This is a genomic window from Kitasatospora sp. NPDC059146 (assembly GCF_042786665.1).
Taxonomy (GTDB): Bacteria; Actinomycetota; Actinomycetes; order Streptomycetales; family Streptomycetaceae; genus Kitasatospora.
The window spans coordinates 1-52,657 of record NZ_JBHZCY010000032.1; the positions used below are offsets into that span (position 1 = coordinate 1).

Genomic DNA, 52,657 nt, shown 5'->3' on the forward strand with positions numbered 1-52,657 from the left:
TACACGTGTTGTTCCTACGGCGCGCCGACGGCCCCCCCCGCCCCAACTCCGCGCCGTACCGCGGAGTTCGGGCGCTTCGTCGTCGAGGGGTGCGGCGGCGGGCGAACCGCCGCTCCCGTCGAATTGAACGTGTTCAATATGCGCGCTACGCTCGGGGTGAAGATGAGGGGGAACTCATGAAGATCGTCATCCCCGGCGGCTGCGGCGCGCTCGGGACCCTGCTCGACCGCAGCCTGACGGCCGCCGGGCACCAGGTCACGGTGCTCACCCGCCGCCCCGCCGGGCCCCGGCAGGTCGGCTGGGACGGACGGACCCAGGGTGCCTGGGCAGCCGAGCTGGACGGCAGCGACGTGGTCGTCAACCTGGCCGGGCGCAGCGTCAACTGCCGCTACACGCAGGAGAACCAGCGGGCCATGATGGACTCCCGGGTGGACTCCGCCCGGGCCGTCGGCCGGGCGATCGCCGCCGCCCGCAGGCCGCCCGCCGTCTGGCTGCAGATGAGCACCGCCACCGTCTACGCCCACCGGCACGACGCGCCCAACGGCGAACTGGACGGCCGGATCGGCGGCACCGAGCCCGACGCCCCCGCCTCCTGGCGGTACAGCGTCGAGATCGCCCGGGCCTGGGAGGAGGCCCAGACCGACGCCGACACCCCGCACACCCGGCGCCTCGCGCTGCGTACCGCCGTCGTCCTCGGCCCCGAGCGCGGGGGCGCCTTCGACTCGCTGTCGTGGCTGGCCCGGCTCGGTGTCGGCGGGCCGATCGCGGGTGGCGCCCAGTACGTGTCGTGGATCCACGAGCAGGACTTCGTCCGTGCCGTCGAGTTCCTGATCGCCCGGCAGGAGCTCAGCGGCCCGGTCAACCTCGCCGCCCCGAACCCGATGCCCCAGCGCGAGTTCATGCGCGAGCTGCGCGCGGGCTGGGGCATGCCGCTGGCGCTCCCGGCGACCCGCTGGATGGCCGAACTCGGCGCCTTCGCACTGCGCTCGGAGAGCGAACTGCTGTTGAAGAGCCGCCGGGTGGTGCCCGCCCGACTGCTGGAGGCGGGCTTCGCCTTCGCCTACCCGGACTGGCCGGAGGCCGCCCGCAACCTGGTGCGGCGGCTGCGCGGACGGTGAGGCGGGCGGCGGCACGGACGGCGGCGCGGGCCCGGGGGAGGGCCGGGGCGTCACGGGGCTGTCACAGCTGCGCGCCGGAGCTTGCCCGGAGCGGGCCGGGACGGGACGGTGGTGGCGGCCACGGGGGGCGGGGCCACGGGGGAGGGGGCGCGGGATGCGCACGGTGCGGTTGTCGTCCATGCAGATGCGGAGCGAGCGTTCCGGTGTCGGCTTCACGCTGATGGTCGTCACGGGCGTCGCCCTGGCCGTCACGGGCGCGGTCGACGCCTTCGGGGCCTTCCTGGTCGCGGCCCTGGTCGCCGCGGCCGCGCTTTTCGCCACGCCGTACGCCTTCTGGCTGAGGGCCGACGAGCAGGGCGTCACCCTCGTCCGGTACCTGCTGCCGCGCCGCTTCGCCTGGGCGGAACTCCGCGGTCTGGCGATGGAGTTCGACGAGGACGAGGAGATCGGCAGGCGCTGCCTCACCCTGCGGCTGGGGCTCGCCGATCCGCCGGGCCGGTTCGCGGGACCGCTCCTCGGCAAGGTCCTGGTCACCCGGGAGGACGCCCCCTCGGGCGTTCCGCCGCGGGCCATGGCCGAGCTGTTCGCGGTCTTCGGGGAGCGCGGACTGCCTGTCGAGGAGGCGGGGTTCGCCAACGAGGTGCTCCGGGTGCGGGGCCTCCCGAAGCTGCCGCCGCTGCGGGTGTGGGCCGCGCCCGCGGAGGGGGCGCCCGGGGCGGAGCGGGCCTACGCCGACGCGCCGGGCATCGACCAGGAGGCGGACGCCCTGCCGCCCGAGGTCCGGCGGCCCCGGCAGCGTGGCCGGCGCGAGTACCTGCTGCGGCGCGCCGCGCTGGCCGACCGGGTCTTCCTGCGGGACGGGGACGGGCTGGCGCTGGCGATCGCCCTGCGGGCGGCGGAGGAGCTGGTGACGTACGACCAGGTCACGGTCGAGGGCGACCAGCGGCACTACGTGCGTGAGCAGTACCTGGGCTGGCGCACCCGCCGGCCGTAACGGAGCTCAGTCCCCGGCCGGGTCCCCGGTCCGGTCCTCGGCTGGGTCCGTGGCCAGCAGGTGGTCCAGCACCCGGCCGAACACCAGCCGCCCGGCGAGCGCCACCGCCGGGTCGAACAGCCGGGGCAGCCCGGTGATCCGCAGCTCCTCGGCCCACACCGCCTCGCTGCCCGCGCCCACCGCGCGGACCCGCAGTTCGGCGCCGCCGCGCACCACCCGGCCGCGCTTCGCGAGCCGGCACCGCTCGGGCGCGGCCAGCTCGACCAGCTCCATCGGGTCGTCGAGGCGCAGCGGCCCCAGGGTCGTCCGGGCCAGGACCACGTCCCCCACCTGCTGCCCGCCGCCCCGCACCACGCTCACCCGGGTGAACGGCACCCGGTCGCCGTGCCGGTGCCAGGCGGTCAGCCGGGCCCAGCACTCGGCGGGCGGCAGTGGGGAACGGCGGGTCAGGACGAATCGGGCCATGCGGCAGTGTAGGGCGGAAAGGCGCACGATCCGGCCGCCGACTCCCGGTCAAAGCTTGGCAAAGTCCAGCCCGTTCCCTGGATGTGCCATTGCACATGTCACATCATGCTCTCCATGAGAAAAGCCATCTCCCTGCTCTCGGCCGCCGCGGCCCTCGCCACCTTCGGCGGACTCGTCGGCCCCGCCTCCGCCGCCGAACCGGACGGCCCCGACCTGGTCGACACCGGTCAGGGCGCGCTCGCCTGGAGCTCCTGCAACGACCCGGCCACCCCGGCCCTCCAGTGCGCGATGCTGGAGGTGCCGGTGGACTACGCCGACCCGCACGGGCGCAGGATCAGGATCAAGCTCAACCGGCTGCCCGCCACCGCGCCCAAGGACAAGCAGCAGGGCCCGATCCTGCTCAACCCCGGCGGCCCCGGCGACTCCGGACTGTGGATGCCCGCCTACATCGCCGGGAAGATCCCGGCGGACGTCGCCGCCACCTACGACTGGATCGGCTTCGACCCGCGCGGCACCAACGGCAGCGACCCCCACGTCATCTGCGACGCCCACTACTTCGACGCCGAGCGCCCCGACTACCAGCTGGGCCAGGGCACTTCGAAGGCCTGGCTCAAGAAGGCGGCGGGCTACGCCGCCGACTGCGCGGCCGACTGGTCCTGGCTGCTGCCGCACATGACCACCGTCGACAACGCCCGCGACCTGGACAGCATCCGACGGGCCCTCGGCGCACCGAAGATCAACTACTACGGCGGCTCCTGGGGCACCTCGCTCGGCTCCACCTACGGCCAGCTGTTCCCCTCCCACGTGCGCCGGATGGTGCTGGACAGCATCGTCGGCCCGACCATCAGCTGGTACGACCACAACGTCCTCCAGGACGAGGAGCACCAGCGCCGCTTCGACGCCTTCACCGCCTGGGCCGCCAAGGCCGACTCGACCTACCACCTGGGCACCGACCCCGCCGCCGTGGCCCGGGCCTACCACCAGGTCGAGGACGCCCTGCGCAAGGACCCGGTCGACGCCGCCCCGGCACCCGGGAAGATCGGCCCCGCCGAGTTCGAGGACACCTTCTACGGCGGCGGCTACAACTTCCTGCGCTGGCCCCGGATGGCCACCGTGCTGTCCGGCTACCTCACCCAGCACGACACCCGGCCGCTGAACATCGCCTACAACAAGTACGCGGCCCCCGGCGCCGACGACGGCGCCTTCCCCGCCTACAACGCCGCCCAGTGCACCGAGAACGCCTGGCCCCGCGACTGGGAGTACTGGAAGAAGGACCAGGCGAAGGTCGACGCCCGCGCGCCCTTCTACGCCTACAACAACATGTGGTACAATGCCGCCTGCATGTTCTGGCCCTACCAGGGCAACCCGGCCGGCCGCTTGAAGATCACCGGCAAGGGCCTGCCCCCCGTCCTGCTCTTCCAGGCCACCGAGGACGCCGCCACCCCCTACCAGGGCGGCCTCGCCATGCACGACGCGCTGCCCGGCTCCAAGCTCGTCGTCCAGAACGGCGGCAGCTTCCACGAGATCCTCTTCCACGACAACGCCTGCCTGGACGACACCTTCACCGCCTACCTGCGCGACGGCAGCCTGCCCCAGGGCAAGGGGCGGATCGCCAGGACCTGCGCCCCCGAGGCCGACCCGGCCCCCGTGTACGTGACCCCGCCGCCCGCCACCGCGAAGGCCCTCACCACCGCACCGGCCGCCCCGCTCGCCCCCAGCGACCCCGAGGCCGTGCGCGGGGTGCTGCGCTAGGAATCCCCCGAAGGACCGACAGCACTGAGCGGCGCAGCCCCCCTTCACCGGGGGGCTGCGCCGCAGTGTTCGGCGCAAGGGTCAGTGGCCGCCCGCGCCGTCCAGGAGGCCTACTCGAACTCGGTACGGGCGATCAGGCCGTGCCAGGTGTCCCGTCCGACCACGCCGTCCACACCGTTGGCGTCGGAGAACTTCGTCTGGTAGGCCACCACCGCGTTGTACGTCTTGCCGCCGAAGGAGCCGTCCACGAAGTTGGGGACGTCCTGGCTCGGGACGACGCCCAGCTGGAGGAGATCGGACTGCAGCTCCTTGACGCAGACGCCGCTCGAGCCCATGCGGAGCGTCACGCTCGGGAGGTCCCAGCCCAGGTAGTGGTAGCTGCCGACCTGCTGCATGCAGGACTGCCAGTAGCCGTACTCCGCCTGGGCCGGCGTCGCGGTCAGTCCCGCGACGGCTGCCACCGCCGCGCCGAGCATCGCGGTGGTACGGACGGCGCGCTTGCCTACTGCCTTCATGAGTCTTTCCTTCAAGTGGTGGGTGGGCCGGGCGGTTCCCGCGCCGGCCGTCGGTGCTGCCCGGAACGGTCAGTTGTCGAACCGCTGGCACGCGTAGTTCGGGTTGTAGAGCTTCTCCCAGGTCTTGGGGCCGACGATGCCGTCCTCCGACAGCCCGTTGCAGTGCTGGACCCAGATCACGCCGGCGTAGGTCTCCTGGCCGTACTGGCCGTCCACCTGCACCGCGTGGTTCATCCCGAAGCCGCTCTCGAAGAGGATCAGGCACTGGGCCTGCTTGACCGCGTCGTTGTTCTGGTTCGGGGACACGTAGGGCCTGGCGCTGTCCGAGATGTAGCTGCAGTACACGTCCGCGGACGCCTGCGGGGCCAGGGCCACCATGCCTCCCAGGGCGATGGCAGCGGATGCGGTGAGGGCGGCCATCCGGCGCCGGAACTTGCTCATGACGAACTCCCTGGAAACAGCTGGCGTGCACGGAACTTCGGGCGGACTCGCGCGGCTCCCGACCGGCCGGAGGCGCCCCGACGGCGGCCCAGGTGCTGGGCCGCCGGGACCTGGGGTGGGATCACCAGGCGACGAAGCGCAGGGCGGGCCAGGTCTCGGGGCCGACGAAGCCGTCCTGGCTCAGGCTCTGCTTGCTCTGGACGTCACGAACGGCGTCCTGCGTCTTCGGCCCGTAGTAGCCGTCCACGACCAGGTTGTTGCCGATCGTGTTGAGCAGGCACTGCGCCTCGACCGTGGCCCAGCTGAAGGAGTTCGGGGACGGGGTCTCGGTGTAGCCGTTGTAGAAGCCGAAGTGCTTGTCCGACTCGGAGGACTTGTACGGCGCGCCGGCCTGCTCGTACTCACGGCCGGCGCAGCTGATCTGGGTCGACGCCGACGCGGTGCCGGCGGTGGCGATGCCACCCGTGGCGAGGAGCAGGGTCGCGGCCGCCGCGAGAGTGGCCTTCTTCATGATGTTCATCGCAGTCCTCCGTAGCCGGGCCGCCGGCCGCTGTCGCGCGGCTCGCCCCGTGATCCGTCGGTCCACCCCGGAGCCGACAGGGAGGACTCTGCACCAGGCGCGAGCCCGTTCGGCCCGCTGGGACGCTGACAGGGGACGCCGCTGCCCGTCCCAGGGCGCTGACCTGCGGATTGGGACACGGCGACCGGTCATCCGGGGACGGGGGAGGGACATGGAAGGGACGGCGCGAGGGGTCCGGGATCCGTGGCAACGCCCCGGTTCAACGGTGCCGGGGGCGAGGCCAGGTCAGGAACCGCCGCCGGAAGGACCGACGGCGCTGAGCGGCGCGGCCAGCGACTCCAGGCTGCGCCGCTCGGCCTTCACCCCGATGGCGGCCTCGACGAGGCCGGCGGCCGTCATCAGGGCGGCGCCGATGCAGAAGGCGAGCGTGGTGTCGGCGACCTTCCCGCTGCTGACCAGGCCGTTGAAGAGCAGCGGGCCGCTGATGCCGCCGACCGCCGTGCCGACGGCGTAGAAGAAGGCGATGGACATGGCCCGGGTCTCCAGCGGGAAGATCTCGCTGACCGTCAGATAGGCCGCGCTGGCCCCCGCCGAGGCGAGGAAGAGCACGGCCGTCCAGCAGGCCGTCATGGTGGCGGCGGAGAGCGAGCCCTGCTGGAAGAGCGCGGCGGTGCCGAACAGCAGGACGCCGGAGCCGAGGTAGGTACCGGCGATCATGGGCTTGCGGCCGACGGAGTCGAAGAGGTGGCCGAGCAGCAGCGGGCCGAGGAAGTTGCCGACCGCGATCACCGCGAAGTAGTAGCCGGTGTCGCCCTCCGGCACCGCGAAGTAGGTGGTCAGGATGGTGGCGTAACCGAAGGTCACCGCGTTGTAGAGGAAGGCCTGGCCGATGAAGAGCGCCAGCCCGAGGACGGTGCGGCGGGGGTAGCGGCGCACCACGGTGCGGGCGATGGCGACGAAGCCGAGCGGCTCCCGCTCGCGGATCAGGATCGGCTCCCCGGTGACCGCCGGCAGCGGCTGCCCGGTCTCCTCCTCGATGCTCCGCTCGGCCTCCGCGACGACCTGCTCGGCCTCCGGCGCCCGCCCGTGGGTGAACAGCCAGCGCGGGCTCTCCGGCACGTGCCGGCGCACCAGCAGGATCACCAGGCCCAGCACCACGCCGATGCCGAAGGCGAGCCGCCAGCCGAGGTCGGTGGCGAACAGCGAGGTGTTGAGCAGGGCGATGGAGGCGAAGGCGCCGAGCGCGGCGCCGATCCAGAAGCTGCCGTTGATGACCAGGTCGACCCGGCCGCGGACCCGGGCCGGGATCAGTTCGTCGATCGCCGAGTTGATGGCCGCGTACTCGCCGCCGATCCCGAAGCCGGTGAAGAAGCGGCAGAGGAAGAAGAACCAGGCCGTCCAGGAGAGCGAGGTGACGGCGGTGGCGGCCAGGTAGACGGCGAGGGTGAGCATGAACAGCTTCTTGCGGCCCAGCCGGTCGGTCAGCCAGCCGAAGAAGAGGGCGCCGGTGCAGGCGCCCGCCACGTAGACGGCGGCGGCGACGGTGGTCACCTGGGCGGTGGTGATGGCGATGCCGCTGCCGTCCTGGGCGAGTCGGCCGGCCATGTTGCCGACGATCGTCACCTCCAGGCCGTCCAGGATCCACACCGTGCCCAGGCCGATCACGATCCGCCAGTGCCAGCGGGACCACGGCAGCCGGTCCAGCCGGGCGGGTACGTCGGTGGCGATCACCCCCGCCGGGGGCTGCTGGTGCGCGGACGAGGTGGGGGTCGGCTTCGCCGGATCGGTCATGACGGTCCTCCTTCGTCGGCCGGACGACTGCTCACGGATGCCTGGTGCCCCGAGAACCGCCCCGGATGCCCGGTGCCCGGAGGAGAGCCGCCCCGGGCCGTCACGCTCGGTGAGTGGTCGCGACTACTCCGTCATGATGCCCCGGCGGCGGCCGGGCCGCCCGGTCAGGAGCCGTGCAGGTGGCGGGCTGGTCCGCCCCGGAGCCCCGGGCCTGTCAGTTGCACCGCCCGCTGCCGCTGTAGCAGGGGGTGTACCAGGTGGGCAGCGGGGTCGGCGGCGCGGGGTGACCGCGATCCCACGCGTGCTGCTGTTGCGCGGCGGACGTCGACAGCACCAGCGCGGCCAGCACCAGGACCGCCGCCGTCCAGCGCGCCCGCAGCAGGGCGGCGAGGGCCGCGAAGCCGAACGTGGCGCCCATCAGGTGCCAGGTGAAGCCGAGTTGGGCATCGGCCGTCCGGTCGGCCGTGCCGTCGGTGACCTGCCCGGCCCAGGCGTGCATGCCGAGGGAGAACAACCGGACCAGGTAGAAGACTCCGAGGGCGAGGAAGAGCAGCACGCCGATGGTGAGGTCGCGGCCGACCGGCGGTTGTTCCGGGCGGCGGAGGCGGCGGAGCCGGGCGATGACGGTGGTGGCTCGGTCGGTCGGAGGCATGCGGACAGCCTGCCCGAGGAGGGGCGGCGCGGAACTGAGTACGGGTACTCGGTTCCGTCGGGGAACGGCGGTGCCCTGCCGTGCCCCGGCCCGGGGGCCGAGGCCTGCTCGGACACCCGGTGCACCGCCCGGTGCGCCTGGGTGTGCGCCGGTGCGCCGGTCGGGTGCATGCGCTCAATTCAACTGGTGAGACACGGAGTTGGCGCTTTGCTGCGGCGTGGTGGAGCATGGGCGGGGCCCGGTCTGTTGTGGCGCGCTCGCGCCCGGCCGCGGCGGTACGCGAGCGGCGAGAGGAGGCGGGTCCCGTGGCTTCGGTGACGCGTCCGTTTCTGGTCCGGGGGAGGGCGGTTCCGCTGGCCAGGTACCTGGCGGAGGAGGAGATCGAGGGCCTGGTGGCCTGTTCCTGCATCGGCAACGAGGTCACCATCGACCTCGCGGACACCCGGATCCTGGTGAGCCTGGCCGATGTCGGCGCGGTGGTGGGCCTCACCTTCCACATGGTCCAGGATGGTCCGGCCAAGGCCCGCTCCTGGACGCGCAGGCTGCCCGGCGACACCGGGCCGAAGGAACTCGCGACCCGCATCGCCCGGGACGTACGGACCTTGGAGCGCGAACTGGCGCCGCTGCGCCGCCGACCCCCGGAGCGACCGGAGCGTCCGGAGCGCCGTGGGACGGCCGGTTGAACCGGTGCTGCCGGTGGCCCGGCTCCGGCCCCGCCCCTGGTCCCGCCCCCGGCCCGGGCGTTGGTCGGCTGCCGGGGTCGGGGGCGGGGGCGGCATCCTGACGGTCGACTACCTGGTCACCAGCCAGGACAGACTGCCGGTCAGCTCCTTCCGCAGGGCCGGGTCCGCGACGGCCGGGGTCGGGTCGGTCGCCACGGCGGTGAGCAGGTGCGGGCGTGAGCGCGGGCCGGTCAGGTGCAGTGCGTCGAGGTCGAGGGCGGTGCGTCCGCGCAGCCGGGGCTGTTCGCGTCCGTCGAGGTACCAGTGCAGCTGGGTGCCGGGGACGGGCAGGTCGACAGTCAGCCGGTCGGTGGCGGTGAGCCAACTGCCGGTGGGGGTCGGGCTGGTCAGCGGGGTGGCGTGGCGGTAGAAGCCGGCGATCATCGCCTCCCGTCCGGGCAGGTTGAACTCGCGGCCGAGCGAGCGCATGATCGAGTTCTCCGTCGGCCGGTAGAGTCCCGTCGGGTAGTAGCCGCCGCCCTCGAAGCTGCCGACCGTCCCGCCGTCGGGCGAGGCCTGGCCGAGCCAGCGGGCCCACTTGGTGCCCTGGTCGCGCATCCGGTCGGCGGTCAGGGTGCTGATGTTGGCCTCGGGCGGTTCCGCGCCCTGGTACGTCCCCTGGCCGTCGTAGGCGTACTCGTCGGCGAGCTTGCCCAGCGAGTGGCCGGTCTCGTGCACGGCGATCTGCCCGGACTTGGCGTTGCCGCCCGCGACGGTGGCGATGCCCTCGTAGCCGAGCGGGGACTTGATGTCGTTGTAGCCCGCGCCGCCGTACTTGGCGGTGTTGGCCACGACGATCACCAGGTCCGCCTGCGGGGCCTTGGCGGCGTAGCGGTCGACGGCCTTGTCGTCCACGCAGAGCAGCCGTTCCACGCCGTCGCACCAGAAGTAGGAGCCGAGCGCGGTGTGCCGGACGGTGGCCCGGTCGGGATCGCCGGTGACGCCGGACTCCGGTGAGACGGCGGACACGGCCCAGACGTTGAACAGTTGCCGGTAGGTGGCGTACGGCTCGACGGCGGTGATCTCGCGCCACTTCTCGGCGGCGTCGGTGCGGAACTTCTGCTGCTCCTGGGCGGTGTAGCCGTCGCCGACCACCACCACGTCCAGCTTGGTGGCCGGGTCGCCGTTGCGGACCAGGGCGGTGACCTCGCCGTCGCCGTCGGCGCCCGGGGCGGTGAGGCCGGCGGGCGGCGTGGCCAGGTAGGGGGAGGCGGCGGGTGCCGTGGCGTGGGCGATGGTCCCGTCCTCGTCGAAGGCCTCGACCTGGTGCGGGGGCCGGTCGGTGCCCGGTGCGGCGGCTGCGCCGGGCGCGGCGGGGGCGCCGGACGCGCCGGGTTCCGGCGCGCTCCAGGCGGGGGAGGCACCGAGGAGTGCGACGGCGAGGGCGGCGGTGAGCAGGGCGGGCGCGGTCCTGCTCCTTCTTCTTCTGGTCCTGATCGGCACGGAGTTCCTCCCGGTGGGCGGCGGGTGTGGGGAGGCTCCTTCCCTTGTTGAGGACCTGACAATCAGGAGAATTCGTTGAGGATGCCGCGGAAGAGCGCGGTCGCGGCGATCCAGCAGAGCACGGCGACGATCAGGGTGACGACCAGGGGCCACTGGAGGGTGAGCAGCGCGATGGAGCCGAGGAGCGTGGCGAGCACGTTCGCCACGACGGTGACGGCCAGGACGAACGGCACGACCCCGTCGTCCAGCGGCCACCCCTGGGTGAGCACCAGGGCCGTCCCGGCGGCGATCAGCAGGCTGAGCACGGCGGCGTCCGCCCACGGGTAGGTCTCCGTCTGCGAGCGGTGACCGTGGTAGCCGATCTCGATCACCTCGCCGTGCAGGACCGTCACGTCCACGGTGGTGCCGGCGGTGACGTCGTCGTAGAACGCCTTGCCGACGCCGTACTCGGCGGCCGGCGCCGTCTCGCGGGCCACCGTCAGCGTGTAGGGATCCGAGTCGGAGCCCGGATCCAGGTGCTTCCCGGTCACCCGGCCGCTCTCCCGCGTCGCGCAGTCGTCGGACGGCTGCGCGGGCGCGGTGCAGAGCGGGGTGTGGTGGTAGCGGCGCACGTCCTCGAAGTCGGCGGTGAACCGGACGAAGCCCGCGACGACGAGGGCGAGGCCGACCAGGGAGAGCACGATCCGGGCGACGGGCCGGAGCCTGTCGCCGAGGGACGGCGGCACCTTCCAGCCGTCCGGGTTCGGGCGCTCGTCCCGGACGGGGACGGCGTCCTCAGGCATCGCCGCCGTCCAGCGCCGGCACGGTGTACCCGTTCATCGCCACCCCCGTCGAGTCCTCCCCGGTCGCCCCGGCGTTCGCCGTCGACGCTCCCCCGGTCACAGCCCGGATCATGCCAGGGAACGGCGGAGTGCGCGAGGAATCTCCCCTGCCCGGACCGGACTTGTAGGCGGCGGTAGATTGGCGGGCATGACGCCGACGCCTGATGCGATGAGCCCGGTCTCCCGCACCGCCCTGCCCGTGGTGCTGGTGCGGGCCCACGAGAGCACCCGGCCCGAGCCGCTGTTCACCGACCCGTACGCGGCCCGGTTCGCCGAGGCGGCCGGGTTGCCCGCCGAACTCCCCGAGCGGGCGCGGCGCGAGGGCCTCGCCGCGGCGCTCGCCGTGCACATCGTGCTGCGGACCCGCTACTACGACGACCGGCTGCAGGCCGCCGGGGCCGAGCAGGTGGTGCTGCTGGCGGCCGGGCTGGACGCCCGGGCCTACCGGTTGGACTGGCCGGGCGGCACCCGGCTGTGGGAGCTGGACCTGCCGTCGGTGCTGGAGTTCAAGGAGCAGGTGCTCGACGCGGCCGACGCCGTGCCGACCTGCCGGCGCGAGGTGCTGCCGGGCGACCTCCTCGACCCGGGGTGGCCGCGCCGCCTGGTCGCGGCCGGCTTCGACCCGCAACTGCCCACCGCCTGGCTGGCCGAGGGCCTGCTGGTGTACCTGAGCCCCGAGCAGGCGGCGGGACTGCTCACGGCCGTCGGCTCGCTCTCCGCACCGGGCAGCCGGCTGCTGATGGAGCGCGGCCGGGACGTCTCCCGCAGCCCGGAGGATCCGGCGCTGGCCCACGTCACCGAGCTCTGGCAGGGCGGGCTCGGCCCCGACACCGACCAGTGGCTGAACGACCACGGCTGGCAGGCCCGGACCACCTCCCTCGCCGAGGTCGGGGAGGCCTACGGCCGTCCGCTGCCCGAGGGCGCCGGTCGGACCAGCGGCTTCATCGAGGCGGTCCGCACGGCCGGGGGCTGAACCGGGGCGTCCCGAGGGGGTGCCGTCGGCAGGGTCTCACCGGAGGGAGTGGCGGATCCGCAGGCGGCCCAGCCCCGTCCCCCCGGAGATCCGGATGACCGGACCGCCCGGGCGGACGGCCCGGCGGGGCCGGTAGCGCGGCTGCTTGAGGCCGGCGTGGAGGGCCGTGAGGTCGACCACCGCGTCCCGGGGCACGGTGATGCTCGCCCCGCCGGTGCCGAGCAGCAGTTGGATGTCGACCACCGGGTGCTCGATGACCGCCCGGGAGAGGTCCAGTCGCACCCGCCCGAGCGCCGAGGCCACGGTGAGGACGCGCGGGACGCGCCAGGCGCCGCGCCGCCGGATCCGGCCGCCGAGGGCGTCGCCCGTGAGGGTGGCCTCGGACCGGGTGGCCGGTCGGGCGAGGGGCTCCGGCAGTCCGTCGAGGGCCTCGGCGAGGCCGTCCGGTGTCGTCGCGGTGAGCGCCCGCTGCAGTCGCTGCTCCAGCTCCTCGAAGCCGAACTGCCCCTCCGCGTAGGCCTCCTGGAGCCGGCGGACCGCGGCCTCGCGGTCGGCCTCGCTGATCGTGGTCGGCCCGCTCGTGCCGGTCGCCATCACTCCACCCCTCGACTGAGTACGTTGTACGCGGTCATGGCGGCCACGCTAGATTACTGGGTACCGTGTACGCAAGAAGAGGGGCCGACGGTGACCGACGCCGAGTACGTGAACATCTGGATGCGGCCCGAGCGCCCCGCCCGCGGGCCGAAGCCCGCCTACAGTCGGGCGCAGATCACCGAGGCCGCCGTCCGGATCGCCGACGCCGAGGGCCTGGAGGCCGCCACCATGCGCCGGATCGCCGCCGAGATCGGCGCCGGCGCGATGTCGCTCTACCGGTACGTCCCCGGCCGCGACGAGCTGATCCAGCTGATGGCCGACCGGCTGATGGGGGAGATCGACGTCGAGGGCATGCCCTCCGGCGACTGGCGGGGCGACCTCACCCGCTACGCCCACGGCCTGCGCGTCATGTGGCTGCGCCACCCCTGGATCGCCACCGTGCACCGCGCGCTGCCCGGCTTCGGCCCCCGGCAACTGCGCCTGATCGAAGGGGTGATGGGCGTGCTGGACGCCCACGTCCCGATCGACGAGAACCTCGGCCTGATGGCCGTCCTCAACGGCTACGTGGAGGGGGCCGCCCGCGACGAGGTCAGCTGGACCGAGGAGGTCCGGCGCAGCGGCGTCAGCGAGGAGGAATGGCAGGCACGCAGCTACCCGTACGTCCGGCAGCTGCTGGAGAGCGGGCAGTACCCGATCTTCGGCCGGATCGCCCTGGAGGCGCGGGGGCCCCGGCTCGGCCGGGACGAGCAGTTCCGGATCGGGCTGGAGCGGGTCCTCGACTGCATCGCCGCGGCGCTCCCGCCGGAGGCGCGCGCGTAGCGCCGGGGCGCCGACCGGAGCGACCGCATCGCCGAACCCTTCTACACCGGCGACGCCGTCTTCCCCCACGGCTACACCTTCGGCGGCCACCCCGTCTCCGCCGCCGTCGCCCTCGCCAACCTCGACATCTTCGAACGCGAAGGCCTCAACCAGCACGTCCTCGCCAACGAGGGCAAATTCCTCAAGACCCTCGACAAGCTCCGCGACCTGCCCATCGTCGGCGACGTCCGCGGCAACGGCTACTTCTACGGCGTCGAACTCGTCACCGACAAGGCGAACAAGACCACCTTCACCGACGAGCAGTGCGAACGCGTCCTCTACGGCTACCTCTCCAAGGCCCTCTTCGACAACGGCCTCTACTGCCGCGCCGACGACCGCGGCGACCCGGTCGTCCAGTTCGTCCCGCCCCTGACCGCCGACCAGAACACCTTCGACGAGATCGAACAGATCATGCGCCACTGCCTCACCGAGGCCCACAACCGCATCTGACCGATCGACACCAGACCCCGGTGGCCCGCGAACTGCCCCCCGCGGCGCCACCGGTACGGGCCCTGCCTGCGGGAACAGGCAGGGCCCGCCTCGTGCCGCTGTGGGTGGCGGTGCGGGGCGGGCCCGTGGTGCGTGGGGTGTGCGGGGTTTAGCTGAGGGCGGTGAGGGCGGCCTCGTAGTTCGGCTCGTCGGCGATCTCGGCGACGAGTTCGGTGTGCAGGACGGTGTCGTTCTCGTCGAGGACGACGACGGCGCGGGCGGTGAGGCCGGCGAGGGGGCCGTTGTTGATGGCGACGCCGTAGGTGTCGTGGAAGTCGCGTCCGCGCAGGGTGGAGAGGGTCTTGACGTTGTCGAGGCCTTCGGCGCCGCAGAAGCGGGCCTGGGCGAAGGGGAGGTCGGCGGAGATGCAGAGCACGACGGTGTTGTCGAGCGAGCCGGCCTTGGCGTTGAAGGTGCGCACGGAGGTGGCGCAGGTGGGGGTGTCGATGCTGGGGAAGATGTTGAGGACCTTGCGGCGGCCGGCGAAGTCCTGGAGCGAGGTGTCCGCGAGGCCCTCGCCGACCAGCGTGAAGGCGGGGGCCTGGCTGCCGGCGGCGGGCAGTGCGCCGCCGATCTCGACCGGGTTCCCCTTGAGCGTGACCTGAGCCATGAAAAGCCTCCTACCAGCGGTGTACGACAGACAACGCCGTCGATCCTACTGCCCGCACCCCGCGCCCGACGCGGGGTGACCGAGGAGCGGACACCCTCCCGCCAGGTGCTCCGGCTCGGGTGGGGGCCGCTACGAGGGCGTGATGCCGTCCTGGCCGAGCAGGCCTGGTGCGTCGGGGCCGATGCGGGCGGAGGCGGCCGGGCCGTACCGCCCTACGGAGGTGTGGACGTAGTAGTTCCCGGCGATCATGTCGCGGAGGTTGTCGACGTGGCGGTGCACCGCTTCACGACCGCCGCCGGACAGGCCCAGCCGGTCGCAGAACCCCGCAGTGCCCTGGTGCAGGTCCAGGAACGCCCGCAGGTGCTCGTCGGCCGTCGCGATGACGTAGCGGATCGCCGAGTCACGGGAGCGGCCCTGTTCCGCCATGACGAGCTGGACGAGGTTGGGTTCGCCGCGGGCCTCGTCCTTCTCCAGGCCCGTGACCTCGTTGACGAGGACCACGTGATCGACGGTGTGCCGGCGGGCGGTGGTGAGCCGCCCGCTGTGCCAGGCCAGCGACGGCACCTCGAAACGACCGGCGGCCTCCAGCAGATGGAGGGTCGGCCGCACCGCGATCGAGTGTCGCCGTACCTCCAAGTGTTCGTCGACGGTGGGGACTTCGCCGGTGCGCCGGTTGGCCTCCTCGGTGAGGTTCGCGTACAGGTAGTCCAGCCAGCTCCTGGCCGCACGGCGGCTCCACTCGGCCGACCGCCCCTCGGTCATGTCCGCCCAGAGCCGCGCGAAGGCGGCGCCGATCCGCGTGGTCGGCGGGCGGGGCGACAGGGCGGGGCGGCCGAGGAGGTCGGCCATCTCCAGCGCCGCGGCGACCGCGGCGTCGGCGGGCTGTCCGGACGGGGTGTCGAAGAAGTCGTCGAAGATGAAGTGGAAGGCCATCCCGTTGGTCAGCAGGTCGACGTCGTCCCCGGCTTCGGTGCAGAAGTCCGTGCCGAACTCCGCGACCCCGCTGGCGGCGTACAGCGCCACGGCGCTGTCGGTGGGCAGCGGCCCGAACTGCCGGGCCCACTGGATGTTGCGCTCCAGGGCGGCGGGCGTGTCCGGGTGCGACCGGCGGGGGTAGGGCATGAAGAACTCGGCATCCTGGGGCACTCGACCGCTCCTCGCGCGTGTGACCGGCAACGCATCCAAGATCAGCGGTGCGCGGCGCCCCGGTCAGGGCGCACCGCCCGGCGCACGAAGGCATGTGCATGGCGGGAGTTCGGCGGTCGCCGGGCGGGGCGGGTGCGGCTTGACACGGTTGATCGTATCGAGAATATTAGATGCGTCCTGGTGTCGAGGGTGTCCGTGGTCGGGGAAGGAGCGTGCGTGGTGGATCCGCTGGCCGTGCACAAGGCGCTCGCCAACCCGGCGCGTGCGGATTTCCTGCGCTGGCTCAAGACGCCCGAGCGGTACTGGGACGAGGCGTACTACCGCGAGCGCGGGGTGGGCTTCCACGTCGGGGTGTGCGTGACCGACATCCGCGAGCGTTCGGGCCTGGCCCAGTCGGTGGTCTCCGGGTATCTGCAGATCCTGCGTGACGCCGGGCTGTTGGTGTCCGAGCGGGTCGGCAAGTGGACGTTCTACCGGCGTGACGAGGAGACGATCGCGGCCTTCGCCGCGTACGTGCGCGACGAGCTCTGAGGTCGCGCCCGGCCGGGTGCCGCTCGACCGGGGTCGTGGTGCGGGGGTGCCGGGGTGCCGTGGTGCTGTGACGTCGATGAGGGGTGCCCTTGGGTGGGCGCCCCTCTTCTTCGGCCCTGATTCATCTAACTATCTAGATTTGTCGTTGCGGATTCGGATGGCGATCCGGCCCGTGGACGGCCCGTGGACGTGAGAGGGAGGCTGTTGATGGACGGAGTACGAGGTCCGCGCGCGGCGCTGGCGGTGGGGGCCCTGGCGGTCGGGGTGTTCGGAGTGATCACCACCGAGATGGGGGTGGTCGGGGTGCTGCCGCGCTTGTCGCAGCACCTGCACGTGGCTCCGGCCACCGCGGGCTGGCTGGTCGGCGTCTTCGCGCTGACCGTGGCCCTGGCCGGGCCGCCGGCCACCCTGGCGGCTTCCCGGCTGCCGCGTAAGGCGGTGCTGGTGGCGGTGCCGGTGTTGTTCGCGGTGTCCAACGCCGTGTACGCGCTCACCGACTCCTTCCCGGTGATGCTCGCCTTCCGCGTCCTGCCGGCCCTGGTGCACCCGGTATTCTTCGCCCTGGCGCTGACCGCCGCCACCCGGCTGGCCCGCCCCGGCCGGGATGGACGGGCGGTGAGCGTCGTGTTCGCGGGCGTCAGCGCCGGCTTCGCTTTCGGGGTCCCGCTGACCGCCTACCTCGCCGACCACCTCGGCCTGGCCGCCGCGTTCTGGAGCGCCGCCGCGGTCAACCTGCTCGCCGCCGCCGGCCTGCTGGTCCTCTTCCCCCGCCTGCCCCGGGAGCAGCACGTCTCGACCGCCGGACAGCTCGGCATCCTGCGCAGCGCCCGACTGTGGCTCGCGGTGGCGGCCGTGACCCTGATCTTCGCGGCGATGTTCGCCGGCTACGGCTTCTTCGCCGAGTACCTGGAGAGCGTCACCGGCCTCGCCCCCTCCCTCACCGGCGCCGCCCTGATGGCCTTCGGCGCCGTCATGACCGTCACCGGCATCGGCTTCGGGCGCCTGCTGGAACGCGACCTGACCCGCACCGTCACCGCCTACCCGCTGCTGTACGTCGGCCTGTACGCGCTGCTCTACGCGATCGGCACCCATCCGGCCGCGATGGTCGCGGGCGTCCTGCTGTGGGGCGCCGTCCACTCCGGGGGACTGGCCGTCGCCCAGGGCTGGCTGGCCCGCGACGCCGCCCGGGCACCGGAGTTCGGCAACAGCCTGTTCATCTCCTTCTCCAACCTCGGCATCACCCTGGGCACCGCCCTGGCCGGCGCCACCGTCACGGTCGCCGGTCCCCGCCACCTGCCCCTGGCCGGCGCGGCCCTGGCGGCCCTCGCCCTCGCCGCCGTCTGCGCCCGCCGTCGCGTCGGCCCACCCACCCCGCCGGCGGGCGTCCCGGGCCCGGCCGCGGTCTCGGCCCCGGCCGCGGAGCGGGCCCCGTCCCGCAGCGGGGTTCAGGCGGGCGGCGGCCAGGGCCAGGGCGCGGGCAGGCTGTAGTACCAGCCCGGGCGCCAGGGCGGCGGTTCGCGCAGGACGTCCTCCAGGCGGGCGCCGGCCAGCAGGCAGTCCAGCGCCCAGCGGTTGGCCGAGTGTGCGATCAGCAGGACGCGCCGTCCGTCGAACCCCGCGGCGAGGTCGGCCAGGAAGGCCCCGGTGGCGGCGAGGACCTGGCGGTGGCTCTGCCCACCGGGGTACGGGTGGTCGGCGCAGTACGGGCGCAGCGCCGCGACCAGGGCGGCCGGGGCGCCGTTGAGGGTGCCGTAGTCGCACTCGCGTAGTCGGGGGTCCTGGTGCAGGGGCGGGTGGCCGCCGGGGAAGGCGATGCGCGCGGTGGCCACCGCGCGGTGCAGGTCGGAGCTGAACACCGCCGCCAGCGCCTCGCCCCGGCGCCGCTCGCCCAGCTCGGCGGCCTGGCGCCGGCCCAGCGGGCCCAGGCGCCCGGGCAGGTGGCCGGTGGCGATGCCCGCTTCGTTGTCGGTGGTCGTGGCGTGCGTCTCGTAGACGATCTCCACTGCCATTCGCCGGTTCCTCCCTGCCCCGCCCCTGGGCTGCCCTGCCCTGCGCTGTCGGGTGGCCTTGCGGTGGCCACCGGTGCTCGCCGGGTCGAGGGGGAGGGTGCCCGGGGCGGGGGCCGACTACGCGTAGCGCTCGAACAGGGCCGCCACGTACTCCTCCAGGCGGGCGGACAGCAGCTGGGTGCTCAGGTCGGTGCGGCCCAGTTCGCGCCAGGGCACGGCGACCTTCTCCGCGTCCGGCGCGAAGGCCAGCGCGTCCAGCAGCCGCCAGTACAGGTGGTCCTCCCCGGTGGCGGTGAGCGTGCCGCCGGCCCGCTCGTAGGCGTCGGCGAAGGCCAGGCCCGTCTCCACGCCGTGCAGCAGGGCCAGCGCCGTCGAGCAGTGGGCGACGTCCAGGTCGGTGGGGCCCCAGGAGGTCTCCACCCAGTCGACGACTCCGCTGACCGCGAGTTCCGCCCCCGTACCGTCGAACAGCACGTTGCCCGGGTGGAAGTCGCGGTGCAGGAAGGCACCTCGGTGCTCGGGGGCCGGGCGGCCGATCAGCGTCACCGCGCGCTCCCACAGTTCCGGTCGCTCGGTGGCGGGCGGCACCTGCACGCGTTCGGGGGAGGTCCAGGCCTGCCAGGCCCGCGGCCGCTGCTCCTCGTCGACCTCGACGGTGTGCACGGCGGCCAGCTGCCGGGCCAGCAACTCCACCCGCCGCGCCACGTCCCTGTCCTCCTGCACCCGCACCCCGCCGTCCAGGTGGGTCATCAGCAGCGACGGGTGCTCGCCGTGCTCGCCCCGGGCGTCCACCGCGCGCAGCCGCGCCGCCGGGATGTCGCGGGCGGCCAGCAGGCGCAGCACGTCGGCCTCGCGCTCCAGCATGCCCGGGGCGTGGCGGACGTAGAAGGGCTTGACGAAGGAACGCAGTACCAGCGAGTAACGCCCGCTGCCGTCCCGGCCGTTGTCGCCGTTACCGCTGTTGTCGTGGTTGCCGTCGTCGCTGCTGTCGCTGTTGACGGATTCGATGTCCAGGCGGCGCATCTGCGAGGTCCACCCGCCCTTGAGCGCCCGCACGCCGGCGATCCGCTCACCGGGCGCCAGCGTGCCCTCGACCCACCGGCGCGTTCCGGCCCACCCCTGGACGTCGTCCTCGGTCATGGTCGACCACCCTACGCCACGCCCCGCGCACCCGTGGCGACGCCCCGGCCCCGTACGACGGCCTGGCGGCGGAGCCGCTGGTCCCTAGGGGCTTGGTGGGTGGGGCGTGCGGTGGGCTTCGGTGTCGGCGGCCGCGATGACTGCGGTCAGGAGGCCGGGGAAGCGTTGTTCGAGTTCCTCGGTGCGGAGGGTGTTCATCTTCGTGGTGCCGACGTAGTACTGCCGCACCACTCCGGCCGCGCGCAGGACGGAGAAGTGGTGGCTGGAGGTGGACCGTCCGACGGGTAGGTCGAAGGAGCCGCAGCTCAGGTCAGCGCCCGAGTGGGCGAGGGTGTGCACCACTTTGCGCCTCGCCGGGTCGGCGAGGGCCTCCAACACCTGCTGGACGTTGACGTCCTCCACACCGGGGTGCACGATCACTCGCGCCGTCACGCGTGCCCGTCCCACACCCACCACCCCTTCCCACGCCTGGCCCCCGTTCCGAGTCGAACCCCCGTCAACCGCCGCGCACGGTGCGCGACTTCATGGCAGACGCTACTACGGGACGGGGTCCCGCCACGCCCGCTGCAACACCTCTGCAACACGAACCGCGCGCCGACCGCCCGAACGGGTGGTGTCCTCGGTGTTCCTCAGGCGAGTTGGGAGGCCAGGCCCGTGGTCAGCAGCGTGAGGCCCGCGGCGAACGTGGCGTCGGGGCCGGGGTGTTCGGTCTGCCACTGCACGAGGAGCGGGAAGTGCGCCGGGTCCGGGCCGGCGGCTTCGCCGGTGGGGGCGGGCTCCTGTTGCTCCTGGAGGACGAATCCGATGACGTAGCTGGTCACCGCGTGCCCCAGCACTGCTGCTTGGGTCGGTGTGAGTCCCTGTGTGCTCATCAGGGCCAGGCCGTCCTCCAGGGACCTGAGCGTCGCCGTTCCGGGGACGAGGTGTCCCGACACCAGCCGCGCGCCGTCGCGGCGTCCCAGCAGTGCCCGGCGCAGCCGGTGCGCGAACGCCTCGGTGTGCTCCGCCCAACTGCCCGGCTTCGTCTCCGCCTCCGCCTGCGCACTCTCGCCTTTGCCCGTCACGGGTGCGGAGAAGGCCGGGGCCACGACGGTGTCCGCCATGGCCGTCAGGAGCTCCTGCTTGCTGCGGACGTGCCAGTACAGCGCCCCGGGGGCCACGCCCAGGCGTTCGGTCAGCGCCCGGGTGGTCAGTCGCTCGAGCCCGACCTCGTCGAGCAGGTCCAGTGCGGCGGCGATGACGTCATTGCGGTGCAGCGCCATGGTGTCGGCGGGCTCCTTCCGGCGGGAAAGCTTGGGGGCAGGGGACTTGAGCTTAGCTCAGGTCATCTGCCTATGATCGACCTGAGCGATGCTCAAGTGGCTTCGGGCCTTCCGGGCTCTCGGGCTTCGGGCTTTCGGGTTTCGGGCGAGCAGACATGGAGGCGTGGCATGGGTGAGTACGTGAACGTCGGTGGACATCGCACCTGGTGCGAGATCCAGGGCGAGGGTGACCCCGTCGTCCTGCTGCACGGGGGAGGGGTGACCGCCGACAGCTGGTGGGGCCAGATCCCGGCCCTTGCCGCGCACTTCCGCGTCCACGCCCCCGAACGCCGCGGCCACGGCCGCACCCCCGACGTCGAGGGCCCCGTCACCAGCGACCTGATGGCCGGTGACCTCATCGCCCTCCTGGAGACCCTCGGCACCGGCCCCGTCCACCTGGTCGGCTGGAGTGCGGGCGCGACCGTCGCCCTGCGGACGGCGCTGCGCCGTGCCGATCTGGTCCGTTCCCTGGTCCTCATCAGCGGTGGTGTCAGCCGTGCGGGTTCCACCGACGCCGACGCCGCGATCCTCGACGACACCGCGCCTCTGGAGGCCATGCTCCGCCCCCAGTACGAGCCGCTGTCCCCGGACGGCCCGGCCCACTTCCCCGTGGTCTTCGCCAAGTGGCTGGCCATGTGGCGGGAGGAACCCGACATCGGCTTCGCCGCCCTGGCCGACCTGCCCATGCCCCTGCTGGTGATGCAGGGCGACGACGACGGCGTGCGCATCTGCCACAGCGCCGCCGTGGCCGGAACCGCCCCCCACGGCCAACTCGCCGTCCTGCCCGGCACTTCCCACACCGCCCCGCTGGAGAAGCCCGACCTCGTCAACCGCCTCCTGCTCGACTTCCTCACCCAACCCGGCCCGCCCGCCAGGCAGTTCGCGCTCGGCGCCCTCGCCCTGGCGGCCCGCGACCACGCCTGACCGCCCCGGGGCCCGCGCCCGGTGATGCGGGCCCCGGGTGCGCGGGGTCAGGTGGTGTGGATGCCCTGGCCCGGGGTCAGGATCCCCGCCGGGTCGAAGCGCCGCTTGGCCCGCGTCACCCGCTCCCACAGCCCTCCGTAGTGTGCCTGCCAGTCGGCGCCGCTCATGCCGGGTACCGCGCCGATGAGGTAGCGCTTGCCGCCGAGCTGCACGGCCCGCTCGTACAGGCGCCGGTTGCGCTCCAGCATGGCGGCGGTGTCGGCGCCCGGCGCGGGGAAGGCGAGCAGGTCGAAGTGCCAGCCGACGGGGGCATCGGGCAGGACGGCCAGGGGCGTCGCCACCTTCGCCCGCGCGTACGGGTAGAACAGCAGCAGCCCCGCCCCCAGGTCGGCGGCCGTCAACTGCTCGGCGGCCTCCCGCATGAACACCCCTGCCGTGGCGGCGGGCAGGAACAGGCTCAGCCACGGCTTCGGCAGCCCCCAGAAACCGGCCGAGCGCAGGTACCCCGCGAAGGCGTCGACCCGGAACGCGTACTCGCGCCAGCCCTGCTCCACCACGGTCGTCTCGCCCGGCACCGGGTTCAGGCCGGTCAGCAGCGCCTGGCGGTCCGCCGGCCGGTCCGCCGGCCCGTACGCCACCAACTCGGCGGTGAAGCGCCAGCGCTGTCCGTCCGCGCTGCGCACGACGTTGCCGACCTGGAGGTCGAAACGCCCGTCGGCGAGCACTTTCTGCTGGTCGGCCAGGTAGGCGTCCAGGTCGTCGTAGGCCAGGGTGAAGACGGTGGACCGCGCCGGGGCGGGTACCAGCGCCAGCGTCGCCCGGACGATGATCCCCGCCTGCCCGCCGCCGGCCAGCACCGCCTCGAACAACTCCCGGTTGCGCCCGCGCGAGGCGGTCACCAGCTCACCGGTGCCGGTGACCACCTGGAGTTCGCGCACCGTGTCCGTCTGCAGGCCGTGGTGCTGCACCGCCCCGCCGATGCCGCCCACGCTGAGCGTCCCGCCCACCGACAGGTGGAGGTAGTCCGTCAGCACGGGCGGCACCCAGCCCTTGGCCAGGCCCGCATCGACCAGTTGTGCCCAGGTGGCGCCGGTCTCCACGACGGCCTCACCGGGCCGTATCGAGATGACCCGGTTCAGGCCGCGGGCGTCGATCGCGATGCCGCCGAGCGGGTTGGCCTGGCCGTAGTTGGAGTGCGACTCCAGGGGGGCCGTTCCCTGCGCGGCCGCGTCCCCGCTCTGCCCGTTGACGGCCACCGGGACACGATGGCGCCGGGCGAAGGCGACCACCTTCTGCACGTCGCGCACCGAGCCGGGGCGCAGCACCGCGCGGGGCGCGCGGGTGACCAGGTGCCCGAAGTCGGTGGAGAACCGCTCCAGGCCCTCGCCCTGCTGCAGGTTCACCGCCCCGTCCAGGGCGGGCAGTTCGGCGACGTCCGCGCCGGGAGCGGTGGCCCAGGCATGGGCAGTGGTGCTCCACCCGACGACGGCGGCGCCGGCACCGGCGATCAGGGCGCGGCGGGACAGGCCTGACCTGCTCATCTCAGGGTTCTCCGATCAGTCGTCAAATAGGGATTGTTGTACCGCAACCATCCCGCGACCACCTACCCGGCTCGTGCGGACCGTGCTGCCTCGTCGTCCGAACCCTGTCACGCGGACGGGGACGCCGGTGGCGCGCCCGTCACCCGGATCTTGTCACCCGGATCTTGTCACCCGGACCCTGTCACCTGGTGGGCTGGGCACCGCGCCAGGCACCCCACCGGAACGTCACCGCTCCACGTTCAGGCGGCGCATGGGCGGGCGATCGAGCACCTCGATGGACATGATCCGGTCGTCCACGACGTCCAGGACCAGCATGCCTTTCGAAGGCAGGAGCGGCACACACCGATGGCCGGGACCGTACGGCTGCCCCCGCGGATGCTCCGCCGTGCGGATGCTCTGGCAGAAGTCGTCACCACAGCCACACTCGCCGACCAGCCGAACATCCCTGACGCTGACGGCCAGGCCATCTTCTCCCTCACTCTCCAGGAGGGCACTCAGCTCGTCGACGAGGCCGGGGAAGACATCGCGAAGGAGGGGATGCTCCGGTTCCATGGGGTGAGGGTAGCCGGAGTGATCAGCTGTGTGTTCAGCTGCGGGGGAGTCAGCCCAGGACGCCGGTCAGGGCGTGGAGGAGTACGGCGTCGAACCGGTCGCGAGGATCGTCGGGCGGGGAGGCGGCGAGCAGGGCGGTGATGCGGGGGTGGCTTCCCGCAGCGGCGACGTGGTGGAGGTAGGCGGCGGTGCGGCGCGTGGCGCCGGTGTCCGCGGCAGCCGTTTCGTTCTGGACGAACAGCGCGGTCAGGCCGCTGAGGAGGGCGAAGGCCTCGAGTTTGCGGGCGTGGGCGGCCGGGTGGTCGGCGAGCACGTCGAGCACGTGCTCCAGGAGGTCGATCCCGTGGGGGCCGAGGGTGGGGCGGCTCATGACCATGGCGGGCAGCCAGGGGTGACGGCGCATGATCTGCCGGGCCTGACGGGCGACGGCGAGCAGGTCGGCCTGCCAGTCGCCGGTGGGGGCGGGCAGGTCGTAGTCGCTCGCGGTGCTGTCGGTCATCAGGTCGAGCAGGTCGTCGCGGGTGGCCACGTAGCGGTAGAGCGAGGCGGCGCCGGTGCCCAGGGCGGATGCGACGCGGCGCATGGAGACCGCCTCCAGGCCCTCACGGTCGGCCAGTTCCACCGCGGCCGCGGTGATCTCGGCGCGGCTGCGTTCGGCCGGGCGTCCGACCGCCGCCTGCTCCGGCCGCATCCAGATCACCGGCTCCTGCTGTCCTACCACTGCCACCTCCTGCGTTGTCACCAGCCTACCTATCGCATACGATGTTCGCGAACAGCGTATGCGAATGGGAGGGATGCGATGACACTCTTCGCTCACAACGGTGAGATCCGGATCGCCTTCGAGGACCTGGGCGGTGAGGGCGGCGACCCGCTGCTGCTCATCATGGGACTGGGGGCCACCCGGTTCTGGTGGCCGGACGGCCTGGTGGCCGAACTGGTCGGCCGCGGTTTCCACGTCGTGGCCTACGACCAGCGCGACGCCGGCGAATCCACCCGCCTCCCCGACCGGCGCGTCGGCCCGCCGATCAAGGCCCTGCTGCAGCGAGAAGCCCCCGCCTACGGCGTCGAGGACCTCACCGACGACGCCATCGCCGTCCTCGCCGCCCTCGGCTGGACAGGCGCCCACCTCTTCGGCCACTCCATGGGCGGGCTCGTCGCACAGCGCATCGCGATCCGCCACCCGCAGCGCGTACTGAGCCTGACCACCTCCGCCGCCGTCCCCAGCGACGCGAAAGGCCTGAGCGTCCTGCGCTACCTGCGCCTGGCATGCCTGCCCCGATTCGCCCGGCTCCACTACCCCGAGACCCCGCAGGGCAACCTGGACCTGGCCGTGGCCGTCGCCCGCATCCTGGCCGCGCCCGGCCGGCCCGTCGAGGAGCGGGATGTGCGCGAGTTCGTGGAGAAGGAGGCGGCGCACGAGGTCGCGAGCTTCCGTGACGCAAAGGCGCAGAGCCGGCAGATCGGCGCGAAGTGGCACGGCGGGCGGCTCGACGAGATCACTGCACCGACCTTGGTGTTGCACGGCGAACGCGACCCGCTCCTACGGGTGGCGTCCGCGCGCGCCATCGCTGCGGCGGTTCCCGGTGCGCGCCTGCGCCTCGTGCCCGGCGTCGGCCACTTCCTCGCCCGCGACGTGTGGACCACCTACGCCGACGAACTGCGCGCGCTCGCCGACCGCGCCGTCGGGTGATTGCGTGGTGGTGGGGTTGCGGGGTGTGGGGGTTGGGGCGCCGTAGGCTGGGCGAGCTGGGGACGGAGTGTCATCGGGGTGGCACCCCGCCGGGCCGCTGCGGTGGCCGTCGCTGTCCTGTCCACCGTCACCCTCACCGTGGGCCTGGCCCTGCTGTGCACCACCGCCCGCCGCCGTGCCTGGCGCCCGGGCCGATGGCAGGCCTGACCCGGCACCACCCCGGCCGCACCGGGTCGGCTCGCCCTCAGCAGTAGCCGTCCAGCCGGGTCGCGCCCTTCGGGGCGAGGCCGGGCCAGGGGCGTCCGGCGCTGTCCGCGGCGGCGCAGCGCAACGCATCGAGGAGGGTGCTTCCCGGGTAGCCCCGGAAGCTCGCGTATGCGCCGCGGTAGTAGCAGCTCCAGTAGCTCACGACGCGCCGCTGGGTCCGGTCGAAGTAGGCCGGGTTGGCCATGATGAACTCCCCGTAGGCGCGCCGGAGCCGGCTCCCGGGGTCGTCGAGGCCGCGGAGTGCGTCGCGGATGTCGGTCAGGATCTCCACGACGTACTCACCGGCCAGCTGGACGACGAACGGGACGACCCAGTCGTCGCAGGAGCCGACGATCCGCGCCAGGTGGAGCTGGCGGACCCGGCCGTCGTGGTGCCTCGAGTACAAGCAGTGCAGGAGCTGCCGCTGACGCGGCGACAGGTGGGCGACCCGGTCCCGGGGCACCTCGTCGTGGTGGATCCGGCCCGGGATCGAGAGCGTCTCCCCACGCACCACCACCGCGAAGGGCTCGGAGGGGCGCAGCCGCACGTTCGGCATGACCTCCAGGACCCTGCGGGCGTCACCGGCGAACTCGGCCGGGAACGCGGCGGCCAACGGGCTGTCGGGGTGGCGGAACGGCTCCATCGTCCGAGCATACGTTCGCCCCGGTGGCCCGGGCCCGGTGGTGGCTGGTCAGGTGTTGGTGGGGTGGATGCCTTCGGTGACGTGGGCGGCGAGGTGGAGGTAGGCGCGGCGGGTGCGTGGGTGCAGGCGGGTGGGGTCGAAGGTGGCGCCGAGGGCGAGGTGTTCGTCGAAGGGGAGGAGGAGGGCGGCGCGGGAGCGTTGTCGGAAGTGGGTGAGGAGGTCGTCGGTGTTGATCGTGCGGTTCTTGGCGCGGATGCCGGAGATGAGGGTGATGCTGCGTCGTGCGAGGTCGTGGTAGCCGTTGGCGTGCAGCCAGTCCAGGGTGGTGTCGGCGCCGCTGGCGCCGTCGACGCTGGTGGTGGCGGTGATGACGAGTTGGTCGGCGAGGTCGAGTACGGCGTTCATCGAGTCGTGCAGCAGGCCGGTGCCGCAGTCGGCGAGGACGATCGGGTACTGGCGGGCGAGGAGGTCGACCAGTCGCCGGTAGTCCTGGCCGCCGAAGGTGTCGGCGATGGTGGGGTCGGTGTCGTTGGCCAGGACCTCCAGTCCGCTGGGGGTCAGCGAGGTGAAGCGGCGGATGTCCATGTAGCCGGTGATGGAGGGTGCGGCCGCGAGCAGGTCCTGGACGGTGGCGGGGCTCTCGCGGCGGATGCGCCGGCTCAGGGTGCCGGTGTCCGGGTTGGCGTCGACGGCGACGACCTTGTCGGAGCGGGTCTGGGCGAGGACGCTGCCGAGCCCGAGTGTCGCGGAGGTCTTGCCGACGCCGCCCTTGAGGCCGATGACCGCGATCCGGAAGGAGCGGTGCAGCGGGGTGCGGATGAGGGCCTCCAGCCGTTCCCGTTCGCGCTGCTCGCCCCGGCCCAGGCCCAGCCCGGCGCCCAGGCCGGCGCCCAGCAGCCGGGGGCGCCGGGCCGGGGCGGGCGGGGCGGCGACGGGCGCCGGCGCGGCGAGGGGTGCGGGTACCGGTACCGGTGCGGGGGCGGGCAGGGGCGGGGCGTACGGCGGGGAAGGCGGCGCCGGGAGGGCGGGCGTCGCGGGTGTGGCGGGTGTGGCGGGTGCGGGTCGGGCCTGCGGGGGGATGAGCACCGTGCCCAGGGAGTCCAGGGGGCGTCGCCAGTCGGGTTCGGCCGGGCGGGCCGGGGGCAGGAGCCCGTAGTCGGGGGAGAGGTCCCGTTCCGGGCCCCGTCCCAGCCGCCGCACCTGCTCGATGACCGTGTGGTCCGCCGCCACGCTCCGCCTCCTTGTCGCCACGCCGCCACCGCGCCGGTGCCGTACGGTCCCCCCACCTGGCACAACGGGGCGGGCCGCCGTGACCGTTCACCGCCGGGCACGCCGGGCACGCCGGGCACGCCGGGCACGCCGGGCACGCCGGGTGCGCCGGGTGCGGCGGGTGCGGCGGGTGCGGCGGGTGCGGCGGGGGCGGTCAGGGCAGCGGGAGTTCTCCGGCGGCCGCCACCAGGGCGGGCAGCTCGCGCATGTCGTCGAAGGTGCGGGTGCCGGGGCCGGTCAGCCGGTGGGCGGGGGTGAGGCCGCCGTGGAAGCCCAGCGAGCGCATCCCGGCCGCGCGGGCGGCGGCGACCCCGTACGTGCTGTCCTCCACCACGAGGCAGGCCCCGGGCGCGACGCCCATGGCGGCGGCGGCGTGCAGGAACAGGTCGGGGGCGGGCTTGCCGTGCGCGACGTCCTCGGCGCTGAACACCCGCCCCTGGAAGCGGGCCAGCAGCCCGGTCCGCCCCAGGGTGCGGCGCAGCCGGCCGTGACCGCAGGAGGAGGCCACGCAGTCCCGTACGCCGGCCCGCGCCAGTTGCGCCAGGGCCTCCACCACCCCGTCCACGGGGGTGAGTTCGGCGGCGAACGCCTCGTCGTACAGGTGCTGGAAGGCCTCCTCCCAGCCGGGTTCCAGCGGCACGCTCGCGTGCGCCTGCAGCTCGGCGCTCATGTGGGCGTGGCTGCGGCCGACGAAGCGCTCCACGATCTCCGCCTCGGACAGCGGCCAGCCGACCGCCGCGCACACCTGCGCGTCGATCCGCACCGCCAGGCGCTCGCTGTCCAGCAGGACGCCGTCGCAGTCGAAGATCACCAGTTCGATGGGTGTGGGCATGGCCGCCACCTTATGGCGTGTCTGACAGTTCCCGCCGGGCGCGCGACGCTCCCCCAGCCTTCGGCCGGGAGGTACCCCCAGGGCACAAGCGCGCCTCGCCGCGTCGTCGTCGGTCGCCGATGGCCCCCAGCCTTCGGCCGGGAGGCGCCCCCACCGCATGGACTCCCTCCTCCGCCTTGCGATGCACGCACCCCGACGCCGCGCGCTGATCCGACGCGAATTGTCAGACACGCCTAGGGCACGTCTTCAAAGATCAGATCCAGAGCAGGATCGAGGCGATGGTGACGGCAGCCTGGTAGGACTTGCGGGTCTTGTCGTAGCGGGTCGCTAGGCCGCGCCACTGCTTCAACCGGTTGAAGCAGCGTTCGACAACGTTGCGGAGCCGGTAGATCCGGCGGTCGAAGCCGGGTGGCCGGCCGCCGCGCGAGCCGCGGTTGAGGCGGCCGAGCGCCTGGTCGACGCGCTCGGGAATGGTGTGCCGGATGCCGCGTCGGCGCGGGTAGGCGCGGATCTTTCGGGAGCTGTAGCCCTTGTCGGCGATGACGTGGTCGGGCCGGGTGCGCGCTCGCCCCGGCCCGATCCTGGGGACGTGGATCGTCTCCAGGACGGCTTCGAGGCGGGTGCAGTCGTTGGTGTTGCCGCCGGTCAGGACGAAGGCGAGCGGGCGGCCGCGTCCGTCGCAGGCCAGGTGGAGCTTGGTGCTCAGTCCTCCGCGGGATCGGCCGAGGGCGTGATCACCCGCTTCGTCCCGGTCGCGTGCCCCTTTTTGCCGCCGGTGGCGTGCTGGTGGGCCCGCACGATCGTGGAGTCGACGGAGACCAGCCAGTCGATGTCCCCGGCCGCGTCCTTCTCGGCCTGGATCGCGTGGAGCATCCGGGAGAAGGTGCCGTCCAGCGCCCACCTGCGGAAGCGCGTGTAGAGGGTCTGCCAGGAGCCGTAGCGTTCCGGCACGTCCCGCCAGGACGTGCCGGTCCGCAGCTTCCACACGATCCCGTTCAGCACCAGCCGGTCGTCCGAACGCGGACGACCGGCCACCCCCGAAGCGGGCAGGAACCGCGACAGCACAGCCCACTCGGCATCCGACAGCTCATGACGACGCACCATGACCGACATGATCCACCATCACTTGATCAGCTTTGAAGACGACTCCTAGGGCACCGGTGATCACCGGAGTCCGTCGGTGTTCGTCGGGGTTCGTCGGGGTTCGTCGGGGTTCGTCGGTGGGCGTCCGGTGCGGGGCGGGCCGGTGGGCTCACCGCGCCTGGGCGAGGGTGTCCAGGTGTCCGGCCCAGCGCACGAGCAGGTTCGTCAGGGTGGTGAGCTCCTGCGGCGTCAGACAGGCCGCGAGCCGTTCCCGCAGCCCGGCGACCTGCGCGGCCACGCGCCGGTGGGCGCTGCGGCCCTGCCCGGTGAGGGCGGCGCGCCCGTCCGTGTCGAGGGTGACCCAGCCGCGGGCGGCGAGCCCTTCCAGGTGCGGGCGCACGGTCGGTTCCTCGGGGCAGAGGAAGGCGGCCAGCGCCGTGTCGAGGGCGGTGGTGTCCGTCGGCCCGTGGGAGAGGGTGTTGAGTACCTGCCAGTCGCGCCGGCTCAGCGCGTCGGCGGCGAACAGGCGCGCCATGGACTGCTCGATGGCGCCGTCGATGTGGCGCAGCCAGTACCCGAGCGGGCGCTGCCCGGGCACGTCGGGCAGGCCGGCGGCGGGCACGTGCGCGGGTGTGGCGGTTTCGGGCATAACAGGTCCCCCCTAATACATGTCCTTTGACAAAAGTTGTAACCTAGCATGCATGTCTGAGCGGGAGAGGAAGTACCAGGAAACCGGGCCGGACACCGCCGTCGAGGACGCGTCCGCCGCCGCCGTCGAACGCGCCATGGTCGCCATCCGCCACAGCCAGACCCGCCGTTCGCTGGGCCGCATCGCCCGGCCCGGGGGCGCCGGCGCGATCGACCCCACCCTGTTCGGCGTCCTGGACGCGGTCGAGGCCCACCCCGGCCCGTGCGCCGTCGCCGACGTCGCCGCCGCCCTGGGCGTCGACCAGCCCCGGGCCAGCCGCCTGGTACTGCGCACCGTCGAGCAGGGCTGGCTGGAACGCGGCAGCGACCCGCGCGACGCCCGCCGCACCCTGCTCGCCCTCACCCCCGCCGGGCGCGCGCAGGCGGAGGCCGCCCACCGGCTGCGCCGTGTGGTCTTCGCCCAGGCCATGGCGGGCTGGAGCGAGGGCGACCGCACCGCGTTCGCGCGCCTGATCACCGCCTTCGTCGCCGATTTCGCCCGTACCGTCGCGGACCGGGCGTGAACCGGTGGAGCGCTGGGCCGGGGCCCGGTTCGCCGGTCCCGGTCCCGCTCCCGGTGATGACGATCACTCGTACGGGTGGTTCAGGTTGGGAGAGCCCCGCCGCCCGCCCCGGGGCCTCGCCCCGGAGGCTGCGGCACGACCCGCTCGCCCTCGCCGTCCGGCTCCTCGAAGGCGGCCGGGTAGCGGGCCAACTGCGCCGCGTCCACGGTGGCGCGGTCCGCGCCCTCCCGGCCGTTGCGTACCGCCGGGCGGCGCTCCGGCGTCGCCCGGTCGGCCTTGGGGTGGACCGGCTCCCACCGGCGGCCGTGGGCCTCCACCGGCGCCGTGTAGTCGTCCCGGGCGGCCCGGCTCCAGAACGTGTGGTCCACCACCACGTCGCGCCCGGCCCGCATCGGCTCCACCAACTCCCGCCGCTGCTCGCGGCGGACCTCCTCCTCGGGCCGGTCGAACGCCTCCCGCGCCGGCACCGGCCCCGCGTCGCGCCGCCCGGGCCGCCGCCACACCACCTCGTCGATCGACAGCCGGACGCCCGCCGCGCCGCACCAGGCCCGCCGCGTAGGTGCTCTTGCCCGCCCCCGGCAGCCCGCACATCAGCACCACCGTGCCGCCCGATCCCTCTGCCACGCAACCACGTCAGCCCTGGCCCCGCGGCGGCGGGGAGCGGTCCGGGGGAGCGGGAAGCCGGCGGGGACGACTTCCCGCTCCGGCACGACGGTTCCGGCACGGCGCCGACCGCACGAAAGGACCCCCGCCCGCCCCGGCACCCGGACCGGGGCGGGCGGCGGGGCGTGCCCGGGGTCGGCCTGAACCCGCCGCCACGGCGCCGCCGTCCCCTTGCGAACCGGGTTGACCTCAAGGCGACTTGAGCTCCTACGGTGGGCGCGTCCCGATGAGCCGACAGACGAAGGGGGCGCACCGCCGTGGCGTTCGAGGAGTGCCCGCACGCGGTCCTGGCCGCCCAGCCCGTCGGCGCCTGGAGCGCCGAGGTGTTCCACCGGGTGGTGGGCGCCCTGCGCGAGCAGCTCGCCGTCGAAGGCCTCACCCGGCCGCACTGGTGGACGCGCGACCACGCCGCCGCCACCCCCCCCGGCCGCTGGAACCGCGCCACCCTGGTCCGGCGGCCGGCCCGCTACGACGACCTCGCCACCGACTCCACCGCCGTCTTCGACGGCCTCACCGCCCGCGGCCGGCTCCTGGAGTCCGCCGCCACCGGCGCCATGACCCTCACCGAGGACGGCGAGGCCGCCCGCCTGCGCGCCCGCGACCGCAACCACCGCGTCCACCGCGTCCACCTCCGGGCCCACCAGGACGTCGACGAGGCCGACGTCGTCACCACGATCAACGTGCTGCGCCGCACCACCGCCGACATGGGCGGCGAGGGCGACCTCCCGGACCGACCGGCCCGGCCCGGCCCGGACCGACCGGCCCGACCGGACCGGCCGACCGGCCCGGCCCGGCCCGGCCCGGCACGGCACGGCCCGGCCCGGCCCGGCACGGCCCGGCACGGTCCGACCGGACCGGCCGACCGGCCCGGCGCGGCCCGCACAGGAGGTCGACGGGGGTGGCCTCCTGTGCGGGCCCCGGATTCCGGAAAGGATCGAACAACTGCACGCCTCCTGATCTACTGTCGGATCCGGCCCGGCGAACGTCGGAGGATCCACAGGCGCGAGCGCATCGCCGTCGGCACCGCCGCCGCCGCCCTGCTCGCCCTCGGCGGCGGCCGGGCCTTCGCCGACACCTCGTGGGGCGGCACCGCCCCCGCGGACACCGCCGCCCCGGCGGACACCTCCCGGGGCCGGGCCGCCCCGGCCGACACCTCGTGGGGCGGCGCCGCCCCCGCGGACACCTCCCGGGGCATGGCCGCCGGCGCCGGCGGGTAGCCCCCGCCCCGCGGGAGGGGACGCGGGCCCGCGCGCGGGCACCGACCCGGCGGTGATTGCCGCGGCGTGCGCCGGGGGTGCTCCCCTTTGCGCTCTTCCGCAGCCGCCGCCGGGTCCACCACGCTGGGCCCGGACCGTCCACGGGGGCGCCGGCGGTCCTCGCCCGGGCCGTCAGGCCCCGAACCGGTCGGGAGTGCGGAAGGCGTATGCCCCAGGACGTCGAGTTCACGGTGCCCCTGGAGAGTCGGGTCAGCCCCGACCTGCCCCGGGCCCGCCGCCACCACCTGGCCTGGGTACGGGAGTCGGGCCTGCTGCACGGCGAGGACGCGCTGCGCCGCTACGCCTCCTCCCGGGTGGCCGACAGCGCCGCGTACGGCTTCCCGTACGCCGCCGGCGCCGACCTCGACCTCTGCTTCGACCTGCTCGGCTGGCTCTACCTCCTCGACAACCACTTCGACGGCCACTTCGACGGCCACTTCGACGGCCGCCTCGACGGCCGCCCGGACGACGGGTCGGGCGCACGGCCCGCCGCCGCCCGCACCGAGGACGCCGTCGCCCTGTGCCAGGACCTGGTGGACCACCTGCGCTACGGGACCCGCCCCGGCGCGGGGGCCGCCCCCGCCGTGGCCGCCTTCGCCGACTGCTGGCAGCGGATGGGCCAGGGCATGTCCCAGGAGTGGCGCCGGCGCACCGCCCACGACTGGGTCGACTACCTGGCCGGCTGGCCCACCAAGATCGCCGACCGCGTCCTGGGCGTCCTGCCCGACCCCGCCGCCCACCTGCGCGCCCGCCGCCGCACGATCGGCCTGCGCCCGCTGCTCGCCCTCGCCGAGCGGGCCGGCCACTACGAGGTCCCGCTGCCGGCCTGGTGCTCCAGCCACCTGGAGGGCATGCGGATCGCCGCCTGCGACGCGATCATCGCCATGAACGAGGTCCACGCCCTGGAACGCGACGAGGCGGCCGGGCGCCCCAACCTCGTGCTGAGCCTGATGCGCCACCAGGGCCGCGCCCGCCCCGAGGCCCTGCGCGAGGTCGCCGGCACGGCCCGCCGCTCCGTCGAGACCTTCCTCCAACTACGCGCCGGACTCGCGCAGTTGGAACGCGACCTCGGCGGCCGCGTACCCGAACTGGCCCGCTACGCCGACGCCCACGCCGCCTGGATCCGCGGCTACCACGACTGGGGGCGCACGGCCCCGTGCTACGAGGACGTACGGCGTCCGGGCTGAGGTGCCGCGGGCCGCGGGCGGCCCCTATCATGGGCGCGCTCCGCTTGATGATCACCGCTCCTGGGGGACTGTTGATGACCGGTACCGTCGTCGTGCACGCCGAATCGCCGCTGGTGGCCCTGGTGAAGGGCTCGTACGGCGTGGTGATCGACGGGGTGCGGGTCGGCAGGGTGAGACAGGGCGCCGTCGCCCGCTTCCCGGTGCCCGCCGGGACCCATGCCGTCGGGCTCACGGTCTGGGACGGCACCCGCTCCAACGCGGTGACCGTGGAGGTCGGCGAGGACCGGGAGTTCCTGCTCTCGGGCCGGGGCACCGGTCTCGGGTACGCCTTCCTGCTGCCGGTCCTGGCCCGCACCGTGCTGCCCTGGTACTACACCGTCGTGGCCCTGCTGCTGATGCTCGCCGCCGTCCGGGCCGTCCCGGGCCTGACGCTGCGGCTGCGGGCGGTCGGCGACTCCTACCTCCCGGCCGTCCACGGCGACGAGCCCGCCGGGCCCGCCGAGGGGGAGAGCGCCGAGGGGGAGGGCGCCGGCAACGGCCTGTGGTGGGAGTCGGACCCGGCCCTGGCCAAGCGCCTGCGCAAGTCCGCCGGTTCCTGAGGCTCCCGGCCTGGCGGGGAGCGCACAACGCGATATACCGTATCGCGATATAGCGTAAGTTGCCGTCCGCGTGCCGCTCACCCCGGTGCGAGGACCTTCACCGAATTCAGGACGGGGACCGGAAGCCATGCCTGGAGAGACCTCACCCTCCCCGCGGCCCGCGGCTCCGCAGTCCGCGGTCCCGCAGGCCGCCCCGCCCGCGCTGCGGGCCTCGCACGCGGACCGGGACCGGGTGGTGGCCGCCCTGGGCGTGGCCGCGGGCGACGGCCGGCTGAGCCCGGAGGAGCTGGACGAGCGGGTGGAGGCCGCCCTGTCGGCCCGCACCGTCGCCGACCTGGCCGCGCTGACCGCCGACCTGCCGCCGGTGTCGGTCTCGGCCACCGGGGTGGTGGCGGAGGGCCGGGACGTCCTGCGGATCGAGCAGAAGTTCACCAGGACCGAGCGGGTGGGCGCCTGGGTGCTGCCGCGCCGCCTGGAGATCGCCGCCGAGTGGTGCCACGTGAAGCTGGACTTCACCCAGGCGGTGATCACCCACGACACCCTGGAGGTCGACGTCGACATGCAGGGCGGCAACCTGGCGCTGATCGTCGGCCCGGGCATCGTGGTCGACCCCTACGGCCTGAGCCTGGAGTTCTCCAAGGTGAAGGGCCACCGGGACCCGGACCCGGGCGCCCCGGTCCGGCTGCGGATCGAGCTGATCGGCAGGAAGAGCTTCGGGCGGGTCACCGTGCGCCACCCCCGCAGGTCGTGGGGCCGGCGCAACTCACCTCAGCCCTACGGCTACTGACGGACCGTCAGTCCTCGCCGCCCTCGCCGCCCTCGCCGCCCTCGCCGCCCTTGCCGCGCTTGCGCTGCCCGGTGGCACCGCGCCCGGTGCCCCCCGCCCGCTTGCCGCCCGCCGGGGCCGCCGCCTCCTTGGCGTCGACGGCGCCGCGCAGCCGCGCCTGCGCCCCGGTGATCCGCTCGGCGAGGGCCCGGTCGGGGTGGGTGGTGACGGCGGGCGTGGCGGCGGCCTTCCCGAGCGCGGTCACCGAGTTCTCCAGGTACGCCTTCCAGTACTCGACGTGCCGGTCGGTGACGGCCGCCTGGCCGAGGTTGGCGGACAGCGCGTCCGCGTACTCCAGGAGGTAGTCGACGGTCTCCTTCAGGTAGCCGGCGTCGATCCCGGTGCGGCCCGCGTGCTCCAGCTCCCACACGTGGGTCTCGATCTCGCGCATCGGCTGCTGGAGCAGGGTGAAGGTCTCCTGCCCGATGTCGCTGATCACGTCCATGTAGACGTGCGGGTCCCCGCCGTCGGCGGCGTCCTCGTCGGGCATCAGCATCGCCTGGGCGGCGTGGATGAGCTCGTGGCGCAGCGTGCTGTGGATGACGGCGGGCCCGTAGTCGTCGAACAGGTTGCGGTACAGCGCCATGGTGACCTTGTCGCCCGAAGTGCCGGTCGTGGTCAGGGCCATGGCCTTGCCCGCGCCCTGGCGGGAGTGCTTGTAGCCGAGGACGAGGTTGTCCTCGTCCGCCACGGCCTGCGGCAGGTGGTCCAGGACGTAGCGCAGCAGCGCGTCCAGTGCCGCCTGGCGTACGGCCTTCGCGTCCGACCCGGTCGTCTCCTTCGCCTCCTGCAGCTGCTGGACGAGGGCGGCCGGCAGTTCGGGGACGGCCGCCGACGGCTCCTCGGGCTGGGGCAGGTCGTCGGAGGCGGTGCGCTGGAGCGCGCCGCCGGCCCCGGCACGGGCCGTGCGCTGCTCCACCGCGGCCGCCGCGGGGGCGGGCCCGGACATGACCCGGCGGGCGGTGGCCTCCGCCTCGCGCTCGAAGCGGTCGAAGGGGTCGCTGACCCGCAGTCCGGTGCCGGTGTCGGTGCCGGCCACGGGGCCGTGCCGCTGCTGGATGACGTGGGTCAGCTCGTGGGCGAGGGTGTGCTTGTCGCCGCCGCCCTCCCCGATGACGACGTGGTGGCCGGAGGTGTAGGCGCGGGCGCCGACCTCGGCCGCCGAGGCGCGGGCCGCCGCCCCCTCGTGGAGGCGGACGTTGGAGAAGTCGGCGCCCAGGCGGGCCTCCATCTCGGCGCGGGTCGCCTCCTGCAGCGGGCGCCCCGCGCTGCGCAGTACGCCGTCGACGGCGGAGCGCTGCACCATCCGGACCACGGCGGCGTTGCCCGCGGCGGCCTGGAGGGCGAGCAGCCGCGGGGCGGGCCGGCGGTCGGGGCCGGGGGTGCGGTCGGTGCCCGCCGCCCGGGTGCCGTCCTCCCGGCCGCCCTGCTGCCGCCGGCCGTCGTGTGTGCGCATGGGTGTGTCCCCCCGGGGTGTCCGCTGGCCTTCCATGGTCATCCGGCGGCGCGGTGCGGCGGAAGGGCCGTGGGGGCAGCGCTGCGTGCCCGTACGGGCAGTTCGGACGGGGTGCGGCACCGCCCGGCGCGCCCTGCGAGGACCGCCGGCATGACGCCACCGCCGCCCACCGGCCCCGGCACCCCCGGCACCCCCGGCACCTCCGACGCCCCCGACGCCCCCGGTACCCCCGGCACCCCCGGGACCCCTGACGACCCGTTCGCCGTGCTCGGCGAGCCCGTCCTGGCCGTCCCGGACCGGCGGCGCGCCCTGCTCGCCGTCGCCGGGGCGTGCGGGGACGGCTGCGGGGACGGCTGCGGGGACGGCGGGGACGGGAGGGTCGGCGTCTTCGACGTCAGCGGCGGCCCCCGGCGCCGTCTGCTGATCGGTACGGGCTTTCCCGTGCACGCGATGGCCTTCCGTCCGGCCCGCCCCCTGCCGGCCGTGGGCACCGGGGACTACGACGGCGGCTACCACTTCGAGGGGGAGCTGCTGCTCGTGCACCTGGACAGCGGCGAGGTCCGGTCCCTGATCGGGCGCGACTTCGGATCCGGCCGTCAGGTCCTCGCCCTGGAGTGGTCGAACGACCGGGACCTGCGCGTGCTGATGGCTCCTGCGGACGACGAGGACGGCGAGGAGGCCCACGGGGAGGGGCGCCTCGCCGTCGTCCGCCGCGCCGACCGGGCCGGGGTCGGCGCGCAGTGCCTCACCGCCCGCGACCTGGCCGGCCCCTGGGTGCTCGTGTCCCGCCCCGACCGCCGGGAGGCCGCCCGCCGCACCGTCGCCCGCCTGAGGGCACCCCGGGCCCGCCGCCACCGGCACGCCGGCGGCCGGAGCGGGTGAGGGCTGTGCGGGGAGTGGGAAGTCGGCCGGGCCGACTTCCCACTGCGCTCCCTGTGCTGCTTCCTGTGAGGCGCGGGTGGCTGCTCAGTCGAGCCGGCCCAGGATCCATTCCACGAGGACGCCGGAGACGTGGCTGTGCTCGGTGTTCTCGGCGTCGAAGGCGACCTCGTTCAGGTGGAAGCGCTCGGGGCCCTGGTCGAGGAGGTTGAGGTTCGGGTCGACGTCCCAGGCGATGGGGTCGTAGACGAGCGCGCAGGCGCTGACCGCCGGGACGAAGGCGCCGCTGCGGTGCTCCTCGCTGATCTTCGCCTTGATGGCGTCGGCGACCTTGCCGAAGGAGTCCAGGGTGCCGCCGGGCACCCCGTCCAGGGCCGGGACCTCGGTGGTGGTGGAGCGGCGCAGCGACAGGCCGGCGTGCATGCCGCCGATGCGCTGGCCGGTGCCCCGGTCGGGCTGGAAGCGGGCGGTGGCGCTGGCGACCAGGGCCTGCCAGTCGAAGGCGATCTCGCCGGCGGGCAGCGGGCGCCCGGTGCCGTCGCCGCGGCCGTTGGCGACGCCGAGCAGGCGCGGGCGGCGCGGGAAGTCGCCGAGGTCGGCGAGCTCGCGCACGAAGGCGGTGCGCAGTTCGCTGGCGGTGGCGACCTCGCCCGAGTACTTGGCGTCCGGGACCCAGGCCCAGAGCAGCTGCTGGGCGGCGGGGCTGCGGATCAGGTCGGCCTGGGAGGGCTCGCCGGGCCTGGCGGGGGCGAGCTTCTCGAAGAAGTACGCCATCTGCTGGAGGATCAGCGGGATCCAGGCGCCGTTGTGGGGGGAGTCCCAGGACAGGTAGGTGGCGGCCTGGTGGTCGATGCCGTCGTTCTCCAGCTTGGCGAGCGCGTAGCGGGTGATGATGCCGCCCATGCTGACGCCGCCGACGGTCAGCGGCTGGTCGCCGACGCGTTCGGCGATGGCGCGCCGGATCGCCTGGATCGCGACGTCGGCGTTGTGCTGGATGTGGGTGTGGCGCTCGTCGAAGCCGATCAGGACGACGTCGTGGCCGCGGGTGAGGAGCTGGTCGAGGAAGCCCGGACGGCCGCTCTCGTAGGGGGAGTTGAAGTGGTTGAACAGCGCGGGCAGGTCGCTGGGGCCGTAGTTGAAGCCGTCGGCGAACAGGAACGGCTTCTCCAGGTGGGTGCGGCCGCCGCCGTAGTAGACGGCCGCGGTGCCGCTCGCCCGCTCGCCCGGTAGCTCCCAGACCTCGTCGGGCACGCGCACGCCCGGCAGGCCGATGTCGGTGGTGAAGAAGATGTCGGAGGCGATGGTCGCCGCGACTTCGGCGAGTTCCTCCGGGGTGAGGTCGGTCCCGCTGGTGGCGAGGGAGGTGGAGACGTCGATACGGGGGTTCACGGCCATGGTGTACCGCCTCGGTCGGGGGTTGGTTCGTGGCCGACCGTAACGGGTCGGTCACTCACCGCACCAGCTGCTGACCGCTATTGGCCGAAAGCGACCGGAACGGACCGCTCGCGGGACCCGCCACCCCGGGACGGCCGCGGTCGGACCAGGAGCAGCGTCTTGCCCAGGGCCGTGCGGCCCTCGATCGCGGCGTGCGCGTCCGCGGCCCGCTCCAGCGGGAAGGTCTGCCCGATCACCGGCCGCACCCGGCCCGCGAGGGCCTGCGCCATCACCTGCTCCAGCCACGGCCGCATCCGCGCCCGGAAGGAGAACAGCTGCTCGATCCCGAGCACCTCCACCCCGCGCCGCCGCGCCTGCTCGGGTGTGATCGCCGTGAGGTGGCCGCTGGAGGCGCCGTGCACGGAGAAGCGGCCGTGGCGGGCCGTCACCTCGAAGGCGGCACGGCCGATCTCCCCGCCCACGCCGTCGAACACGACGTCGACGCCCGCGCCGCCGGTCACCCGCAGGACCTGCTCGGCCCAGTCCGGGGAGGAGTAGTCGATGGCTGCCTCGGCGCCCAGGCCGCGGACCAGGTCGAGCTTGCGCTCCCCGCGGGCCAGGCCGATGACCCTGGCCCCGGCGGATCGCGCCAGCTGCACCAGCAGGCTGCCGAGTCCGCCGGCCGCCGCCTCGACCAGCACCCACTGCCCGGGGACGATCCGGGCCCCCTCGACCAGGCCCGTCGCGGTGGCGCCGTCGGAGTGCAGGGCCGCCGCCTCGGGCAGGCCCAGCCCCTCGGGCACCGCGACCAGGCTCCCCGCGTCGGCCGCCACCCGCTCGGCGAAGGCGCCCGTCGACCCGGCGTCGGCCAGCACCGACCGGCCGGCCCAGCCGGGGTCCACGCCCTCCCCGACGGCGCTCACCCGGCCGGCCACCATGCCGCCCGGCACGTAGGGGAGTTCGGGCCTGGGGTGCCACGGGTCGACGCCACGGCGGATCTGCGTCTCGACGAAGGTGATGCCGACGACGGAGACGTCGACCAGCACCTGCCCCGGCCCGGGAGCGGGTTCCGGCGCCTCGCTGGGGACGAGAACCTCGGGGCCCCCGAAACGCACTGCCTGTACGGTCCGCATGCTGATCACATTCCTGTCCGGTGACGGCGACTTCGACACCGTGGATTCTTCGACCTCAAGCGAGGTTGAGGTCAAGTGCGCTGAGGGGCGGATCAGGAAGTCGGCGGGGTCGACTTCCCGGCCGGAGTCGCGGTGGCCCGGGGAACAGGGAAAGCCCCGCCGCCCCGGGGGGCCGGGGCGGCGGGGCTGAGGCGCTGGGGTCAGCGGGCGTCGAGTTCGCCGGTGCGGACGGCGGTCACGAAGGACTGCCAGGCGGTGGCGGAGAAGACCAGGGCGGGGCCGGAGGGGTCCTTGGAGTCGCGGACGGGTTGGATGCCGGTGAAGCCGTCGGCGATCTCGATGCAGGCACCGCCGTTCGCGCTGCTGTATGAGCTCTTGCGCCAGGTGGTGGGGGAGTCGACGTTCATCACGGTTTCTCCTGGGTGGAGTGGGAAGTCGGCGGGGCCGACTTCCTGCGTGTGACTGGGGGAGTTGAACTGGCAGAGATGGCCTGCCGCCCAGGCCTCTCCGGGGTGGCGGGTCAGTGGGTGTCGAGTTCGCCGGTGCGGACGGCGGTGACGAAGGACTGCCAGGCGGTGGTGGAGAAGACCAGGGCGGGGCCGGAGGGGTCCTTGGAGTCGCGGACGGGCATGGCATCGGCGAAACCGTCAGCAACCTCGACGCATTGCCCGCCGCCCCCGCCGCTGTACGAACTCTTCCGCCAGGAAGCGCCAGTCAGGTCGACATCCACTCCAGGTCCCTCCTTGCCGCACGAATGAAAGCTCGCGATTCGGCCTGACCAGGGGCCTCGACCGCAAGCCGATCGTAGCTCTTGCTCAGCGCGGCAGTTGACTTGGTATCGCGGTCGATGTAGCCGCGCTGCTCGATCTCGCCGTAAGCGAGAACTTTGCGATTCGGCATGGTAAGGAGGGCGGCCATGTGTGTGAACACCCGGTCCGCGCCCAAGGAGAATGGCACCACCTGGATGACAACATTGGGGCGAGTTGTCATTTCCTCAAGGTGAAGCAGTTGCTCGACCATAGCGTCACGCCCGCCGACGACCCTCCTCAGGCAGCTTTCGTCCAACACCACGTGCAGGAGCGGCGGAGAAGGGCGGTCCAGGATCTTCTGGCGTGCGAGCCTGAACTCGATGCGTTCCTCGGCCAGCTTCTCGCATCCGCCGGTCTGCCTGGCGTAGCTCATCTCGATGGCCGTTGCGTAGGCCCGAGTCTGCAGAAGCCCGTTGACGACATTGACCTCGATGATCCTGATCTGCTCCGCGAGGCCCTCGTAGCGTGCGTACTCCGGAAAGCCCTCCAGGATCGCCGCGTTCTTCAGCTGGTACCACATCAGCACCATCGTGCCGCCCGTGTTGAGCGCGATGTCCGCCAGCTCCGCGAGCCTGCGACTCGGCGGTCGGTGCGCAAGTTCGATGTAGGAGAGGTGCGACGAGGAGCACTCCAGGAGCGGCGCCAGGTCGTCCAGGAGGAGCTTCCTGTCCTCGCGGAAGTTGCGGAGTTGGATCCCGAAGGGCGCCCAAGGGCTGGACTCAGGGTCAATCTTCTTCTTGTTCATGGCAGTCCCCAACTTTCAAGGCGCCCGTAGGCAACTCGCAGGCCACTTCCGATGCTAGGCGACACTGGGCCACCATGTGCAACAGAAAGTGAAACTTCCATCGCAGAGAGTTCCCTTGCCATGGCTCAAGACCAAGTCCCCCGTCTCCACGGGTACGGTGTCCGCTGGGACACCGAGGCCCGGTGCTACCGGGTGCGCAACGAGTGCACCGGGGCGTGGCTGTGCAGGCCCGACGGAGAGCGCAGCGGCTTCTCCTCCTTCACCGAGGCCTTCTCGGCCTGGCGGCTCTTCGAAGTCCACAAGCGCCCGGGGGAGTTGTGACCCTCTCCCGTGTCACGGCCGAGCAGCGCCGGCAGGCCGCCGTCGTCCTGGACGACCTGACCACCGTCCTCGCCCTGGGCCGCGTCCACCTGCCCACCCTGGAGGTGGACTGGGACACCGGCCGCTCCACCTGCGAGTACCTGCTGCACCTCACGGCCCGCCCGCTCGACCTGCTGCGCATCGTGGACCTGCTGCGCAAGGGCCTGCGCTACGAGCGCCTCACCTATGACGACTGAACTCATCCCCCGCCTCCTGTGGTGGGCCTGCCTCGCCCTCCTTCTCTTCGCTGCTCTCAGGAAGTGAACCCCCCCCCCGTGCACGACCCCCGCCTCATCGCCAAGCCCCCCGTCTGCCGGCTCGGCTGTCTCGTCCTGGTCCGCAACCAGAACGGCCACGTCCTGCTCGTCGACCCCGACTACCTCGACGGCATGATCCTGCCCGGCGGCCCCGGCAAGGCCAACGAGCCCCCGCACCGCGCCGCCGCCCGCCACCTCCACGCCCAGACCGGCATCATCCTGCGCCTGACCCACGCCGTCGCCCTCGACTACACCCCCTCCGACCGCTACCTGGAACGCTTCAACCTCGTCTTCGACGGCGGCACCCTGCGCGACGAACACCCCCTCACCGTCCCCCCGCAGAAGCGAAGCCGCCTGCACGGCGCCCGCTTCGTCCCCGTCCACGAACTCCCCAACCACATGGCCCCCTCCCAGGCCGCCCGCACCACCGAAGCCCTCACCGGCCGCGCCCTCCCCCTCCTCCTCCACGGCCAGCGCCCCGACTGACGCTCCGTCACATGTCCATCCCCCGGTCAGCCCCAGGGCGGATCGGGGGGATGCCCCCATCCCGCTGCCCGCCGGTGCGCCCGACACTCGGGCCATGCGCATCACTCGGGGCGGCTGGGCCGTCATGACCGTGCTGTCCACACTGATCGTCCTGTACGCGGCCAAGTACGCGAGCTTCGACCCGGACACCTACTTCACCCAACAGCGCGCCACCTACCTGGCGCACCAACTGCCCCTGGGCCTCCACATCTTCGGCGCCGCCGTCGCCCTGCTCCTCGGGCCCTGGCAGTTCTCCACCCGGCTGCGCCGCCGCTCCCCGCGCCTGCACCGCGCCGTCGGCACCACCTACCTGCTGGGCTGCCTGGTCGGCGGCATCGGCGCACTCCTGCTGGCGCCGCACGCCTACGGCGGCGCGGTCTCCGGGCTCGGCTTCGCCTGCCTGGGCGTCGCCTGGCTGCTCGCCGGCGCCACCGGACTGCGGATGATCCTGCGCGGCCGGGTGGAGGACCACCGGCGCTGGATGGTCCGCAGCTTCGCGCTCACCTTCGCCGCCGTCACGCTGCGCCTCATGCTGGTGGCCGCCCAGGTCGCCCACCTGGACTTCCGCACCTCCTACCTGGCGATCGCCTGGCTGTGCTGGGTGCCCAACCTCGCGCTGGCGTGGTGGTTCACCCGCTCACCCGGTCGGGTGAAGGTCGCACCCGGCGGCGGAGATCTGTAGCAGGCTCCTCCCTGGCTGACGGACCGTCAGCACAACAACTCGTCCCCACGGAGAGACGCCATGGCCTACCCGAAGGATTTCAAGTACACCGACTCGCACGAGTGGGTGCAGCCCACCGGCAGGAACAAGGCCCGGGTGGGCATCACCGACCACGCCCAGCGCCAGCTCGGCGACATCGTCTTCGTCGAACTCCCCAAGGTGGGGGACACCTTCGACGCCGGGCGGCCGTTCGGCAGCGTGGAGTCCGTCAAGTCGGTCAGCGAGCTCTACGCCCCGGTCTCCGGCAAGGTCACGGCCATCAACGAGGACCTGGACGCCGCACCCGAGGACATCAACGAGGACGCGCACGCCACCTGGCTCATCGAAGTGGAGCTGACCGAGCCCGCCGAGCTGGACACCCTCCTCACGGCCGCCCAGTACGAGGCCCTCATCAAGGAGTAGGGCCGGTTCGACGTGCTGCTCGCGTGCGGGCCCGCCCTCACGCGAGCAGCGCCTCCAGCTGCGGGAGCCGGTCGAACAGGTCGGGCAGGCCGTTCAGGCCGCCGCGTACGGACGCGTGCGAGAGCGCGAGCTCGGGGCCGGTGCCCGCCTCGGCCCCGGCCAGGCAGCGCAGGACGTTCCACCGGGTGTGCCCCAGCCAGCCGCCGACCGTGTACGCGAACCAGCTCGGGCCCGGCGGCGGCAGCGCACCGCCGCCCGCGGCGTAGCCGTCGAGGACGCGGCGGAAGACGGCGGGCCTGATGTCGTCGAGGCCGGGGCCCTTGGCGATGCCCAGCGCGGTCGAGCCGAGCTCGCCGGAGAGGTCGAGCGGGCCGGAGAGCTCCCAGTCGAGCAGCACCGGGCGGCCCGCCCGGGCGAGCAGGTTCCACGGCTGGACGTCGCGGTGGGTGAGCACCACGGGGCCGGGCCGCTCGCAGGCGTCGAGGAAGTCGGCGATGGCCAGGAACGTGCCGACGCGGGAGGCGAGTTCGCCGGCCCACGGCTGTCCGCTCGCCTGCGCCCGCGCGGCGAGTGCGGGCCAGTCCCGGGGGGTCGGCCCCTCGGCCGACTCGGCCGGCTCGGGGGTCCACGGGACGTCGAGGGCGTGGAGGCGGGCCAGGATCTGGCCGACCTCGAAGGCGTACGCCTCCGGCACCGGCTCCTCCGGCACCTTCTCGCCCTCGACCCAGCGGTGCACGAGCGTGTGCGGGTCGGCGGCGACCGGCTCCGGCATCGGGACACCGGCGGCGAAGGCCGCCCGCTCGAAGGCGAACACGTCCTCGACCCGGTAGGGGCGGCGGCGGTCGGCGGGGCTCAACTCCTTGACGGCGAAGGACCCTTGGTCGGTGTCGAGCCGGTACGTCCGGTTGGCGAACCCGCCGTGGACGCGGATCATCGGCCCGAGCGGCACGCCGAGGTGGGAGAGGTTCACCCCGCGCATGCTAGGCCCGGCACTCCGCCGCCGCACCGGGCTTTCCCGTGGACGCCGGCCCGCGCCGGCGTCCACGGGGTGCCGGTGTCAGCGGGTGCTGAAATCGGCGTTCCAGGAGGCCGCGCCGGTACGCGCCAGGCCGACCTCGTTGTAGTTGCCGATCATGATGCCCAGGTGGTCGGGGGAGTTGATCCAGCCGTCGACGGCCGCGTCGATGTTCGTGGGCCCCCAGAAGGCGATCTCGCCGAAGCCGCGCCCGGTGTAGCCCAGGCCCGAGGCTATGCGGCCCGAGTCGCAGAAGTGCCCGGAGACCCGGCGCTGGTCCATCTGGTCGGCGTTGCACTTGGCGGCCTGGGCGAGCGTGGCGTTGAACCGCACCGGCGCCTTGCCGTACTGGGCGCGCAGGGCGTTCAGCCGGTCCAGGAAGCGCTGCTGGTCGGAGGTGACCGGGCCGCCGCCGTTGCCCGGGTTGGTGCCGGTGCCGCCGGAGGCGACCAGGTCGAAGCGCTGGGACATGCTGCCGTCGCAGCCCTCGACGGTGACCTCCCGGTCCAGGCCGTGGTACGTCAGGCAGCCGTTGCCCTGGGCGTTGCGCAGGTAGGTGCCGCCCTCGGCGGCGGACTCCAGGGTCCACTGCTGGTTGGCGCCCGCCCACCAGTGGATGAACTGGGTGGTGCGGTTGTCGCGGGTGTCCATCTCCAGCACGCGCTCGGTGCCGTTGACGTTGCGGGCGAAGTCGACCCGGTCGCCGGGCTTGTTGGAGATCCAGAACGAGGTGGAGGCGTCCTGGTAGCCGCGGGCGACGATCCGCGAGCCCTCGCCGTCGGAGCTGGCCAGCGAGTGGTGGTTCTGGTGGTCCTGGATCGTGACCATCTGCTCGACCACGCCCGCGGTCGCTGCGGTGCCGGCGGTCGCGGCGTGCGCGGGCGCCGCCAGCAGGGTGGCACCGCTCGCGGACAGCGCGGAGACGGCGAACGCCAGGGCCGCCAGGCGGGTGCGGCGGCGCGCGCCCGGGGCCGGACGGCTGGTGGGGGTGGACGACGGGTGGGACACGGGGATCTCCTACGCTCGGCGGACCGCCGGCCGGCGGGCGGGCGGGGCGTAGGACAGGACAACAGCGCCGGGTAGACAACCGATCAACGGGCGTGGTCCGAAACCGTTTGGCGCCGGGCGGCGGGCGCTGCTACCTTTCCGGCAGGCCGTGCGAGAGAACGAGGAGGTGGTACCCGTGAACACGATGACATGGGTGCTCTCCTCCGGGGTCACGGTCGGGCGATAGGTCGTCGCCCGGGAGCGCCGTTCAGCAGCTCTCCCGAAAGGCACGACCGTGCACTTCACCCCCTCCGCCCCTCCCGCCCCCTCCGCCTCCCTGGCCTTCACCGCCGAACGGCGCCACGCCGACGGCGTCCTGGAGCGCGAGTTCCTCCTCGGCGACACCCCCGGCACCCTGTGGACGACCGGCACCGAGCCGGCCCCGCTGATCCTGATGGCCCACAACAACGGCCTGCCCCGGCGCGAGCCCCGCCTCGTCGCCCGGGCCCGCTACACCGCCGCCCAGGGCTACGCGGCGGCCGCCATCGACGCCCCCGGCTGCGGCGACCGCCCCCGCACGGAGGCCGCCGAGCAGGCCCGCGCCGACCTGCGCGGCGCCATGCGGGCCGGCGAGCCGCGCGAGGTGGTCGACGTGATCCTCGAAGCCCTCGTCGGCCCCCTCGTCGAGGCCGCCGTCCCCGAGTGGCGGGCCGCCCTGGACGCCCTCCTGACCCTGCCCGAGGTCGCCACCGGCCCGGTCGGCTACTCGGGCTGGACGGCGCTGGGCATCCGCCTGGCCGCCACCGACGCGCGCATCGGCGCCGCCGGCCTGTTCGCCGGCGGCTACGTGCCCCGCGCCGTGCGCGAACAGGCCCGGCAGGTCACCGTCCCGCTGCTGTTCCTGCTCCAGTGGGACGACGAGGGCAACCCCCGCGAGCGCGCCCTCGACCTGTTCGACGCCTTCGCCGCCACCGAGAAGACCCTGCACGCCAACCTCGGCGGGCACACCGGCACCCCCGCCTTCGAGCTGGAGGACACGAGCCGCTTCTACGACCGCCACCTGAGGTGACACCGGCCCCGGTGAGCCGGGCCGGCCGGGGGATCCCCTCCCGCGGCCGGCCCGGCCCGCGGGGTGTTACCCGAGGGCCCGCGTGACCACGCCGGAGCCCAGCGTGCTCCCGGCCTTGCGCAGCAGGAACGGCGTCCCCGCCTCCAGCGCGACCGCGGTCGTCAACGTCGCCGTCAGGCTCACGCTCGCACCGGGCTCGACGGCCTCGGTGCCCTCCGGCAGTTCCACCGACCCGGCGATGTCGAGGCCGCGCACGTGGAACACCGGCCAGTCGTCGCGGGAGACCGCCTTGTGCCGCCCGCTCACCTCGGCGGGCGACAGCTCGACGTCGGCCTCGAAGGTGGTGCACGCGCTGATGCTGCCCGGCTCGGCGAGCACCTGGCCACGGCCCACCTGCTCACTGGTCACACCGCTCAGCAGCAGGCCCACCGACTCACCCGCCCGCGCCTGCTCCTGCGCGCCCCGCGTGCCGGTCCGCTCGATCTCGACGCAGGCCACCGTCCGGTTCGCGCCGACCCCGACGACCTCCGCCTTGCCGCCCGGCGTGATCGTGCCGCGCTGGACGCGGCCGGTGACCACGCACCCCCGCCCGGGGACCTGGAAGGTGTCGTCGATCCCCATCAGGAACGGTCCCGCCGTGTCCTCGGCCCGACCCGAGTCATCCGTCTCCTCCACCCGCACGAACTCCCTCCATCACCTGCTGCTCGGTTGCCGCACGCACCGGCGACGACCCGCGGGAGTGCCGCGCTCCTGCGAAGCACGGCCCTCCCCCCGTGGTCGGCCGCCCGGTCCGCTGCCGGCCCAGACCGCCGATCCTGCCGGACCGGGGCCGGGCCCCACCCCGCACAACCCCACGGCGTCGGGGAGTTCACCCGATCGAGAACACCGGCTCGCAGCCCGCCAGTTCGCAGCTGGCCTCCCACAGCCGGGCCGCGGTGGCCTTGTCGGCCAGGTGCTCCCACAGCGGCTCCGGCCTCGGCTCGCCGCGCAGCCCGAACACCCGCGGGCTCCACAGCACCGGGCCGCCGTGAACTCCCGTGTCCAGCACGGCCCGTACCGCCGGCCAGGCGGCGGCGTCCTTGCCCTGGACGACCAGGCCCAGCGGCAGGCGGCTCAGCCGCTCGCCGGCGGTGCGTTCGTGCAGCGGCGGGCGGGCGGGGGTGAGGGCGTCGAGCGCGCCGCCCGGGTGCGTCAGGACGCTCAGCGTGGCGCTCCCGGCGGCGCGCAGGCGGCGGTCGAGCTCGACGGCGAACAGCATCTGGGCCAGCTTGGAGCGGGCGTAGGCGCGCTTGGGCCGGTAGTCGCGGGCGCTCTGGAGGTCGGCGAGGTCCAGGCGTTCGGACTTGGCGGCGAAGCTGCCGGTGGTGACGATCCGGCTGCCCGGGGTGGCCAGCAGCAGCGGGGCCAGGCGGGCGGTGAGCGCGAAGTGGCCCAGGTGGTTGGTGGCGAACATCAGCTCGTGGCCGCTCCCGGCGGTGCGGCGCGGCGGGTCGTCGAGGGCGATGCCCGCGTTGAGGACGACCGCGTCCAGGCGCTCCGGTCGCAGCGCCCCGGCGGACGCCTCGATCGAGGCCGGGTCGGCCAGGTCCAGCGGCAGGTGGCGCAGCCTCGCGCCGGGCACCCGCGCGCCGATCGCGGCGATCGCCGCCGCGGCCTTGGCGCGGTCGCGGCTGCCCAGGACGACACTCGCCCCGGTGGCGGCCAGCTGCTCGGCGACGAAGTAGCCGATGCCGGCGTTGGCGCCGGTGACCAGGAACACCTTCCCCTCGGCGCGGGGCAGCCGGTGGACGTCCCACGGCGGGCTCTGGAGTGCGGAGTTGGGCACGGGTGCTCCCTGGGTGTGCTGTGCGCGGTCGCCGGGGCGCGTCGATCACGCCCCGGCCCCAGGTTCGCGCGGGCCGCTCACACCTCACCGGCAGAGCGCTGTCCCCGCTGTCGGACGGCCGTCGCCACCACGTACGGGGGTGCTCAGTCGACGCAGAACTCGTTGCCCTCGACGTCCAGCATCGGGATGCACGAGTCCTGGCCGTCGTACAGCACCTGCACCAGCGTGGCGCCCAGGGCCTCCAGCCGGGCGGCCTCGGCCTTGAGCACGGCCAGGCGCTCCTCGCCGACCAGCCCGGTGCCCACCCGCACGTCCAGGTGCACCCGGTTCTTGACGGCCTTGCCCTCCGGCACGCGCTGGAAGTACAGCCGCGGACCCGCCCCCGAGGGGTCGGTGCACGCCGACCAGGAACCCCGCTCCTGCGCCGGCTGGGAGGCCTCGTACGCGTCCCAGGAGGCGAACCCCTTCGGCGCTGCCATGACGTACCCCAGCACCTCGCACCAGAAGCGGGCGACGCGCGCGGGCTCCGCGCAGTCGAAGGTCACCTGGAACTGCTTGATCGCTGACATCCGGGCACCGTAGCAGGGGGCGCCGCGGCGCTTCACGGATTATCGGCCGTCACGGTCCAGTCCGCGGACGGGCCGGTGCCCCCGGGCCGGGCGCCCAGGCCGCCCTCGCGGGTCTCCGTCAGGTAGAGGTCGTTGTCGTTGAGGTCCGACTCCGAGCGGACCCGGGACCGGCCGCCGTCCGCCACGCTCCACGCCGCCTCGGTCGCGCGGCACTGGCCGTAGCGGATGCTCCAGTTGTCACCGATCGCCACACACCCCCAGGCGCCCTTCTGCGGGTCGAGCGCCGCCACGTTCACCGCAGCTCCCACCGCCCGCAGCTCCCACCGCTGCCCGGGCGCCGCCGCGTCGCACGGCTCCAGCCGCACCTGGGTGGTGCCCGGGACGTGGTGCAGACAGGTGCCGGTCCGGGCGTTGCGCAGGCTGTACGTCACCGGCCGCTCCGCCGCGCGGGCGGCGGCGGGGGACAGGAGCAGGACGGCGGCGAGGACGGCTGCGGCCGCCGCGCGCCGGGGGCGAACGGGCATGGGGTGGCTCTCCGTTGAGATGTGGTGCAGCGCTCAACGACCGACGCACGGTCGGGAAACGAACCATCCCGGGCCCGAGGAGCTCACGAACCCAGCGGACCCTGGGCCTGCCGGGCCTGCTGGGCCTGCTGGGCCTGCTGGACCTCCCGTGCCTCCCGGGTGAACGCGGCGGTGTGGTCGGCGGCCCACCGGCCGAACGTGCGCGGCGCCCGCCCGAGGACGTCGGCGACCGTGGAGGTGACGTGGGCGGGCCGGCCGAGCGCGGCGTTCCACGCGGCGAGCAGCATCTCGACGGCCGGCGCGGGCACGTCCTTCGACAGGCTCCGGAACTCCTGCGGCGTCATCTCCTCGAAGGCGATCCGGCGCCCCAGGGCGTCGCCGATGGCGCCCACCTGCGCGGCCTGGGTCAGCGACTCGGGGCCGGTGAGGACGTAGTCGCCCCCGGCGTGCCCGTCCTGATGGAGCGTGCGCGCCGCGACGGCCGCCACGTCGCGGTCGTCCACGGGCGCGGTCTCGGCGGCGCCGTAGGGCCAGCGGACGACCTCGCCCGCCCGGATCGCCGGGGCCCACCAGGCCAGCGCGTTCGAGGCGAGCATCCCGGGCCGGACGACCGTCGACTCGACCCCGGTGGCCGCGAGGAGGCGTTCGAGGTCGGCGTGCATCGCCGCCACGGGATTGGGCTGCTGGAAGAAGGGGTGCGGCGTCCGGTGCGGGGAGGTGAGCAGGACGACCCGCCGCACGCGCGCCGCCAGCCGCGCGAGGACCGCCCCGGCGGTGGCGGGCGGGGCGGTCCACAGGAGGAAGACCGCCCCGGCGCCGTCCAGCGCCGGGTCCAGCGACTCGGGCGCGGTGAGGTCGCCGGTGAAGACCTCGACCCCGGCCGGCAGGTCCGCCGCCGCCTCGGCGCGACGGGCGAGGGCGCGCACCGGCACGCCCGCGTCGAGGAGGTGGTCGACGACGAGGCGCCCGAGGCGGCCGGTGGCTCCGGTGACGAGGACGGGGGGAAGGCCTGGCTGCGGGTTCATACCGCCATGAAAACATTACCGGGTTAAGAAGGCAATCCGGTTAAAGAATGTCGGGCGGTGCGTGCCGCCTGGGCGCGGAGCAGCGCGGAAAGTCGGCCCGTCCGACTTTCCGCGCCGCTCCCGTCCCGGGGCGGGCTACTCCTGGGCGGCCTTGCGGCAGGCGGTGGCCGCGACGACGGCGGGGACGTAGTCGTCCCGCAGGAGGTGGTAGCAGCCCTGGAAGGCCTCCTGGCCGCCGGCCGCGCCGACCGAGCAGGCGTCCTCCACGAGCTGGGTGTCCGCGTCGGGCTTGTTCTCCAGGACGTAGTAGAAGCACCCCTGCGGGGTAGCGCTCGCGACCGGGGCGAGGGCGACCGCGCCGCCCAGGGCGAGGGCGAGGGTGCAACCGGCGGCGGCGACTCGTCGGACCAGCTTCATGGCAGGCAAAACCTTTCGGTGGGTGCGGAGTTGACGGCCGGCGGCGGGCATCCATCGCCCACGAACCCCCGGCCCCGCCCATACCTACCGGACGCCCCGCCCCGCCCGGCCCGGCGCCGCGCCGACACCCGACCAAGATCACCCCGAAGGGGTGCCCCGCAGTACCTCGGCCGGGTCGGTGCGGGCGTGCATGGCGACCACCCGGCCGTCGTGGACGGTGAACACGTCGGCGACGGTGAGGTCCAGCGCGTCGCCGTCCGTCAGCGTGCCGTGCACGTGGTGGACGATCACGACGTCCGCGCCGCGCCGGTACGCGGTCGGCTCCGAGTGCAGCTCGGACCACATCGCGTACGAGGCGCTCAGGTACGCGTGCACGGCGTCCCGGCCCGTGTGCGCGCCCCCGTCGGGCAGTTCCTCGGGCTCCACCCGCGCCACGTCCGGGTGCAGGTCGGCGACGGCGGCGTCGATGTCGCCCCGGGCGTAGGCGGCGTAGGCGGCCAGGACGAGGGCGACGTCGGGATCGGCGGGGTCGGCGGGGTTGGCGGGATGCGCGCGGTGTGCGGGGGAGGGGGTCACGGGCGGCGGGCCACGAACACCAGCTCCCGCCCCGGCCGGTCCGGCGCCCCGCGCACCTCCTCCAGCACGAAGCCCGCCCAGGCCAGGTCCTCCTCCACCTCGGCCCGCTCCCGGAAGCGCAGCGTCGAGTCCGAGGTCAGCACCTGCCCGTCCGCGCCGAACACGTACGTCGAGCGGAACGACACCAACGGCCATTCCACCCCGGTCAGTTGGATCCAGTGCTCCACCGGCCCGACCCCGGCGACCTCCGTCACCCGGTGGGAGTGCTCCCGGGTCCACCCCTCCCAGGCCCGGGCCGCCGGATCCCGGGTCTCGAACACCAGGCGCCCGCCCGGGCGCAGCGCCCCCAAGGCCCCCCGCAGGGTGCGCCGCCAGGCCGCCGGATCGGCGATCGCCTGGGCGACGTTGGCCGTCATCGTCGCCAAGTCGACATCCAGCGGCGGGAGTTCACCCGCGTCCCCGTGGATCCAGCGCACCCGCTCGGCCCCCGGCTTCGCCCGGGCCACCTCGACGGAGGCCGCCGCCGGATCCACCCCGACCACCTCGATCCCGCGTCCGGCCAGCAGCAGCGCGAACACCCCG

General features: G+C 73.9%; 63 protein-coding genes and 1 pseudogene (1 of these 64 cut by a window edge). 24 read left to right on the top strand and 40 right to left on the bottom strand.

Features of this window, described 5'->3' with window-relative positions; translation table 11 throughout:
- The first annotated feature begins 176 nt into the window (after positions 1–176).
- Both ACFXPX_RS16440 and ACFXPX_RS16445 read left to right on the top strand, forming a co-directional pair.
- On the top strand, positions 177–1,118 hold the full coding sequence (locus ACFXPX_RS16440) for a TIGR01777 family oxidoreductase (RefSeq protein WP_380641774.1): 942 nt from the start codon (positions 177–179) through the stop codon (positions 1,116–1,118).
- 178 nt (positions 1,119–1,296) lie between these two features.
- Positions 1,297–2,112 (top strand): hypothetical protein, encoded by an 816-nt coding sequence (locus ACFXPX_RS16445; protein ID WP_380531578.1) that lies wholly within the window; start codon positions 1,297–1,299, stop codon positions 2,110–2,112.
- A gap of 6 nt (positions 2,113–2,118) precedes the next feature.
- On the opposite strand, the gene ACFXPX_RS16450 is transcribed toward ACFXPX_RS16445, so the two are convergent.
- Positions 2,119–2,577: an SRPBCC family protein gene (locus ACFXPX_RS16450; RefSeq protein WP_380641777.1), complete on the bottom strand. Its 459-nt coding sequence runs from the start codon at positions 2,575–2,577 to the stop codon at positions 2,119–2,121.
- Between the two features lie 114 nt (positions 2,578–2,691).
- Here ACFXPX_RS16450 and ACFXPX_RS16455 point away from each other — a divergent pair, with 114 nt between their 5' ends.
- On the top strand, positions 2,692–4,329 hold the full coding sequence (locus ACFXPX_RS16455) for an alpha/beta hydrolase (protein ID WP_380641780.1): 1,638 nt from the start codon (positions 2,692–2,694) through the stop codon (positions 4,327–4,329).
- 110 nt (positions 4,330–4,439) lie between these two features.
- On the opposite strand, the gene ACFXPX_RS16460 is transcribed toward ACFXPX_RS16455, so the two are convergent.
- The 5 genes from ACFXPX_RS16460 to ACFXPX_RS16480 all read right to left on the bottom strand — a co-directional run bounded on the left by ACFXPX_RS16460 (position 4,440) and on the right by ACFXPX_RS16480 (position 8,248).
- Positions 4,440–4,844 (bottom strand): peptidoglycan-binding protein, encoded by a 405-nt coding sequence (locus ACFXPX_RS16460; protein ID WP_380531586.1) that lies wholly within the window; start codon positions 4,842–4,844, stop codon positions 4,440–4,442.
- Between the two features lie 69 nt (positions 4,845–4,913).
- Complete coding sequence (locus tag ACFXPX_RS16465; protein WP_380641783.1) at positions 4,914–5,285, bottom strand: peptidoglycan-binding protein; 372 nt, start codon at positions 5,283–5,285, stop codon at positions 4,914–4,916.
- A 121-nt stretch (positions 5,286–5,406) separates the two neighbouring features.
- Entirely contained in the window at positions 5,407–5,805 is a 399-nt protein-coding gene (locus tag ACFXPX_RS16470) for a peptidoglycan-binding protein (protein WP_380531591.1), read from the bottom strand.
- A 285-nt stretch (positions 5,806–6,090) separates the two neighbouring features.
- The gene (locus ACFXPX_RS16475; protein WP_380531594.1) at positions 6,091–7,596 is read right to left on the bottom strand and encodes an MFS transporter; all 1,506 of its coding nucleotides are present in this window, start codon (positions 7,594–7,596) and stop codon (positions 6,091–6,093) included.
- A 214-nt stretch (positions 7,597–7,810) separates the two neighbouring features.
- A complete protein-coding gene (locus ACFXPX_RS16480) occupies positions 7,811–8,248 on the bottom strand; it encodes a DUF6234 family protein (RefSeq protein ID WP_380594432.1) in 438 nt (145 codons plus the stop codon).
- Positions 8,249–8,562: 314 nt separating this feature from the next.
- On the opposite strand from ACFXPX_RS16480, the gene ACFXPX_RS16485 reads away from it, so the two are divergent.
- A complete protein-coding gene (locus tag ACFXPX_RS16485) occupies positions 8,563–8,931 on the top strand; it encodes a hypothetical protein (protein WP_380531600.1) in 369 nt (122 codons plus the stop codon).
- A 108-nt stretch (positions 8,932–9,039) separates the two neighbouring features.
- Here ACFXPX_RS16485 and ACFXPX_RS16490 read toward each other — a convergent pair whose 3' ends face one another.
- Together ACFXPX_RS16490 and ACFXPX_RS16495 are read right to left on the bottom strand one after the other, a co-directional pair.
- Complete coding sequence (locus tag ACFXPX_RS16490; RefSeq protein WP_380594434.1) at positions 9,040–10,413, bottom strand: M64 family metallopeptidase; 1,374 nt, start codon at positions 10,411–10,413, stop codon at positions 9,040–9,042.
- 62 nt (positions 10,414–10,475) lie between these two features.
- Positions 10,476–11,195 carry a hypothetical protein gene (locus tag ACFXPX_RS16495; RefSeq protein ID WP_380641786.1) on the bottom strand — a complete coding sequence of 240 codons (720 nt, stop codon included), beginning with the start codon at positions 11,193–11,195 and terminating at the stop codon, positions 10,476–10,478.
- A 187-nt stretch (positions 11,196–11,382) separates the two neighbouring features.
- Here ACFXPX_RS16495 and ACFXPX_RS16500 point away from each other — a divergent pair, with 187 nt between their 5' ends.
- A complete protein-coding gene (locus ACFXPX_RS16500; RefSeq protein WP_380594436.1) occupies positions 11,383–12,207 on the top strand; it encodes an SAM-dependent methyltransferase in 825 nt (274 codons plus the stop codon).
- 36 nt (positions 12,208–12,243) lie between these two features.
- Here ACFXPX_RS16500 and ACFXPX_RS16505 read toward each other — a convergent pair whose 3' ends face one another.
- Entirely contained in the window at positions 12,244–12,801 is a 558-nt protein-coding gene (locus ACFXPX_RS16505; RefSeq protein WP_380531612.1) for a DUF1707 domain-containing protein, read from the bottom strand.
- A gap of 90 nt (positions 12,802–12,891) precedes the next feature.
- Between ACFXPX_RS16505 and ACFXPX_RS16510 the strand changes: the two genes are divergently transcribed.
- Positions 12,892–13,620, top strand: coding sequence for a TetR/AcrR family transcriptional regulator (locus ACFXPX_RS16510; RefSeq protein ID WP_380641789.1), 729 nt, complete (start codon positions 12,892–12,894; stop codon positions 13,618–13,620).
- 18 nt (positions 13,621–13,638) lie between these two features.
- Positions 13,639–14,109, top strand: a pseudogene (locus ACFXPX_RS16515) (aminotransferase class III-fold pyridoxal phosphate-dependent enzyme); the annotation flags it as partial.
- A 148-nt stretch (positions 14,110–14,257) separates the two neighbouring features.
- On the opposite strand, the gene tpx reads toward ACFXPX_RS16515, so the two are convergent.
- Together tpx and ACFXPX_RS16525 are read right to left on the bottom strand one after the other, a co-directional pair.
- Positions 14,258–14,758 (bottom strand): thiol peroxidase, encoded by a 501-nt coding sequence (gene tpx, locus ACFXPX_RS16520; protein ID WP_380641792.1) that lies wholly within the window; start codon positions 14,756–14,758, stop codon positions 14,258–14,260.
- 129 nt (positions 14,759–14,887) lie between these two features.
- Positions 14,888–15,904 carry a terpene synthase family protein gene (locus tag ACFXPX_RS16525; protein ID WP_380641794.1) on the bottom strand — a complete coding sequence of 339 codons (1,017 nt, stop codon included), beginning with the start codon at positions 15,902–15,904 and terminating at the stop codon, positions 14,888–14,890.
- Positions 15,905–16,120: 216 nt separating this feature from the next.
- On the opposite strand from ACFXPX_RS16525, the gene ACFXPX_RS16530 reads away from it, so the two are divergent.
- Together ACFXPX_RS16530 and ACFXPX_RS16535 are read left to right on the top strand one after the other, a co-directional pair.
- A complete protein-coding gene (locus tag ACFXPX_RS16530; protein WP_380532272.1) occupies positions 16,121–16,435 on the top strand; it encodes an ArsR/SmtB family transcription factor in 315 nt (104 codons plus the stop codon).
- A 207-nt stretch (positions 16,436–16,642) separates the two neighbouring features.
- Entirely contained in the window at positions 16,643–17,923 is a 1,281-nt protein-coding gene (locus ACFXPX_RS16535; protein WP_380641797.1) for an MFS transporter, read from the top strand.
- Here ACFXPX_RS16535 and ACFXPX_RS16540 read toward each other — a convergent pair.
- The 4 genes from ACFXPX_RS16540 to ACFXPX_RS16555 all read right to left on the bottom strand — a co-directional run bounded on the left by ACFXPX_RS16540 (position 17,881) and on the right by ACFXPX_RS16555 (position 20,846).
- The gene (locus ACFXPX_RS16540; RefSeq protein ID WP_380641800.1) at positions 17,881–18,444 is read right to left on the bottom strand and encodes a histidine phosphatase family protein; all 564 of its coding nucleotides are present in this window, start codon (positions 18,442–18,444) and stop codon (positions 17,881–17,883) included. The genes ACFXPX_RS16535 and ACFXPX_RS16540 overlap by 43 nt on opposite strands.
- 117 nt (positions 18,445–18,561) lie before the next feature.
- A complete protein-coding gene (locus tag ACFXPX_RS16545; RefSeq protein ID WP_380641803.1) occupies positions 18,562–19,584 on the bottom strand; it encodes a phosphotransferase family protein in 1,023 nt (340 codons plus the stop codon).
- An 84-nt stretch (positions 19,585–19,668) separates the two neighbouring features.
- Positions 19,669–20,016, bottom strand: a complete 348-nt coding sequence (locus ACFXPX_RS16550) for an ArsR/SmtB family transcription factor (RefSeq protein ID WP_380641806.1) — start codon at positions 20,014–20,016, stop codon at positions 19,669–19,671.
- A gap of 197 nt (positions 20,017–20,213) precedes the next feature.
- Positions 20,214–20,846, bottom strand: a complete 633-nt coding sequence (locus ACFXPX_RS16555; RefSeq protein WP_380641808.1) for a TetR/AcrR family transcriptional regulator C-terminal domain-containing protein — start codon at positions 20,844–20,846, stop codon at positions 20,214–20,216.
- Between the two features lie 168 nt (positions 20,847–21,014).
- Between ACFXPX_RS16555 and ACFXPX_RS16560 the strand changes: the two genes are divergently transcribed.
- On the top strand, positions 21,015–21,809 hold the full coding sequence (locus ACFXPX_RS16560) for an alpha/beta fold hydrolase (RefSeq protein ID WP_380641811.1): 795 nt from the start codon (positions 21,015–21,017) through the stop codon (positions 21,807–21,809).
- A 47-nt stretch (positions 21,810–21,856) separates the two neighbouring features.
- Here the strand turns inward: ACFXPX_RS16560 and ACFXPX_RS16565 are convergent, their stop codons facing one another.
- From ACFXPX_RS16565 to ACFXPX_RS16575, 3 genes are all read right to left on the bottom strand, one after another.
- Entirely contained in the window at positions 21,857–23,350 is a 1,494-nt protein-coding gene (locus ACFXPX_RS16565) for an FAD-binding protein (RefSeq protein WP_380641814.1), read from the bottom strand.
- A gap of 225 nt (positions 23,351–23,575) precedes the next feature.
- Positions 23,576–23,902, bottom strand: coding sequence for a hypothetical protein (locus ACFXPX_RS16570; protein WP_380595120.1), 327 nt, complete (start codon positions 23,900–23,902; stop codon positions 23,576–23,578).
- A gap of 49 nt (positions 23,903–23,951) precedes the next feature.
- Positions 23,952–24,629: a TetR/AcrR family transcriptional regulator gene (locus ACFXPX_RS16575; RefSeq protein ID WP_380641816.1), complete on the bottom strand. Its 678-nt coding sequence runs from the start codon at positions 24,627–24,629 to the stop codon at positions 23,952–23,954.
- A 72-nt stretch (positions 24,630–24,701) separates the two neighbouring features.
- On the opposite strand from ACFXPX_RS16575, the gene ACFXPX_RS16580 reads away from it, so the two are divergent.
- Both ACFXPX_RS16580 and ACFXPX_RS16585 read left to right on the top strand, forming a co-directional pair.
- The gene (locus ACFXPX_RS16580; RefSeq protein WP_380641819.1) at positions 24,702–25,592 is read left to right on the top strand and encodes an alpha/beta fold hydrolase; all 891 of its coding nucleotides are present in this window, start codon (positions 24,702–24,704) and stop codon (positions 25,590–25,592) included.
- Between the two features lie 78 nt (positions 25,593–25,670).
- Entirely contained in the window at positions 25,671–25,799 is a 129-nt protein-coding gene (locus ACFXPX_RS16585; RefSeq protein ID WP_380532242.1) for a hypothetical protein, read from the top strand.
- Positions 25,800–25,836: 37 nt separating this feature from the next.
- Here the strand turns inward: ACFXPX_RS16585 and ACFXPX_RS16590 are convergent, their stop codons facing one another.
- From ACFXPX_RS16590 to ACFXPX_RS16610, 5 genes are all read right to left on the bottom strand, one after another.
- Positions 25,837–26,481, bottom strand: coding sequence for a hypothetical protein (locus ACFXPX_RS16590; RefSeq protein ID WP_380532239.1), 645 nt, complete (start codon positions 26,479–26,481; stop codon positions 25,837–25,839).
- Between the two features lie 48 nt (positions 26,482–26,529).
- Positions 26,530–27,711, bottom strand: a complete 1,182-nt coding sequence (locus ACFXPX_RS16595) for a MinD/ParA family protein (protein ID WP_380641822.1) — start codon at positions 27,709–27,711, stop codon at positions 26,530–26,532.
- Positions 27,712–27,904: 193 nt separating this feature from the next.
- Positions 27,905–28,582 carry an HAD family hydrolase gene (locus ACFXPX_RS16600; protein WP_380641824.1) on the bottom strand — a complete coding sequence of 226 codons (678 nt, stop codon included), beginning with the start codon at positions 28,580–28,582 and terminating at the stop codon, positions 27,905–27,907.
- Positions 28,583–28,835: 253 nt separating this feature from the next.
- Positions 28,836–29,686, bottom strand: a protein-coding gene (locus tag ACFXPX_RS16605) for an IS5 family transposase (protein ID WP_380641827.1) whose coding sequence is annotated in 2 segments (ribosomal slippage) — positions 28,836–29,344 and positions 29,344–29,686 — 852 coding nt in all. Because the reading frame shifts where the segments join, the coding sequence is not laid out codon by codon here.
- Between the two features lie 148 nt (positions 29,687–29,834).
- Positions 29,835–30,314: a MarR family winged helix-turn-helix transcriptional regulator gene (locus ACFXPX_RS16610; RefSeq protein WP_380641830.1), complete on the bottom strand. Its 480-nt coding sequence runs from the start codon at positions 30,312–30,314 to the stop codon at positions 29,835–29,837.
- A 52-nt stretch (positions 30,315–30,366) separates the two neighbouring features.
- Here ACFXPX_RS16610 and ACFXPX_RS16615 point away from each other — a divergent pair, with 52 nt between their 5' ends.
- Positions 30,367–30,876 carry a MarR family winged helix-turn-helix transcriptional regulator gene (locus ACFXPX_RS16615; protein ID WP_380526908.1) on the top strand — a complete coding sequence of 170 codons (510 nt, stop codon included), beginning with the start codon at positions 30,367–30,369 and terminating at the stop codon, positions 30,874–30,876.
- Positions 30,877–30,956: 80 nt separating this feature from the next.
- Here the strand turns inward: ACFXPX_RS16615 and ACFXPX_RS16620 are convergent, their stop codons facing one another.
- The gene (locus ACFXPX_RS16620; protein ID WP_380641922.1) at positions 30,957–31,397 is read right to left on the bottom strand and encodes an AAA family ATPase; all 441 of its coding nucleotides are present in this window, start codon (positions 31,395–31,397) and stop codon (positions 30,957–30,959) included.
- A gap of 399 nt (positions 31,398–31,796) precedes the next feature.
- Here ACFXPX_RS16620 and ACFXPX_RS16625 point away from each other — a divergent pair, with 399 nt between their 5' ends.
- The 4 genes from ACFXPX_RS16625 (at position 31,797) to ACFXPX_RS16640 (ending at position 35,368) form a co-directional block, all read left to right on the top strand.
- Complete coding sequence (locus tag ACFXPX_RS16625) at positions 31,797–32,756, top strand: hypothetical protein (protein WP_380641833.1); 960 nt, start codon at positions 31,797–31,799, stop codon at positions 32,754–32,756.
- Between the two features lie 206 nt (positions 32,757–32,962).
- Positions 32,963–33,982, top strand: coding sequence for a pentalenene synthase (locus ACFXPX_RS16630; RefSeq protein WP_380641835.1), 1,020 nt, complete (start codon positions 32,963–32,965; stop codon positions 33,980–33,982).
- Between the two features lie 74 nt (positions 33,983–34,056).
- Positions 34,057–34,581, top strand: coding sequence for a hypothetical protein (locus ACFXPX_RS16635; protein ID WP_380641838.1), 525 nt, complete (start codon positions 34,057–34,059; stop codon positions 34,579–34,581).
- 127 nt (positions 34,582–34,708) lie between these two features.
- Positions 34,709–35,368, top strand: coding sequence for a DUF1707 domain-containing protein (locus ACFXPX_RS16640; protein ID WP_380641840.1), 660 nt, complete (start codon positions 34,709–34,711; stop codon positions 35,366–35,368).
- Positions 35,369–35,375: 7 nt separating this feature from the next.
- On the opposite strand, the gene ACFXPX_RS16645 is transcribed toward ACFXPX_RS16640, so the two are convergent.
- Positions 35,376–36,863 carry a DUF4157 domain-containing protein gene (locus tag ACFXPX_RS16645; protein ID WP_380641843.1) on the bottom strand — a complete coding sequence of 496 codons (1,488 nt, stop codon included), beginning with the start codon at positions 36,861–36,863 and terminating at the stop codon, positions 35,376–35,378.
- 150 nt (positions 36,864–37,013) lie between these two features.
- Here ACFXPX_RS16645 and ACFXPX_RS16650 point away from each other — a divergent pair, with 150 nt between their 5' ends.
- Positions 37,014–37,745, top strand: coding sequence for a hypothetical protein (locus ACFXPX_RS16650; protein WP_380641846.1), 732 nt, complete (start codon positions 37,014–37,016; stop codon positions 37,743–37,745).
- Between the two features lie 84 nt (positions 37,746–37,829).
- Here ACFXPX_RS16650 and ACFXPX_RS16655 read toward each other — a convergent pair whose 3' ends face one another.
- The 5 genes from ACFXPX_RS16655 to ACFXPX_RS16675 form a co-directional block, all read right to left on the bottom strand.
- Positions 37,830–39,131 carry a hypothetical protein gene (locus ACFXPX_RS16655; protein WP_380526921.1) on the bottom strand — a complete coding sequence of 434 codons (1,302 nt, stop codon included), beginning with the start codon at positions 39,129–39,131 and terminating at the stop codon, positions 37,830–37,832.
- An 83-nt stretch (positions 39,132–39,214) separates the two neighbouring features.
- Positions 39,215–40,249 carry a zinc-binding dehydrogenase gene (locus tag ACFXPX_RS16660; protein WP_380590670.1) on the bottom strand — a complete coding sequence of 345 codons (1,035 nt, stop codon included), beginning with the start codon at positions 40,247–40,249 and terminating at the stop codon, positions 39,215–39,217.
- 200 nt (positions 40,250–40,449) lie between these two features.
- On the bottom strand, positions 40,450–40,656 hold the full coding sequence (locus tag ACFXPX_RS16665; protein ID WP_380641848.1) for a DUF397 domain-containing protein: 207 nt from the start codon (positions 40,654–40,656) through the stop codon (positions 40,450–40,452).
- Between the two features lie 113 nt (positions 40,657–40,769).
- Positions 40,770–40,979 (bottom strand): DUF397 domain-containing protein, encoded by a 210-nt coding sequence (locus ACFXPX_RS16670; RefSeq protein ID WP_380641851.1) that lies wholly within the window; start codon positions 40,977–40,979, stop codon positions 40,770–40,772.
- Positions 40,964–41,803 carry a DUF5753 domain-containing protein gene (locus tag ACFXPX_RS16675; RefSeq protein WP_380641853.1) on the bottom strand — a complete coding sequence of 280 codons (840 nt, stop codon included), beginning with the start codon at positions 41,801–41,803 and terminating at the stop codon, positions 40,964–40,966. Before ACFXPX_RS16675 ends, ACFXPX_RS16670 begins: the two co-directional genes overlap by 16 nt.
- 120 nt (positions 41,804–41,923) lie before the next feature.
- Between ACFXPX_RS16675 and ACFXPX_RS16680 the strand changes: the two genes are divergently transcribed.
- From ACFXPX_RS16680 to gcvH, 5 genes are all read left to right on the top strand, one after another.
- Entirely contained in the window at positions 41,924–42,124 is a 201-nt protein-coding gene (locus ACFXPX_RS16680; RefSeq protein ID WP_380641856.1) for a hypothetical protein, read from the top strand.
- Positions 42,121–42,360 carry a hypothetical protein gene (locus ACFXPX_RS16685; protein ID WP_380641859.1) on the top strand — a complete coding sequence of 80 codons (240 nt, stop codon included), beginning with the start codon at positions 42,121–42,123 and terminating at the stop codon, positions 42,358–42,360. The genes ACFXPX_RS16680 and ACFXPX_RS16685 overlap by 4 nt, the downstream gene beginning before the upstream one ends.
- Positions 42,361–42,438: 78 nt before the next feature.
- Entirely contained in the window at positions 42,439–42,906 is a 468-nt protein-coding gene (locus ACFXPX_RS16690) for an NUDIX domain-containing protein (RefSeq protein WP_380641862.1), read from the top strand.
- Positions 42,907–43,000: 94 nt separating this feature from the next.
- A complete protein-coding gene (locus tag ACFXPX_RS16695; protein WP_380641864.1) occupies positions 43,001–43,627 on the top strand; it encodes a DUF2306 domain-containing protein in 627 nt (208 codons plus the stop codon).
- 60 nt (positions 43,628–43,687) lie between these two features.
- The gene (gcvH, locus tag ACFXPX_RS16700) at positions 43,688–44,068 is read left to right on the top strand and encodes a glycine cleavage system protein GcvH (RefSeq protein WP_380590681.1); all 381 of its coding nucleotides are present in this window, start codon (positions 43,688–43,690) and stop codon (positions 44,066–44,068) included.
- A 37-nt stretch (positions 44,069–44,105) separates the two neighbouring features.
- On the opposite strand, the gene ACFXPX_RS16705 is transcribed toward gcvH, so the two are convergent.
- Both ACFXPX_RS16705 and ACFXPX_RS16710 read right to left on the bottom strand, forming a co-directional pair.
- Positions 44,106–45,038: a phosphotransferase family protein gene (locus ACFXPX_RS16705; RefSeq protein ID WP_380641866.1), complete on the bottom strand. Its 933-nt coding sequence runs from the start codon at positions 45,036–45,038 to the stop codon at positions 44,106–44,108.
- A gap of 87 nt (positions 45,039–45,125) precedes the next feature.
- Positions 45,126–46,091 (bottom strand): CAP domain-containing protein, encoded by a 966-nt coding sequence (locus ACFXPX_RS16710; RefSeq protein ID WP_380641869.1) that lies wholly within the window; start codon positions 46,089–46,091, stop codon positions 45,126–45,128.
- 316 nt (positions 46,092–46,407) lie between these two features.
- Here ACFXPX_RS16710 and ACFXPX_RS16715 point away from each other — a divergent pair, with 316 nt between their 5' ends.
- The gene (locus ACFXPX_RS16715) at positions 46,408–47,139 is read left to right on the top strand and encodes an alpha/beta hydrolase (protein WP_380641924.1); all 732 of its coding nucleotides are present in this window, start codon (positions 46,408–46,410) and stop codon (positions 47,137–47,139) included.
- A 66-nt stretch (positions 47,140–47,205) separates the two neighbouring features.
- Here the strand turns inward: ACFXPX_RS16715 and ACFXPX_RS16720 are convergent, their stop codons facing one another.
- The 8 genes from ACFXPX_RS16720 to ACFXPX_RS16755 all read right to left on the bottom strand — a co-directional run.
- The gene (locus ACFXPX_RS16720) at positions 47,206–47,814 is read right to left on the bottom strand and encodes an EF-Tu/IF-2/RF-3 family GTPase (RefSeq protein ID WP_380641872.1); all 609 of its coding nucleotides are present in this window, start codon (positions 47,812–47,814) and stop codon (positions 47,206–47,208) included.
- Positions 47,815–48,007: 193 nt separating this feature from the next.
- Positions 48,008–48,964 (bottom strand): SDR family NAD(P)-dependent oxidoreductase, encoded by a 957-nt coding sequence (locus tag ACFXPX_RS16725; RefSeq protein WP_380641875.1) that lies wholly within the window; start codon positions 48,962–48,964, stop codon positions 48,008–48,010.
- A gap of 143 nt (positions 48,965–49,107) precedes the next feature.
- On the bottom strand, positions 49,108–49,533 hold the full coding sequence (locus tag ACFXPX_RS16730) for a VOC family protein (protein WP_380526946.1): 426 nt from the start codon (positions 49,531–49,533) through the stop codon (positions 49,108–49,110).
- Between the two features lie 32 nt (positions 49,534–49,565).
- Complete coding sequence (locus ACFXPX_RS16735) at positions 49,566–50,057, bottom strand: hypothetical protein (RefSeq protein ID WP_380641878.1); 492 nt, start codon at positions 50,055–50,057, stop codon at positions 49,566–49,568.
- An 83-nt stretch (positions 50,058–50,140) separates the two neighbouring features.
- On the bottom strand, positions 50,141–51,082 hold the full coding sequence (locus ACFXPX_RS16740; protein ID WP_380641881.1) for an NAD(P)H-binding protein: 942 nt from the start codon (positions 51,080–51,082) through the stop codon (positions 50,141–50,143).
- A gap of 135 nt (positions 51,083–51,217) precedes the next feature.
- Positions 51,218–51,499 carry a hypothetical protein gene (locus ACFXPX_RS16745; protein WP_380641883.1) on the bottom strand — a complete coding sequence of 94 codons (282 nt, stop codon included), beginning with the start codon at positions 51,497–51,499 and terminating at the stop codon, positions 51,218–51,220.
- 138 nt (positions 51,500–51,637) lie between these two features.
- Entirely contained in the window at positions 51,638–52,075 is a 438-nt protein-coding gene (locus ACFXPX_RS16750) for a nuclear transport factor 2 family protein (RefSeq protein WP_380641885.1), read from the bottom strand.
- Positions 52,072–52,657 carry the 3' portion of a class I SAM-dependent methyltransferase gene (locus ACFXPX_RS16755; protein ID WP_380641888.1) on the bottom strand. It continues 140 nt past the right edge of the window, so 586 of the gene's 726 nt are visible here — the last part of the coding sequence; the start codon falls outside the window, past its right edge; the stop codon is at positions 52,072–52,074. Before ACFXPX_RS16755 ends, ACFXPX_RS16750 begins: the two co-directional genes overlap by 4 nt.

Excerpts from the sequence above, each read along its gene's own strand:
- ACFXPX_RS16440 (WP_380641774.1), top strand. The coding sequence starts at position 177 with ATGAAGATCGTCATCCCCGGCGGCTGCGGCGCGCTCGGGACCCTGCTC.
- ACFXPX_RS16445 (WP_380531578.1), top strand. The coding sequence starts at position 1,297 with ATGCAGATGCGGAGCGAGCGTTCCGGTGTCGGCTTCACGCTGATGGTC.
- ACFXPX_RS16450 (WP_380641777.1), bottom strand. The coding sequence starts at position 2,577 with ATGGCCCGATTCGTCCTGACCCGCCGTTCCCCACTGCCGCCCGCCGAG.
- ACFXPX_RS16455 (WP_380641780.1), top strand. The coding sequence starts at position 2,692 with ATGAGAAAAGCCATCTCCCTGCTCTCGGCCGCCGCGGCCCTCGCCACC.
- ACFXPX_RS16460 (WP_380531586.1), bottom strand. The coding sequence starts at position 4,844 with ATGAAGGCAGTAGGCAAGCGCGCCGTCCGTACCACCGCGATGCTCGGC.
- ACFXPX_RS16465 (WP_380641783.1), bottom strand. The coding sequence starts at position 5,285 with ATGAGCAAGTTCCGGCGCCGGATGGCCGCCCTCACCGCATCCGCTGCC.
- ACFXPX_RS16470 (WP_380531591.1), bottom strand. The coding sequence starts at position 5,805 with ATGAACATCATGAAGAAGGCCACTCTCGCGGCGGCCGCGACCCTGCTC.
- ACFXPX_RS16475 (WP_380531594.1), bottom strand. The coding sequence starts at position 7,596 with ATGACCGATCCGGCGAAGCCGACCCCCACCTCGTCCGCGCACCAGCAG.
- ACFXPX_RS16480 (WP_380594432.1), bottom strand. The coding sequence starts at position 8,248 with ATGCCTCCGACCGACCGAGCCACCACCGTCATCGCCCGGCTCCGCCGC.
- ACFXPX_RS16495 (WP_380641786.1), bottom strand. The coding sequence starts at position 11,195 with ATGCCTGAGGACGCCGTCCCCGTCCGGGACGAGCGCCCGAACCCGGAC.
- ACFXPX_RS16500 (WP_380594436.1), top strand. The coding sequence starts at position 11,383 with ATGACGCCGACGCCTGATGCGATGAGCCCGGTCTCCCGCACCGCCCTG.
- ACFXPX_RS16505 (WP_380531612.1), bottom strand. The coding sequence starts at position 12,801 with ATGGCGACCGGCACGAGCGGGCCGACCACGATCAGCGAGGCCGACCGC.
- tpx (WP_380641792.1), bottom strand. The coding sequence starts at position 14,758 with ATGGCTCAGGTCACGCTCAAGGGGAACCCGGTCGAGATCGGCGGCGCA.
- ACFXPX_RS16535 (WP_380641797.1), top strand. The coding sequence starts at position 16,643 with ATGGACGGAGTACGAGGTCCGCGCGCGGCGCTGGCGGTGGGGGCCCTG.
- ACFXPX_RS16540 (WP_380641800.1), bottom strand. The coding sequence starts at position 18,444 with ATGGCAGTGGAGATCGTCTACGAGACGCACGCCACGACCACCGACAAC.
- ACFXPX_RS16545 (WP_380641803.1), bottom strand. The coding sequence starts at position 19,584 with ATGACCGAGGACGACGTCCAGGGGTGGGCCGGAACGCGCCGGTGGGTC.
- ACFXPX_RS16555 (WP_380641808.1), bottom strand. The coding sequence starts at position 20,846 with ATGGCGCTGCACCGCAATGACGTCATCGCCGCCGCACTGGACCTGCTC.
- ACFXPX_RS16560 (WP_380641811.1), top strand. The coding sequence starts at position 21,015 with ATGGGTGAGTACGTGAACGTCGGTGGACATCGCACCTGGTGCGAGATC.
- ACFXPX_RS16565 (WP_380641814.1), bottom strand. The coding sequence starts at position 23,350 with ATGAGCAGGTCAGGCCTGTCCCGCCGCGCCCTGATCGCCGGTGCCGGC.
- ACFXPX_RS16570 (WP_380595120.1), bottom strand. The coding sequence starts at position 23,902 with ATGGAACCGGAGCATCCCCTCCTTCGCGATGTCTTCCCCGGCCTCGTC.
- ACFXPX_RS16580 (WP_380641819.1), top strand. The coding sequence starts at position 24,702 with ATGACACTCTTCGCTCACAACGGTGAGATCCGGATCGCCTTCGAGGAC.
- ACFXPX_RS16590 (WP_380532239.1), bottom strand. The coding sequence starts at position 26,481 with ATGGAGCCGTTCCGCCACCCCGACAGCCCGTTGGCCGCCGCGTTCCCG.
- ACFXPX_RS16600 (WP_380641824.1), bottom strand. The coding sequence starts at position 28,582 with ATGCCCACACCCATCGAACTGGTGATCTTCGACTGCGACGGCGTCCTG.
- ACFXPX_RS16610 (WP_380641830.1), bottom strand. The coding sequence starts at position 30,314 with ATGCCCGAAACCGCCACACCCGCGCACGTGCCCGCCGCCGGCCTGCCC.
- ACFXPX_RS16615 (WP_380526908.1), top strand. The coding sequence starts at position 30,367 with ATGTCTGAGCGGGAGAGGAAGTACCAGGAAACCGGGCCGGACACCGCC.
- ACFXPX_RS16630 (WP_380641835.1), top strand. The coding sequence starts at position 32,963 with ATGCCCCAGGACGTCGAGTTCACGGTGCCCCTGGAGAGTCGGGTCAGC.
- ACFXPX_RS16635 (WP_380641838.1), top strand. The coding sequence starts at position 34,057 with ATGACCGGTACCGTCGTCGTGCACGCCGAATCGCCGCTGGTGGCCCTG.
- ACFXPX_RS16640 (WP_380641840.1), top strand. The coding sequence starts at position 34,709 with ATGCCTGGAGAGACCTCACCCTCCCCGCGGCCCGCGGCTCCGCAGTCC.
- ACFXPX_RS16645 (WP_380641843.1), bottom strand. The coding sequence starts at position 36,863 with ATGCGCACACACGACGGCCGGCGGCAGCAGGGCGGCCGGGAGGACGGC.
- ACFXPX_RS16650 (WP_380641846.1), top strand. The coding sequence starts at position 37,014 with ATGACGCCACCGCCGCCCACCGGCCCCGGCACCCCCGGCACCCCCGGC.
- ACFXPX_RS16660 (WP_380590670.1), bottom strand. The coding sequence starts at position 40,249 with ATGCGGACCGTACAGGCAGTGCGTTTCGGGGGCCCCGAGGTTCTCGTC.
- ACFXPX_RS16665 (WP_380641848.1), bottom strand. The coding sequence starts at position 40,656 with ATGAACGTCGACTCCCCCACCACCTGGCGCAAGAGCTCATACAGCAGC.
- ACFXPX_RS16675 (WP_380641853.1), bottom strand. The coding sequence starts at position 41,803 with ATGAACAAGAAGAAGATTGACCCTGAGTCCAGCCCTTGGGCGCCCTTC.
- ACFXPX_RS16680 (WP_380641856.1), top strand. The coding sequence starts at position 41,924 with ATGGCTCAAGACCAAGTCCCCCGTCTCCACGGGTACGGTGTCCGCTGG.
- ACFXPX_RS16695 (WP_380641864.1), top strand. The coding sequence starts at position 43,001 with ATGCGCATCACTCGGGGCGGCTGGGCCGTCATGACCGTGCTGTCCACA.
- gcvH (WP_380590681.1), top strand. The coding sequence starts at position 43,688 with ATGGCCTACCCGAAGGATTTCAAGTACACCGACTCGCACGAGTGGGTG.
- ACFXPX_RS16730 (WP_380526946.1), bottom strand. The coding sequence starts at position 49,533 with ATGTCAGCGATCAAGCAGTTCCAGGTGACCTTCGACTGCGCGGAGCCC.
- ACFXPX_RS16735 (WP_380641878.1), bottom strand. The coding sequence starts at position 50,057 with ATGCCCGTTCGCCCCCGGCGCGCGGCGGCCGCAGCCGTCCTCGCCGCC.
- ACFXPX_RS16740 (WP_380641881.1), bottom strand. The coding sequence starts at position 51,082 with ATGAACCCGCAGCCAGGCCTTCCCCCCGTCCTCGTCACCGGAGCCACC.
- ACFXPX_RS16745 (WP_380641883.1), bottom strand. The coding sequence starts at position 51,499 with ATGAAGCTGGTCCGACGAGTCGCCGCCGCCGGTTGCACCCTCGCCCTC.